Origin of the sequence: Micromonospora sp. CPCC 205561, assembly GCF_036906775.1 — a bacterium.
In the GTDB taxonomy this organism is placed as follows: Bacteria; Actinomycetota; Actinomycetes; order Mycobacteriales; family Micromonosporaceae; genus Micromonospora.
In genome coordinates, this window is sequence record NZ_JBAKHV010000001.1 from 1 (window position 1) to 56,782 (window position 56,782).

Here is a 56,782-nt window from a genome sequence, read left to right on the forward strand (position 1 = left end):
CCTCCGACTTGGCGCCGCCGGCGGGCGGGCGGCCGGGCAGATCCGCGCCGCGGGGGGCGCGGCCGGGCAGGTCGGCGGGGGCGCGGCCGGGAAGGTCCGCGTCGGGCTGGGTGCGGCCGGGCAGGTCGTTGCCGGTGCGGGCGCGGACCGGCAGGTCGCCGACCGCGTCGCCGTGCCGGGCGGCGGCGCGGCGACCCGGGGCGGGCGTGCCGACGCGGTCGTCGAGCGCGCCGACCAGCGCCTCGCAGCCGGCGTCGCAGGCCCGGACGGAGGCGACCGCCTGCCGGACGGTCTCCGCCACGGCCGAGGTGAGTGCGCGGTTGACGGTGGCGCGCCGGGGCGTCTCGCTGATGGCCACCCGGAGAGCGGTGACCGCGTCGGTGAGCTCGTCGGCGGCGGCGACCCCGTCGGCCGCGAGGCGTGCCGCGACGGAGTCGGCCGGTGCGTCGCCACCGCGGCCCGTGCTGCCGCCGAGCATGCCGGGCTCCGGCAACGCGTCCAGCACGGCAAGCGAGACCCGCTCGGCCGGGTCCGGGTACGCGCGCAACGCGGCCGGGTAGAGCTCGCGGAGCACCTCGCGCAGCGCGACCGCTGCCGAGTGCCGGCCGCTGGCCAGGGCGGCGTGCGCCGAGAGGACCTGCTTGTAGCCGGCGAGGTCCCGGGGGGCGGGGAGGGTGACGGCGGAGAGCGCGCCGGCCTGCAGGGCGCGGGCCAGGCCGACGGCGCGCCGCTCGACCGGCGAGGACTGCATCTCCTCCAGGGAGTCGTCGTCGGCGAAGCGCTCGGCGAAGTCGTCGACCGAGTCGTCGTCGGCGATCGCCAGCGGACGACCGGCGGCGCTGAGCAGCGAGGTGACGGTGTGGTCGTCGCTGTCGGCGGCGATGGCCGCACCGCTCGGCCCGCCCGACCGCTCCACGAGCAGCGCGACCAGCTGGGCGTAGCCAGCGGGGTCGTCACCGATCTCGCAGACATGCAGCAGACGGCCTGCGTCGTCGACCACAGCGGACGTCAGCGTCGAACCGGCCGAGGCCGGTCGGTCGGCCGAATCCGCCGAGGCCAGACCGCAGTACACGCGCACGAGCGCCACGGCGTCGTCCTCCTCCCGGGACACAAGGCTTTCACTGCCAGAGACTGATGCTCCCCGTAAAGGGTCAGTCGCGCCAGTCCACGACCGCAGAGATCTTGCCGACAATGGTGCGCCATCCGAGACTTGCGGTTTGTGCCCCGATTTTCTTCAGCCGCCGCCGGCCGAGGAACCCGCCGACGCCGCCGTTGACCGTGGCACGCAGGGCTTCGTCCAGGTCATCGAGGCTGGAACCGGCGGAGAGCATGTCCAGCACCGCGGGCAGCCGCAGCGCGTACGCCAGGTCGCGGGCCACCTCACCGGCCTCGATGAGCAGGGTCGAGTCCCAGGTGTCGTGCCCGCCGCGCAGGTTCTCCACCACCAGGTCGAGCTCGTAGATGTCCTCGTCGAGCGGCGCGATGTCGGCCGGTTCCACCCGTTCGGACAGTTCGTTCCAGCTGTCCAGTTGGGACAGGTCGTTCGGCGCGCCGGAGCGGATGAAGCTGACCAACGACTCGGGCGTCTTGAAGAGCAGCAGCTTTCCCCGGTGGCTGAGGAAGGCCGGAACCTCCTCGTCGCCCGCCTCGTCCTCGTCCTCGGAGGCGGTCTCCGCGTCCTCGTCGGCGGTCCCGTCGCGGCGGCGGCCCTTGGCCTCCTCCTCGTCGCTCTCGGCGAACTCCTGCGCGACCTCCTCGTCGAGGATGACGACGGCCTCGTCGTCGTCATCGTCGTCCTCGACGACCTGACGGCGGGCCAGGAAGGGGTCGTCCTGGTCGCGCTCGGCGACGTCGGTGGGGGTCAGCTCCCGCGCCGGCCGGTACGCGCGCAGCGTGTAGCCGGTGCCGGAGGGCAGCGCGATCTCGACCGGGTCGATACGCAGCTCGTCCCAGAGGGCGCGGGCGGCCTCGGCCGAGACGGTTGCGGTGCCGGACTCGGCCGGGGCGTCGGCGAGCTCGGGCTCGTCGACGTCGGCGAGTTCGGGCTCGTCGGCGTCGGGCCGTTGGGGCGACTGGCGGGCCACGCTGACCTCCGTGTGCTTCGGGTTGCCCACCCGCCGGCGTCCGCCGCCGACGAGTGACTCTGGGCACATACCCTAGTGGGCGTCCCGGCGGGCCGGTGTCCGCACCCCGGTGGCGTCCCGGGTCGCCGACAAGTAGCCTTGCTACACATGAAGGCCCAGGCGCTGCACGGACACCTCGACGCCTTGCTGCTCGCGGTGCTGGAGCAGGGCTCGCTGCACGGCTACGCGATCATCGAGGCGCTGCGCAGCCGCAGCGACGGCCACCTCGACCTGCCCACCGGCACCATCTACCCGGCGCTGCGCCGGCTGGAGCGGGCCGGGCACGTGGCCAGCGCCTGGAGCACCGTCAACGGGCGGGAGCGGCGGACGTACCAGCTCACCGACGAGGGGCGGCGGGCGCTGGCGGGCGAGCGCTCCGGGTGGCGCGAGTTCCGCTCCACCGTCGGCCGCTTCCTCGACGCCGACGCTCCGCCGGCCACGCCGGCCTGAGCGGGGGCGGCCCGGCCACGGGTCAGCGGGCGGCGTGCAGCCAGGTGCGGGCGGCCCGACCCAGCCAGAGATAGCCGGCGCCGGCGACCACCACACCGATGATCATGGGTGGCCAGGTGAGCGCGGCGTCCCAGAGTCCGATCGACCACCAGAAGAGGGCCGAGCCGGCCAGCACGCCGAGGGCGAGGACCCCGGTCAGGGCCGTCCCCAACGCCCGGTCGGGGACACCGCCGCGCCGCGCCGACCGGCCGGCCAGCACCAGCCCCAGGGCGGCCAGCACGAAGGCGGCCGCCCAGATCCAGCCCACCGACGCCGACAGCAGCTGGTAGGTGGCTGGTGGCGGGGGACCGGTCCAGCTCGCCCCCCGCCAGGTGAGGTCGCCGGCGACGAACGCGACCGTGGCGACCGCGACGACCCGCAGCGACAGCCCTCGCAGCGCCCCCGCCGCCAGCTCCGCCTGGTAGGCCGGGGCGAGCTGCGCCGGCGAGCCGAACTCGGCCACCGCCCGGCGCTGCGCCTCCGTCGCCGGCAGGCCGTCCTCCCGGTACGCGTCGACGGCATCCAGCAGGCCGTGCCGCGCCTCGGTCAGCAGGTCGGACTTCAGCCGACGCGGTCCCCGCAGGCGCGCGTCCAGCTCCCGCAGCCGCTCCTCCACCACCGTCGCGTCGTTCTCGCCCCGCATCGCCCCACCCTGTCACGGGGCGCCGCCGGACGTCCTCGGGGAGAACCCTGGCCCGACCCGGAGGTGACGGGCCGGGGCGAGCGGCCGGTCAGGTGCCCAGCGCCAGGTATCCGCGCTCGGCCGCCTCCTGGACCAGCCACTGGTCCCGGTACCAGCCGGGAGCCGCGACCAGCTCGGCGTGCCGGCCGCGCTGCGCCACCCGGCCCGCGTCGAGGACGAGGATCTCGTCCAGCCCGGCCAGCCCGCTGAGCCGATGGCTGATCAGCAGGACGGAGTGCCCGGCCGGGGTGGCCGCCAGCGCGGAGGCGAGCACCGCGTCGGCGGCGGCGGGGTCGAGCCCCTCGGTCGGCTCGTCGAGCACCAGCACGCCCGGCGCCGCGAGGAGCGCCCGGGCCAGCGCGAGCCGCTGCCGCTGCCCGCCGGAGAGCTGGCCTCCCTCCTCGCCGACCACGGTGTCCCAGCCGTCGGGCTGCTCGCGTACCCAGTCCAGCAGCCCCGCCGCCGCGGTCGCCGCCGCCAGCGCGTCCTCGCCGGCACCGGGCCGGCCGAGCAGCAGGTTCTCCCGCACGGACGCGTGGAAGACGTACGCCTCGGCGAGCAGCCCGCCGACCGCGCGGGGAAGCTCCCCGGCCCGGTACGCAGACAGCTCCCGCCCGTCCAGGGTGACCCGCCCCTGCGCGGGGCGTACCGCGCCGGTGAGAACCGCCGCCAGCGTGCTCTTGCCGGCCCCGCTGGGCCCGACCACCGCGACCCGTCGACCGGGCGGCAGCGCCAGGCTGAACCCGTCCAGCGCGGGCGGGACGCCCTCCCGGTAGCGGACGGTCACCTCCTCGAACCGCACGTCGTACGGCCCGGGGCCGACCTCCGCGCCGTCGGCGGCGGGGGGACCGGCCGGGGCGTCCAGCAGGGCGGCCACCCGGGTCAGGCCCGTCCGGAGCTGGGTCCACTGCCGGGCGGCCCCGACCAGCGCCAGCGCGATCTCGACGGCGGCGAGCGCGCCGACCGCCAGGACGCCGACCAGTACCCCGTCGACGCCGTCGGCGAGCGCGGCGAGCACCACCGCGCCGGCGGTCAGCCCCGCCACCAGCACCCCGGCCGCGTCGACCGCGAAGCCGGCGGCGGCGAGCCGCCGCTCCAGCCGGGCCAGGCGTCGGGCGCGGGTGTCGGCCGCCGCCAGCGCGTGCCCGGTGGCGCCGAACGCGGCCAGGTCGGCGGCGCCGTGGGTCAGGTCGACCGCGTCCGTGGCGAGGGCGCCGCGCAGCGGGGCCAGTTCGGCGGCGGCGCGCCGGGTCAGGGCGGTGGCCAGCGCGGGCAGCGCCACCCCGGCGACCAGGAGCCCGACCGCCAGTACCCCGGCGGCGGCCGGCGACATCAGCGCCGCCCCGCCCACCGCGAGTACGCTGACCAGCGCCGCCGCCGAGGCCGGCACCAGCACCCGCAGCAGCAGGTCCTGGACCGCCTCCACGTCGGAGACGAGTCGGCTCAGCGCGTCGCCGGAGCGCTGCCGGGACGCCGCCCGGGCGGCGAGGGCGCCGAAGACCCGGGCCCGGACGTCGGTGATCAGCCGCAGCACGGCGTCGTGCCCGGCGAGCCGTTCGGTGTAGCGGAGCACGCCCCGGCTGATCGCCAGCGCCCGGACCGCGACGATCGCCACGGTGAGGCGGTCCAGCGGGGGCCGGCCGGCGGCGCTCATCAGCAGCCAGGTCGCGGTGGCCATCAGGGCGAGGCCGGCGAACTCGGTGGCGGCGGCGAGCAGCCCCGCGCCGAGCAGCCGGTTCAGGTACGGCCGGGCCAGCCGCAGCACGGCCCGCTCGGCGGAGCCGGCGCGGCCCGGGGCGGGCCGGCCGCCGTCGGCCGCCCGGGCGCCGGGTGCGTCACCGGGGTGGCTCCGCGCCCGGGTGCCGGAGGACAGCGGCTCGTCGCTCATCGGGTCGCCTCCCCGGCCGCCGTGGGCGTCAGCTCCGTGACCCGGCCGTCCTCGATGCGCAGGATCCGGTCCGCGTCGGCGAGCAGTGCCGGCCGGTGCGCCACCAGCAGCGCCGTCCGCCCGGCCACCAGCCGGCGGGTGGCGTCGAGGACGACCGCCTCGGCGGCGGTGTCCAGCCGGGCGGTCGGCTCGTCGAGCAGCACCAGGGGCGCGTCCCGCAGGAACGCGCGGGCCAGCGCGACCCGCTGCCGCTGCCCGCTGGAGAGGCCGTGCCCGCGTTCGCCGAGGACGGTGGCGAGCCCGTCGGGCAGCCCGGCGACCACGTCGTCCAGGGCGGCGTCGTGCACCGCCGGGGCGAGCGCGGCGTCCGGGGTGTCGGGGGCGCCGAGCCGGATGTTTTCGGCCAGCGAGGCGGCGAACAGGTGGGCCCGCTGCGGCACCCAGGCCACCTGGCGCCGCCAGGCGTCCGGGTCGGCGCCGGCCAGGTCGACCCCGCCCACGGTGACCCGGCCGGCGGTCGGGGTGACGAAGCCGAGCAGCAGGCCGAGCAGGGTGCTCTTGCCGGCGCCGCTCGGCCCGATCACGGCGACCCGCTCGCCCGGACGGATGGTCAGCGTGACGTCGCGCAGGGCGGTGGTGCGCTCGTACTCCACCGTCACCGCCTCGAACCGGATCTCGCCGCGGCCGTCGGGGGCGGCCGCGCCCTCGCCGCGCGCCGGCCGCGGGGCGCCGGCCGAGAGGGTGAGCGCCTCGTCCAGCGCGGTGAGCCCCTCCATGCTGGCGTGGAACCGGGCGCCGGCGGCCCGCAGCGGCAGGTACGCCTCCGGGGTGAGCAGCAGCACCAGCAGCGCGGTCTGGAGGGTCAGCCCGCCGCCGAGCAGCCGTACGCCCACCGGCACGGCGACCAGCGCCACCGAGAGGGTGGCCACCAGCTCCAGCACCAGGGCGGAGAGGAAGGCGATCCGCAGCGTCTTCATGGTCGCCACCCGGTGCCCGTCGGCCATCCGGCGGACCACCTCGGTCTGCGCCCGGGCCCGGCCGAACGCGCGCAGCGTGGGCAGCCCGGCGACCATGTCGAGGAAGTGCCCGCCGAGCAGGGAGAGCCGCCGCCACTGCCGCTCGGTGGCGGCCTGTGCCTGCCAGCCGAGCAGCGCGCCGAAGATCGGGATCAGCGGCAGCGTCACCGCGATGATCAGCGCGGAGCTCCAGTCGGCGACGAAGATGCGGACCAGCACGGCGAGCGGCACGGTGACGCTGAGCACCAGCTGCGGCAGGTAGCCGGTGAAGTACGCGTCCAGCGCGTCCAGCCCGCGCCCGGCCAGCGTGGCGAGCTGCCCGGCGCGCTGGCCGGCGACCCAGCCCGGACCGTGCCGGCCGACCGCGCCGAGCAGGTCGGCGCGCAGCGCCGCCTTGACCGTCGCCGCGGCCCGCGCCGACACCGTGCCCTGGGCCCAGACCAGCAGCGAGCGGGCGGCCACCGCGGCGGCGAAGCCGGCCAGCGCCGGCCGGTGCAGTTGCCCTTCGAACGCGGTCGCCAGCAGCGCGGCCAGCGCCGTGGCCTGCGCGACCACCAGCCCCGCGGCCAGCACGCCGAGCAGCGCGAGCACGGCGAGGTCGCGCCGGGCCCCCGGGACCCGGCGCAGCAGACGCGGGTCGAAGGGACGGCGGTTCACCAGTACACCGGCGCCCTGCCGTCGATCCGTCCCCGGAACACCCACCAGCACATCGCCTGGAAGCCTAGTAGGGCCGGCAGGAGCGGTAGCGTCAGCCAGCCCAGTATCCGCAGCGTGGGGGTGCTGGCCGCCGCGTCGGCCACGGTCAGCGACGCGCCGGGGTCGACCGTGGAGACCAGCGCGTAGGGCCAGAGGGCCGCGCCGACCAGCGCCACCGGCAGCGCCAGGGCCGCGCCGGTGGCGGCGAAGGCCAGCCCCGGCCGGCCCCGGTCGACCGCCACCCGGGCCCCGAGCAGCGCCGCGACCAGCAGGAACAGCAGCGGTACGGCCACGGCCGGCTGCTGCACGGCGGCGCGTACGTCGGCGGAGAGCAGACCGAGGACGGTGGCCGCGCCGACGGCGGCGAGCGCCACCGGGACGAGCCGGCGGGCCAGCCGTCCGACGGGCGCCGCGTCGGCGGCCGGCAGCCGGAGGGTGAGGAATGTCGCACCGTGCAGCGCGACCAGTGCGACGACGGCGAGCCCGGCGGCGGCCACGAACGGGGTGAAGAGGTGCGTCACCCCGGCGACGTGCCCGTCGTCGTGCAGCGGTACGCCCTGGAGCATCCCGGCCAGCACGGCCCCCCAGCCGAGCGCGGCGAGCGCGCTGCCGACCACCACCACCCGGTCCCACCCCGCCCGGCCCCGTCGCCCGGCGGGGCGGCTGCGCAGCTGTACGCCGGCGGTTACCAGGATCACCCCGGTCAGCGCGCCGACCACGGCCGGGTAGAAGCCGGAGAGCAGCTCCCCCTCCAGCACGGGGAACGCGCCGAACAGGATGCCGACCGCGGCCACCAGCCAGACCTCGTTGCCGAGGAAGAACGGGCCGACGGCGTTCAGGGCGGCCCGGCGGCGCGCGGGATCGGCGCCCCGGGCGAGCAGCAGGCCGACGCCGTAGTCGTAGCCACCGAGCACCAGGTAGGTGGCGAAGAAGAGGCCGAGCAGGGCGTACCAGGCGAGTTCCACGGTCGTCTCCTAGGCGAAGGCGGGCTCGGGGCGGGGGTCGGCCGGCGGCTGTTCCGGGCGGCGGCCCAGGGCCGGGTCGTGCGCGCCCCGGGCGGCGTGCTTCGCCAGCAGCACCCAGTTGACGACGGCCAGGGTGCCGAGCAGCAGGCTGAAGCCGATCAGTGAGGTGAGCATCAGCCACGGGCTGACCGGCGACACCGCCTGGTCCACGGGGAGCAGCCCGTACGCGGCCCAGGGCTGGCGGCCGACCTCGCGGGCGATCCAGCCGAGGATCACCGCGACGAACGGCAAGGGCAGGGAGAGCAGGGTCAGCCAGAGCGGGAAGCGCAGTCGGATCACCCAGTCCCGCCAGAGCAGGGGAAGCAGGAACCAGACCAGGCCGAGACCCATGCCGATGAGGGTCATGAAGCCGAGGGCGGCGGCGGAGAGCACGGGCGGGGTGTAGTCGCCCGGGCCGAACCGGGAGGTCCACTCCGCGATCAGGGCCTCGCCCGCCGGGCTGCCGCCGAACTTGGTGGGCTGCGTCTGCCCCACCGGACCGAACTGGGCGTAGCCGAAGCCCTGCAACGGGACGTTGGCCAGCGCCGTGGTGATCAGGCCGATCCGCAGTCCCTTGCGGTGCAGCGCGTAGTCGGGGGTGCGCCGGATCAGGTGCCACGCGCTGACCGCCGCGACCAGCATGCCGCCGACCGTCAGCGCCGCCGCGAGGACGTGCCCGAGCGCCATCCCGAGGCTGGGGTTGGTGAGCAGCGCGGAGAAGTCGGTGAGGTGGGCGATCCCGTCGCGCACCTCGTAACCGACCGGGTTCTGCAACCAGGAGTTGGCCACCATGATCCAGAACGCCGAGGCGTACGCGGTGATCGCGACGCCCCAGAGCAGCGCGAGGTGGACGCCCCGGCGCAGCCGGTGCCAGCCGAAGATCCACATGCCGAGGAACGTCGACTCCAGGAAGAAGGCGACCAGCGTCTCGATGGCCAGCGGCGCGCCGAAGACGTTCCCGACGTAGCGCGACAGCCCGCTCCAGTTGAGCCCGAACTGGAACTCCATCACGACGCCGGTGGCGATGCCGAGCACGTAGTTGATCACGTAGAGCTGGCCCCAGAAGCGGGTCAGCCGCTCGTAGACCGGCTTGTTCGTGAGCACCCAGGCGGTCTGCAGGACGACCAGCAGGGTCACCAGGCCGAGGGTCACCGCCACGAAGAGGAAGTGGATCGAGGTGGTGGTGGCGAACTGCAGGCGGGCGAGGAACAGGGTGTCCATGGCCGGCTCTCCGTACGGTTGGCTCTCTTGTCGTAGCGAGCCTACACGTAGATTGCCTACGCATTACTACTATGGCCCGTCGTAGCGGATCCTACGACAACATGTAGTAGCTGTGGGGGAGGTTGCCGGAACCGGGCGGGGCAGGCGCACCCGGGGCGACCGCGTTCCGGCCAAGCATCGCCGTCCGCCATCCACGCCGCGGTAACCGCGTGCTGGGAGGCGGTGGGCCACGTCCGGGCCCCGGGCGCCCGGGCGGCGGCCGTCCCCGGCGTCGCCGTCTCCGACACGAGCCGGTGGGGCGAGCGGGACGGAGCCGGGTCAGCTCAGGAAGAGCGAAATCGGCAGGGCCGCGACGGTGGTCGCCACGGTCAGCGCGGCGGCCCCGAGCAGCCGGGGCGGCCGGCCGGCGACCAGGAGGCGCTGCACCCGGACGTCGAGGTCCCGGTCGCCCATCCCGAGGGCGCCGGCCGGGGTGATCCGGTTGCCGGCCGCCGCGAAGCGGCGCAGCGCGCCCGCCAGCGGGGCGTCGGCGTGCGACTCGCGGGCCTTGTCGTCGGCCCGCATCTCGACCAGCAGGGCGACCCTATCGTGCGCCTCGCGGACCCAGGCGAACCACGGCAGCGCCCGGCAGAGCGCGGTGAACGGCAGCAGCACCAGGTCGTGCCGCTCGTCGGCGTGCGCCCGCTCGTGGGCGAGCACGGCCGCCAGCTCGGCGCGGTCCAGCAGGTCGAGCGTGCCCGCGCTGACCACCACCCGGGGCCTCATCCCGGGCAGGCAGTACGCCGCCGCGCTCGGGTGGTCGAGCACCAGCGCGCCGGGCACCGTCGGGTCCCGCCGGGCGACCAGGGTGAGCAGGTCCCGGTGCCGGCGCTGGGCGCGTACGGCGCCGTGGATGCTGCGCACGGTCGTGGTCAGCAGGACCGCGCCGATGCCGAACCCCACCCCGACGCCGGCCAGGTGCGGCACGCCCAGCCCGACGGGGAGCGTGTCGTGGCTGAGGTCGGTGGCCAGGGCGACCAGCGCGCTGCCGGTCGGCCGGTCGTAGGCGACCAGGCCCAGGGCCATCGGCAGGCCCATCGCGGAGAGACCGAGGGCCAGCCCCACGGCCTGCCAGCAGACGATGGCCACCCTGGGGCTGCGCCACGTCCAGGTGGAACGGGCCAGCACCTGCGCGATCAGCCAGCAGGCCAGCATCGACGCGGCGAAGTGCAGGGCGTACGCCACGGCCGCCCCCTACCGGTCCGCTGCCTCGTCGGCCACGGGCGCCCGACCGCTCCGGTCGGCCGTCGGCGCCTCGACCCGGTCGGTCAGCGTCTCCCCGCCGGAGGCCGACGCCGCGGCCTGCTTCCCGAGGGCGGCGCGCAGCACCTCGGCCTCCGTGCCGGTCACCGAGCGGGCGAAGCGCACCAGCGCGGCGTCCCGGCTGCCACCGAGGTCGAGGGCGTCGAGCATGAGCCGGGCGATGTGCGCCTCGCGGCTGGCGGCGGCCCGGTAACGCCAGGCCCGCCCCTCCCGCTCGCGCTGCACCATGCCCTTGCCGGCGAGCCGGTCCAGCACCGTCATCACCGTCGTGTACGCCAGCTCGCGGCCGTCCAGCGCGTCGGCCACCTCGCGCACGGTGCTCCCGCCCGACGTGCCGGGGACCGAGTCCCACAGCACGTCCATCACCGCACGTTCGAGGTCACCAAGCCGAGTCACGCCGCAATCCTACCCCCGGTAGTAGACCCCACTCCGCCCAGCACACCACCGCAACCCCACCCACGGCGGCGCTCCAGAGCCGAACCCTCCCACGAACCTGTCCGCGGACGGTTCTCCGGGGAGCCCCACCCGTGCGGGGATCAAGCCTGACCGCCCGGAACGGGCGGGGCTCCCCCGGAAAACCCCGGGACAGAACAGTCACACCCCCTTGGGGTGCCAGACCGTCTTCGTCTCCAGCAGCGTGGTCATCCGGGTGACGCCCGGGTCGGCGGACCAGTCGTGGTCGGCCGGGGCCGGCCGGAGCACCCGCTTGAGGTTCTGCGCCGCCCTGACCTCCAGCTCGGCCGCCAGCTCGGCGTCGGTCACCCCGGTCAGGTCGATGGCGTTGACGTCCATGTGCGCGGCCAGCGTCGGCACGGTCTCGGCGATCCGGCCGGTGAGCAGGTTGACGACTCCGCCGGGCAGGTCGGAGGTGGCGAGCACCTCCGCCAGGGTCACCGCCGCCAGGGGCTGGCTCGGCGAGGTCGCCACCACCACGGTGTTGCCGGTCACGATCGCCGGGGCGATCACGCTGACCAGGCCGAGCAGCGCCGGGGACTCCGGGGCCACCACGGCCACCACGCCGGTCGGCTCGGGCGCCGACAGGTTGAAGTACGGCCCGGCGACCGGGTTGGCGCCGCCGTAGACCTGCGGGAGCTTGTCGGACCAGCCGGCGTACCAGACCCAGCGGTCCACGGCCGCGTCGACCTCGTCACCGGGCACGCCGAGGGCGACGAACTGCTCGCGCCGCCCCTCCAGCATCTCGGCGACGCGGTAGAGGATCTGACCCCGGTTGTACGCGGTCGCCCCGGCCCAGCCCTTGACGGCGGCGCGGGCGGCGACGACGGCGTCCCGCGCGTCCTTGCGGGAGGCCAGCGACACGTTGGAGTCCTGCACGAGATACGACCGTCCCGACTCGCTGCGCGGGAACTTCCCGCCGATGAAGAGCTTGTACGTCTTGCGTACCGCGACCCGCTCAGACATTGAGGTAGCCCTCCAGCCCGTGCCGGCCGCCCTCGCGACCGTAGCCCGACTCCTTGTAGCCGCCGAACGGCGAGGTGGGGTCGAACTTGTTGAACGTGTTGGCCCAGACGACGCCGGCGCGCAGCCGGTCGGCCATCCACAGGATCCGGGAGCCCTTGTCGGTCCAGATCCCGGCCGACAGCCCGTACGGCGTGTTGTTCGCCTTCTCGACGGCCTCGGCCGGGGTGCGGAACGTCAGCACGGAGAGCACCGGGCCGAAGATCTCCTCGCGGGCGATCCGGTGCGCCTGGGTGACCCCGGTGAAGATGGTCGGCGCGAACCAGAAGCCGCGCTCCGGCAGCTCGCACGGCGGCGACCAGCGCTCGGCGCCCTCGGCGGAGCCGGCCTCGGACAGCTCCCGGATCCGCGCCAGCTGGGCGGCGGAGTTGATCGCGCCGACGTCCGTGTTCTTGTCCAGCGGGTCGCCGACGCGCAGCTGGGCCATCCGCCGCTTCAGCGACTCCAACACCCGGTCGGCGACGTTCTCCTGGACCAGCAGCCGGGAGCCGGCGCAGCAGACGTGCCCCTGGTTGAAGAAGATGCCGTTGACGATGCCCTCGACGGCCTGGTCGACCGGGGCGTCGTCGAAGACGATGTTGGCCGCCTTGCCGCCCAGCTCCAGGGTGAGCTTCTTGCGGGTGCCGGCCACGGCGCGGGCGATGGCCCGGCCCACCTCGGTCGAGCCGGTGAAGGCCACCTTGTCCACGCCGGGGTGCTCGACCAGGGCGCGGCCGGTCTCGCCGGCGCCCGTGACGATGTTGACCACGCCGGCGGGCAGGTCGGCCTGCTGGCAGATCTCGGCGAAGAGGAGCGCGGTCAGCGGGGTCGTCTCGGCCGGCTTCAGCACCACCGTGTTGCCGGCGGCGAGCGCCGGGGCGATCTTCCACGCCAGCATCAGCAGCGGGAAGTTCCACGGGATGACCTGCGCGGCCACCCCCAGCGGGCGCGGGTTCGCGCCGAAGCCGGCGTGCTCCAGCTTGTCGGCCCAGCCGGCGTAGTAGAAGAAGTGCGCGGCGACCAGGGGCAGGTCGACGTCGCGGGACTCCTTGATCGGCTTGCCGTTGTCCAGCGATTCGAGCACGGCCAGCTCGCGGGAGCGCTCCTGGACGATCCGGGCGATCCGGAACAGGTACTTCGCCCGGTCCCGGCCCGGCATGGGACCCCAGACCTGCTCGTACGCCTGGCGGGCGGCGCGGACGGCGCGGTCCACGTCCTGCGTGCCGGCCTCGGCGACCTCGGCGAGCACCTCCTCGGAGGCCGGGTTGACGGTCTTGAAGGTGCCGCCGTCGGCCGGGTCGACGAAGTCGCCGTCGACGAAGAGCCCGTAGGAGGCCCGGAGGTCCACCACCGAGCGGGACTCGGGGGCGGGTGCGTATTCGAACATCGGCTATCAGTCCAGGGTGAAGTAGTCGGGACCGGAGTAGGTGCCGGTCGTCAGCTTGGTGCGCTGCATGAGTAGGTCGTTCAGCAGGCTGGAGGCGCCGAACCGGAACCAGTCCGGGTCCAGCCAGTCCGCGCCCACGGTCTCGTTGACCATCACCAGGTACTTGATCGCGTCCTTGGTGGTCTTGATCCCGCCGGCCGGCTTCACGCCGACCTGCCGACCGGTGGCCGCCCGGAAGTCGCGGACCGCCTCCAGCATCACCAGCGTCACCGGCGGGGTGGCCGCCACCGGGACCTTGCCGGTGGAGGTCTTGATGAAGTCGCCGCCGGCCAGCATGGCCAGCCAGGAGGCGCGCCGCACGTTGTCGTAGGTGGCCAGCTCGCCGGTCTCCAGGATGACCTTGAGGTGGGCGTCCCCGCAGGCCTCCTTGGTGGCCACGATCTCGTCGTGGACCTCCGAGTAGCGGCCGGCCAGGAAGGCGCCCCGGTTGATCACCATGTCGATCTCGTCGGCGCCGGCCGCCACGGCGGCCCGGGTGTCGGCGAGCTTGACCTCCAGCGGGGCCTGGCCCGACGGGAAGGCGGTCGCCACGCTGGCCAGGTGGACGCCGGAGCCGCGCAGCACCTCGGCCACGTGCGGGACCATCGCCGGGTAGACGCAGACCGCGCCGACGTGCGGGCAGGACGGGTCGGCCGGGTCGGGGCGCAGCGCCTTGGCCGCGAGGGCCCGCACCTTGCCCGGGGTGTCCGCCCCCTCGAGGGTGGTCAGGTCGACCATCCGGATCGCCAGGTCGATGGCCTGGGCCTTGGCGGTGGTCTTGATGGAGCGGGTGCCGAGCTGTGCCGCCCGCTGCTCCGCGCCGACCTGGTCCACTCCGGGCAGGCCGTGCAGGAAGGTCCGCAGAGCGGTCTCGGATCGTCCCAACTCGGAGAGCTCCGACCGGGCCGACGTCGCTGTCGCCGTCATGCCCCGAAGTCTACGCGTCCGACCAGCGAGTGATCTTGGTCACGGGGGTCCGGGCCGCTCGACAGGTGAGCGAGGTCGCTGCTCCGGCCGCACCCGCAGTGCGGCGGCGGACGGACCGGTAGGTTGAGCGATCGTGGACGTACACGTCATTGACCATCCGCTCGCCCAGTCGCGGCTGACCGCCATGCGGGACGCGCGCACCGACTCCTCCTCGTTCCGGGCGGCGCTGCACGAACTCACCACCATGCTGGTGTACGAGGCCGCGCGCTCGTTCCCGATCGAGAAGTACCCGGTGCAGACCCCCGTCACCGGCACCGAGGGCACCCGGCTGGCCAATCCGCCGCTGCTCGTGCCGGTGCTGCGGGCCGGCCTGGGCATGGCCGACGCCGCGCTCGGCCTGCTGCCGGAGTCCTCGATGGGCTTCGTCGGCCTGGCCCGCGACGAGGAGACGTACGAGCCGCGCGCCTACATGGAGTCGCTCCCGCGCGACCTGAGCGGCCTGCCGGTGCTGGTGCTCGACCCGATGCTGGCCACCGGCGGCTCGCTGGAGCACTGCTGCCGGCTGCTGGCCGACCGGGGCTGCACCGACATCACCGTGCTCTGCGTGCTCGCCGCGCCCGTCGGCATCGAGCGGCTGGAGCGCTCCGGCCTGCCGCTGCGCCTCGTCACCGCCTCGATCGACGAGGGGCTCAACGACCGGATGTTCATCGTGCCGGGGCTCGGCGACGCCGGCGACCGCCAGTTCGGCGGCATGCCCCGCTTCTGAGGCCCGCCGCGCGGCTGCGCGCGAGTTCGTGCGCGAGACGCGCGCAGCCGCTACCGTTCCGGGCCATGACTGGTGTTGCTCTCGCCGAAGAGCTGCTTCTCCTCGCGTACGACGACGAGACCGGCAAGGCGACCATGCCGCGGATCAGCCTCGACCTGGGGATGGCCGCCGCGGTGCTGATCGAACTGGCCCTGGCCGGGCGGATCGTGTACTCCGAGGGGTCCCTGGCGGTGGTCGACCCGACGCCCACCGGCGAGCCGCTCGTCGACGGGGTCCTCGCCCGCCTCGCCTCCGACACGCCGCACAGCCCCTCGTCCTGGGTGCAGCGGTTGCGGCACGGCCTGCGCGACCGGATCCTCGGCGATCTCTGCGCCCAGGGCGTGGTGCGGGACGTCGACGAGACCGAGCTGGGCTTCATCCACGTGCACCGCTACCCGACGGTGGACCCCGCCGTGGAGACGGACGCCCGGCGCCGGCTCGCCGAGGCGCTGGCGAGCGGGGAACTGCCCGACGAGCGGACGGCCGCGCTGGCCACCCTGGTCGCGGTGCTGCGGATGGAACCGGCGCTCGGCCTGACCGGTGACGCGGCCCGGGACGCCCGGCGCCGGCTGGAGGAGATCGCCGGCGGCGCCGGCTTCTCCGGCACGGTCAGCCTGGACGACTCGGTCGTCCGCCCCTCCGTGGGGCTCGTCGTCGCCGCCCTGGGCCGCGCCGTGGACGCCGCCCTCGGCCCGCGCCGCTGACCCGACCGCACGGTTCCGCCCCGACGCCTGAGCGTCGGGGCGGTGAGCCCGGTCAGAGCCCGAGCGCGACGGCCATCTCGGCGCGGAGGGCGGCCACGGCCTGCGTGGCCCGGGCGCGGGCCGCGGCCACGTCGCCGTCCACCACCGGCTGGACCACCTCCAGGTACGCCTTGAGCTTCGGCTCGGTGCCCGAGGGGCGGATCACCACGCGGGCGGCGCCGGTACGCAGGATCACCACGTCCGCCTCCGGCAGCAGGTCCCGCGCCTCGGTGACGGGCTGCCCGAGCAGCGCGGTCGGGGTGGCGGCCCGGATCCGGGCCATGGCGGCGGCGATCTCCCGCAGGTCGTCCACCCGCACCGAGAGCTGGTCGGTGTGGTGCACGCCGAACTCGGCGGCCAGCTCGTCGAGCCGGTCGGTCAGGGTGCGCCCCCGCGCCTTGAGCCCGGCGGCCAGCTCGGCCACGGTGAGCGCGGCGGTGATGCCGTCCTTGTCGCGTACGTGCTCCGGGGCGACGCAGTAGCCGAGCGCCTCCTCGTAGCCGAAGACCAGCGGCTCGGCCCCGCCCCCGGCCCGCACGATCCACTTGAACCCGGTCAGCGTCTCGTCGTACGGCAGCCCCCGGGCGGCGCACATCGCCCGCAGCAGGGACGACGACACGATCGTGGTGGCGTACAGGCCGGTCACGCCGCGCCGCATGAGATGGTCGGCCAGGAGCACGCCCACCTCGTCGCCGCGCAGCATCCGCCAGCCGGGCGGGGTCCCGCCCGACCGGGCCGGGCCGGCGACCTCGCCGCCGGCGCTCGCCGCCGGGCCCGCCTCGCGCACGGCCACCGCGCAGCGGTCCGCGTCCGGGTCGTTGGCGATGGCGATGTCCGCGCCGGTCGCCTCGGCGAGGGCGACCAGCCGGTCGACCGCCCCCGGCTCCTCCGGGTTGGGGAAGGAGACGGTCGGGAACGCCGGATCCGGTTCGGCCTGCTCGGGCACCACGCCGGGCACGGGGAAGCCCGCCCGGGCGAACACCGCGGTGAGCACCGCCGCGCCCACCCCGTGCAGCGGCGTGTACGCCACCGCCAGGTCGCGCGACCCGTCCGGGGCGATGACGGCGGTGGCCTGCTCCACGTACGAGGCCACCAGGTCGTCGCCGAGCAGCTGCCCGGCGGGGCCGAGCGGCACCTCGGCCAGCGGGCCGACCGACCGGATCGCGGCCTCGATGCCGGCGTCGGCCGGCGGCACGATCTGGGCGCCCCCGCCGAGCGCACCGCCCAGCTCCGCGCCGAGGTAGACCTTGTAGCCGTTGTCCTGCGGCGGGTTGTGGCTGGCGGTCACCATCACCCCGGCGACCGCCCCGAGGTGGCGCACCGCGTAGGCGAGCACGGGGGTGGGCAGCGGGCGGGGCAGCAGCAGCGCCGGGCGCCCCGCGCCGGTGGCGACCTGCGCGGTCCGCTCGGCGAACTCGCGGGAGCCGTGCCGCGCGTCGTACCCGATCACCAGCGGGCCGGGGGAGCCCTGGGCGGCGAGCCAGCCGACCAGCCCGGCGGCGGCCTGGGTGACCACCGCGAGATTCATCCCGTTCGGGCCGGCGCGCAGCGGGCCGCGCAGACCGGCGGTGCCGAAGGTCAGCGGACCGGCGAACCGGTCGGCCAGCTCCGGGGCGCTCGCCGGCAGGCGGTCGAGCACCGCCCGCAGCTCCTCCCGGCTGGCCGGGTCGGGGTCGTCGTCGAGCCAGCGCCGGGCTTGCTCGCGAATGTCGTCGATGTCAGTGGTCTCCGCCGGCATGTCTCTTGATAGCACGCCGGCGGATCACCACCGCGCTCAGCCGGCGTCGGTGAGCTGGAACGACCGCACCATCTCGTCGAAGATCGGCCGGCTCTCGGCGAACTTGGCGTCGGTCGAGGTGAGGTAGAACGAGTAGGCCTTGCCCTCGTGGACCACGCCGCGCCACACGCCGTGCCGCTTCTCCTCGCCGTCGCCGCAGGTGTACTCGAACTCGGCGGCCGGCTTGCCGACCCACTCCATCTCGTTCATGGCGACCTGGGCGTAGGGCTTGACGCAGGACTTGGAGCGGGTCTTCAGCCCGTCCTCGGCGACCTCGGCCCAGCGCCTGGAGGTGGTGCGGAAGTCCTCCACCAGGATCCGGACCTTGCGCCCTTCGTCCTCCGGGTCGACGTAGTCCACCCAGTTGCCGGCGCTCTTGAGCTCCCAGCCCTGCGGCACCATCACCCGCACGCCCTTGCCGGCGTGCTCCTTCATCTCCGGGGCGCCGGCCGGGGCCGCCGAGGTCGGGGCGGCCTGCGGAGCGGGCGGGCCCGGGTCGTCACCGCCGGTGAAGAGGACCACCGCCCCGATCAGCAGCACCACGGCCAGGCCCCCGGCGGCGGCGAGCCGCACGTTGCGGGGCCAGGCGCGGACCGTGCCGACGACCCGGCTGCCGATCGCGCCGAGGCGGCCGGCGGGGCCGCCGCCACCGGCCGGGGCCGGCGCGGTGGCCGGGGTCGCCCAGGGCTGCCCGGTGCCGGGCACCGACCACTGGCCGCCGCCGTACGTGCCCCCGACGCGCTGGGTGGCCTCCGGCGGCGGGGCGCCGAAGACGGGCCCGCCCACGGGCCGCTGGGTGGCGTCCGGCTGGCCGAAGGCGTTCGCGCCGGCGCCCAGCCGCTGGGTGGCGTCCGACTGGCCGACGAAGCCGACGAGGCCGGCGGCGTTGGTCCGTAGCTGCTGGGTGGCGTCGGAGCCGCCGGACCCGATTCGCTGGGTCGCCTCGGCGCCGCCGTAGGTGCGGGCCGCCGGCGTCGACCCACTCGGTGCCGGCATCGCGCCGGTGGGGGTGTGCAGCGGCCCGGCCAGGGCGTCGGCGCTGGTGTCCTCCATGGCGGCGGGGCTGGCGGCCGGCTTGGCCTGGGCGGGGCGCTCGCCCCGGCGCAGCGCGGCCAGCCGGTCGGTGAGCGACTCGCCCGGGTCGAGCATCGCCCGCCCGCCGATCTGCCCGCTCGGCTTCGGTTGCTCGGGCTCCGCGGCCGGCGGGGTCGGCACGGGCCGCTGCACCGGGACCACCGAGTAGGGGTCGGTCACCGAGTTCACCGCGGCGGCGTTGCTGGTCAGCGGGCCGGCGAGCAGCTCGCGCAGCATGGCCCGGGCGGTGTGCACGTCGAGGCGGCGGGCCGGGTCCTTTTCGAGCAGGCCCATCAGCACCCGGGCCAGCGGCCCGCTGCGCTGCGGCGGGGCGGGCGGATCCTCGACCACGGCGTGCATGGTCTCGATCGGGTCACCCTTGTCGAACGGGGGGCGCCCCTCCACCGCCGTGTAGAGCGTGACCCCCAGCGAGAAGAGATCGCTCGGCGGCCCGAACTCCTGGCCCATCGCCCGCTCCGGGGAGATGAAGTGCGGCGAGCCGAGCACCATCCCGGGGGTGGTGAGCTGCACGTCGGTGGGCATCCGGGCGACGCCGAAGTCGGTCAGCACGCAGCGGCCGTCGGCGCAGATCAGCACGTTGGCCGGTTTGACGTCGCGGTGCAGCACGCCGATCGCGTGCGCCACCTCCAGCGCGCCGAGCAGGGCGATACCGATCTTGGCGACCACCCGCTGCGCGACCGGCCCGTCCTCGATCACCATGTCGGCGAGGCTGCGGGCGTCGAGCAGCTCCATCACGATCCATGGCCGGCCGCCCTCGGTGACCACGTCGTAGACCTGGACGACGGCCGGGTGCTGGATCGCGGCCGCGGCCCGCGCCTCGCGCAGGGTCCGCTCGTACATCGCGTCACGGTCGCTGGGGGCCAGCCCCGGGGGGAGGACGACCTCCTTGACGGCCACGTCCCGCCGCAGCAGCGTGTCTGTCGCACGCCACACGGTGCCCATGCCGCCGTTGCCCACCGCCGAGCGCAGCGAGTAACGACCACCGATGGTCGTGCCGGGGGTCGCGCGTCCGTTGGGGGGACTGACTTGTCCGCCGCTCCACGTCGGGATCTGAGTCACAGAAAAGCCACCGGGGGAAATCGAGGGGGGCTGGGACACAACCCCCCTATCTTGCTGGGTCCGACGCCCGATGCGAAACCCGACGCGGCGGACGTTTACCGAACTGGAGAGTAAGTACCTGGACGTTCACCTCTCGTCGACGGGTGTCGACCCGGTGTGTGTGGTACCCCTCACCCACCGATGCCGCCGCAGGTCCTACCATCCGCTAATGAGCGAACGGCGGTCAAGCGAGTCCGGCTTCCCGATCAAGGGTGTCTACACGGCGGCGGACCTCCCGGAGGACCTGGAGTCCCGGCTCGGTGGCCCCGGCGAGTTCCCCTACGCGCGCGGCGTCTATCCCACCATGTACACCTCCCGCCCCTGGACCATGCGCCAGTACGCCGGCTTCGGCACCGCCACCGAGTCCAACGCCCGGTACCACCAGCTGTTGCGGGCCGGCACGATGGGGCTCTCCGTGGCGTTCGACCTGCCGACCCAGATGGGCTACGACTCCGACGACCCGATCGCGCACGGCGAGGTGGGCAAGGTCGGGGTGGCCATCGACTCGATCGAGGACATGCGGCTGCTCTTCGACGGCATCCCGCTGGACAAGGTCTCCACCTCGATGACCATCAACGCGCCCGGCTCGGTGCTGCTGCTGCTCTACCAGCTCGTGGCCGAGGAGAACGGCGTGCCCGGCTCGGCCCTGAACGGCACGATCCAGAACGACATCCTCAAGGAGTACATCGCCCGGGGGACGTACATCTTCCCGCCCAAGCCCTCGCTGCGGCTGGTCGCCGACACCTTCGGCTACTGCCGCAAGGAGGTGCCGAAGTGGAACACCATCTCCATCTCCGGCTACCACATGGCGGAGGCCGGCGCGACGCCCGCGCAGGAGATCGCCTTCACCCTGGCCAACGGCGTCGAGTACGTCCGGGCGGCGCTGGCCGCCGGGCTGGCCGTGGACGACTTCGCGCCCCGGCTGTCGTTCTTCTTCGTCGCCCGTACCACCCTGCTGGAGGAGGTGGCCAAGTTCCGCGCCGCCCGGCGGATCTGGGCCCGGCTGATGCGCGACGACTTCGGCGCCAAGAACCCGAAGTCGATGATGCTGCGCTTCCACACCCAGACCGCGGGCGTGCAGCTCACCGCCCAGCAGCCCGAGGTCAACCTGGTCCGGGTGGCGGTGCAGGGCCTCGGCGCGGTGCTCGGCGGCACCCAGTCGCTGCACACCAACAGCTTCGACGAGGCGATCGCGCTGCCCACCGAGAAGGCGGCCCGGCTGGCGCTGCGCACCCAGCAGGTGCTGGCGTACGAGACGGACCTGACCGCCACCGTCGACCCGTTCGCCGGCTCGTACGTGGTCGAGGCGATGACCGCCGAGATCGAGGCGGCGGCGAACGAGCTGATGGACCGCGTCTTCGACCACGGCTCGGCGGTCGACGCCATCGAGGCGGGCTTCCAGAAGCGCGAGATCGAGCAGTCCGCGTACCGGATCGCGCAGGAGATCGACGCCGGCGAGCGGGTGGTGGTGGGGCTCAACCGGTTCACGATCGACGCGGAGGAGCCGTACGAGCCGCTGCGGGTGGACCCGACGATCGAGGCGGCGCAGGCCGAGCGGCTGACCCGGCTGCGCGGCGGACGCGACACCGGCGCGGTCGAGCGGGCCCTGGCCGAGCTGCGCGCCGCCGCCGACGGCACGGAGAACGTGCTCTATCCGATGAAGGACGCGCTGCGGGCCCGGGCCACCGTGGGCGAGGTCTGCGGCACCCTGCGCCAGGCGTGGGGGCTCTACCGCCCGACCGACCGGTTCTGACCGCGCCCGCCCGGCGGCCGTCCGCTCCCGCGACGGGGGCGGGCGGCCGCCTGCCCCCGCGCCGCGACCCGGCGGCTTTGCGTCCCGGCACCCCAACCGGTCGTGCCACCCGGCGGTAATGCGCCGCCCATGGGGCGTTTCTGCTGGTCGCGGGCCTCCTTGGCGGAGCGCTACAGTCGGAGGACGTCCCGCCCCGATCGGCGGCGAGGCCGCGGGAGCGGGCCCGGCGCCGCCGGAGGGGCCCCCACGCGGCGGGGACGCCCGGCCCACCGGTCGCGGCGTGTGCCGGAGGGGTTCGGGGGTATCCGCCCGGACGAGGGCGGACGCACACCGTGTGCGGTCGGCTCGCCACGGACTGTGTGACCGTCTCCGGGGTCGGCGGCGGAGGGCCGTCGGGTAATTGTCGGAGCGTCGGTTCATGGGACCGACTAATGCGACAATTCGGAACGAGGGGGGCCGGGATCGGCGCCGAATTTGCCGCGCCGGGTCGGTTACGCGTTGTAGGAGGTGTGGGACGGATGACGGCCTTCGACCGTGATCTACCTGCTGTCCCACAGATCTACGACCGCCCCGAGCAGGCAATTCGTGACGCTTCGCGATCCGACGGCTACCGGAACGAGGTTGCGCAGCGTCACCGGAGGTCTAGGCTGTCTGCGGTTCCCGATGATCCATCCATCTCTAGCGAGCGAGAATTCGACGTGACGAGTGCGCTGACGCTGCCCACCGGCAACCAGCTGGCGTCCTGGCCGGAGGCGCCGTCCGGTTCCGAGCCCCTGCCGGCCGAGCTGGACCACCTGCTCGCCCTCCGGGTGCCCGGGCTGATCGCCACCCGTCGCCACCTCCACTCGCACCCGGAACTCTCCGGCGAGGAGTTCGAGACGGCCGCCCTGATCGCCCGGGAGCTCACCCTGGCCGGGCTGCGCCCGCGGCTGCTGCCGAAGGGCAACGGGGTCATCTGCGACATCGACGGCCGCCCCGACGGCCCGGTGGTCGCGCTGCGCGCCGACATCGACGCCCTGCCGCTGACCGACTCGAAGGACGTGCCGTACCGCTCCACGGTGGAGGGCGTCTGCCACGCCTGTGGCCACGACGTGCACACCACGGTCATGCTCGGCGTCGGCATGCTGCTGGCCCAGCTCGCCGACCTCGGCGAGCTTCCCGGGCGGGTCCGGTTGATCTTCCAGCCCGCCGAGGAGATCCTGCCCTGCGGCTCGCTGGAGGTCATCGAGGCCGGCGGCCTCGACGACGTGGTGCAGATCTTCGCGCTGCACTGCGACCCCAACCTGCCGGTCGGGCAGATCGGGCTGCGGGTCGGCCCGATCACCGCCGCCGCCGACAACGTCACCGTCCGCCTGACCGGCCCCGGCGGGCACACCGCGCGTCCGCACCTGACCGTCGACCTGGTCGACGCCCTCGGTCGCCTGATCACCGAGGTGCCGGCCCTGGTCAGCCGGCGGGTGCCGGCCAACAGCGGGCTGCTGCTGGTGTTCGGCCACGCCTCGGCCGGCACCCGTTACAACGTGATCCCCTCCGAGGCCTGCGCCTCCGGCACCCTGCGGGTGATGGACCGCGACACCTGGGAGCTGGCCCCCAAGATCGTGGGTCAGGTGGTCCGCGACGTCATCGCACCGACCGGGGCGACGGTCGACCTGGAGTACCTCCGGGGTCGCCCGCCGGTGTGCAACGACTCGCGCGCCGTCCAGGTCCTGACCACCGCCACCACCGCCACGCTCGGGCCGGAGGGCGTCGCCGAGACCCCGCAGAGCATGGGCGGCGAGGACTTCTCCTGGTATCTGGAGTACGTCCCCGGCGCGCTCGCCCGGCTCGGCGTCGGCCGCTCCGGCCCGAACGTGGACCTGCACCGGGCCTCGTTCGACGCCGACGAACGGGCCATCCCGGTCGGCGTACGACTCATGGTCCAGACCGCGCTGCGGGCACTGGCGGCGGCGCGGTAGGCAGCGGCCGACCCGGCCCGGCCGGCGGCGTCGTCGGCGGGCCCGCGTGCCGCCGCCGGCGGCGCAGCACCACCAGGAGCACCGCCAGCGGTACGCCGAGCGCCAACAGCCACGGCAGCACCGCGCCCAGCACCGTCAGCAGGACGGTCATCGAGGTCAGGAAGACCTTCCAGCCGCCCCGCAGCCCCACCATGAAGCCGACCTCGGCCTCCTCGTCGGCGGTGCTCGCGTCCGGCCCGACCAGCGACACGGTGATGGTGGAGAGGCTGGTCAGGTCCGACAGCCGCTCCTTCTTCGCCTCCAGCGAGGCGAGGTCGGCCTCCCGGCGGGAGAGCTCGTTCTCCAGCGACACCAGATCGCTGATCGAGGTGGCCCTGGACAGCAGCCGGCGGGCGCTCTCCACCCGGGCGCGCTGGGTGGTGATCCGCGCGTCCAGGTCGACCACCTGCTCGGTGACGTCCTCGGTACGGATCTCCCGCCGCTGCTGCCGGCCCAGCCTCGCCAGCTCGTCGACGACGCCGTGGAACTTCGCCGCGGGCACCCGCAGCTCCAGCTCGGCCCGGGCGTCCGCCGCCGCGCTGCGCCGCTGGTCGCCGCCGACGAAACCGCCGGCCGCCGTGACTGCGGCGATGGCGCTGCGGGCCGCCTCGTCCACATTCTCCACCTGCACCCGCATCGTGCCGGTGTAGATGATGGAGCGCTGGTCGACCCGCAGGTCGGGCGCGCCGGCGCCGGCGCCCTGCTCGGTCCTGCCGCCACCCTGCTCGGCCTTGCCCCCGTCCTGGTCCGCCGCACCGCCGGCCCGCTCCACCGCGTCCCGCTCCGCCGGTGCGGCCGCGGGCGCGCCGGCGGAGTCGTCGCTCGCGTCGCTGCCACAGCCCGCGAGCGCGACCAGCGCGACCAGTGCGGCGGCCGCCAGCCGTACGCCCCGGCGCCGTCGTTCCCGTCCGTCCATCCCCGCCTCCATCGTCCTCGCCCCCGTGCGGGGCGTTACGTCAGACGCGACGCGCGACCACGTCGGTTCCGGCAGACTGCGCTCAGGACATCACGATTCGATAATCTTGGAGTCACGATGCAGCTCACCAAGTACGCCCACTCCTGCCTCCGGGTGGAGCACGACGGGGGGGTGCTGGTCATCGATCCTGGCGTGTTCAGCGAGGCGGCCGCGGCGCTCGACGGGGCGGACGCGGTGCTGGTCACCCACGAGCACCCCGACCACCTGGACGTCGAGGCGGTCACCCGACAGCTCGACCGGCGGCCCTTCGCCATCCACGGCCCGGCGTCGCTCGCCGGCACCCTGGGCGACGCCGCGGAGGCGCTCCAACCCGTCCGACCCGGACAGTCGTTCACGGCCGCCGGCGTGCCGGTACGCGCCCACGGCGGCCGGCACGCCGTGATCCACCCCGACATCCCGGTGGTGGACAACCTGGCGTACCTGCTCGACGACGTGGTCTACCACCCGGGGGACTCCCTCGTCGTCCCCGAGGATGCGCAGGTCGACACGCTCTTCCTGCCGATCCACGCACCCTGGACCAAGTTCTCCGAGTCGTTGGACTTCCTCCGGGCGGTCGCGCCGCGCCGGGCGTACGCGTTGCACGACGGGCTGCTCAACGACAACGGGCTGGCGGTGCTCAACGGCAACTTCGCCCGACTCTCCGAGGTGGACTACCGGCGGCTCGAGCCGGGCACCCGGATCGACGCCTGACGGCGATGCCCGGCCCGTCCCGCGAGCTGGTGCACCGGCTCTACACCACCCCGCCGGACCGGTTCGTCGCGATCCGCGACGAGGCCGTCGCGGAGGCCCGCCGCTCCGGCGACCCGAGGGGCGCCCGGGAGATCGCCCGGCTGCGCCGGCCCACCGTGGCCGCCTGGCTGGTCAACCTGCTCGCCATCCGCCGCCCCGAGCTGGTCGCCGACCTGGCCCAGCTCGCCGAGGCGCTGCGCGCCGCCCAGCGGGACCTGCGCGGGCCCCGGCTGCGGGAGCTGTCCGCCCAGCGCCGGGCCGTGGTGGCCGCCCTCGTCGCCGAGGTGCGCAAGCTGGCGGCCGGCACCGAGGGGGCCCCGTCGGCCGGGAAGCTGCCGCTGGCCGAGGTGGAGGCCACCCTCAACGCGGCGCTCGCCGACACCGACGTCGCCGAGCAGGTCCGCACCGGCCGGCTGCTGCGGGCCGCCAGCTACGCCGGCTTCGGCGAGGTGCCCCGCCCGCAGCTGCGCCTGGTGACCGACGGCGAGGAGCCCGAACCGGCGTCCCGGCCCGGGCCGGCCGGGCCGCGGCGGGACGGGACCGACCGGGCGGCGCTCCGCGCCGAGCAGGCCCAGCGGGCCCAGCGGGAGGAGCGGGCGCGTCGGCGGCGGGCGTTGGAGAAGGAGCTGGCGAAGGCGCGTACCGACCAGGAGCGGGCCGAGGCGGAGCTGGCCGACGCGACGGCGGCCGAGCGGGACGGCGCCGCCCTCCTGGACGAGGTCGAGGCGGAACTGGCCGAGCTTGAGCGGCGCCGGGCCGTCGCCGAGCAGGACCTGAGCCGGGCCCGGCTGGCCCGGCGCGGGGCGGAGCGGACGGTGACGGCCGCCCGTCGGCGGGCGGGCGAGGTAGAGGCGGCGGTGGAGGCGCTCGACGCCGAAGAGGGGGATGCCGAGCCGGCGGGCGGCGCGGCAGACTGACCCCTGTGGACGGACGGGTCGACCGGGGAGTGGGTGCATGACGCCGGAGCAGGTCGCCGCGGCCAGCAAGCCCGTCGTGTTGGAACTCGGGGACGTCTTCACCCGCTGCCCGACCACGATGCGCCGGGCGCGGCTGCTCGGCATCCCCGGCTGGGCGTTCTACGTCACCGGGCGCGCCGGCGCCCTGGGGGACGTCCGCGCCGAGACGGTCGCCGCCGCTCTCGGCTTCCTCGCGCCCGACGCGGTCGCCGACGGCTGGGACGGGGCTCGGCGGATCGTCCAGCCCATCGACGTCGCCGCCGCCACCGTCGCCGAGTGCTGCCGGTGGGGCGACGAGCGGCTCGACGCCCTGCCCGGGATCAGCCGGCTCGCGACCCTGCTCGGCCGCGCGGTCGACGCCGCGGACGCCAGCGGGATGCCGCTCTTCGCCGCCTGGCGGGCCATGCCGGTGCCGGTCCGGACGGCCGGCGCGCGGGCGGCCGTCGGCCTGCGGCTGCTCCGGGAGCACTTCGCCGGGGCGCACCTGATCGCGGTGCGCTCCAGCGGGATGACCCCGCTGGAGGCCGTGCTGGCCGGGCCGGAGGGGGAGGCGGGCGCCGTGGCCTGCGGCTGGCCGCCGCCGTACCCGCCGGTCGGGCCGCTGGTGCGCCGCCGGCTCTGGGCCGAGGCGGTGACCGACCGGCTGGCCGCCCCGGCGTTCGCGGCGCTCGGTCCCGTGGACGGCGCCGAGCTGCTGGAGCTGCTCACCGCGACGAGGGCCCACCTGGCCGAACCGGGTTGACCCGTCGCGGCCGAAAATCGGCGGCGGTCCGGCGGTCCGACTGCCAGGATCGCTCCCGTGACTCTCCCCGCCGGCTGGCACGCCCGCCGACCCACGCACGACGACGTGCCGGCGATCCTCGCGGTGGTGCACGCCGCGGACACCTTCGCCGTCGGTCACCCCGACTTCGACGCCGAGGACGTCACGGCCGCGCTGACCGCGCCGTTCTTCGACCCGGCCCGCGACTCCTGGGTGGTCACCGACCCGGAGGGCGTGGTGGTGGCCTGGGCGACGCTCGACAATCCGACCGGCGTCGGGCGCGAGTTCGTCGAGGTGTACGTCGACCCGGGGCGGGGCGACGACCTGCGCGCGCCACTGCTGGCCCGGCAGCTCGACCGGATCGCCGAACGCGCCGCCGAGCGGGGCGTGCCGGCGCTGACCGTCCGCACGGCCGTCTTCGCCCCCGAGACACGCTGGGCGGCGGAGCTGGCCGAGGCCGGGTTCACCCTGGCCAAGCGGTACGTGCGGATGCGCCGGCCGCTGCCGGGGCTGCCGGCCGAGCCGCCGCTCCCGCCCGGGGTGACCGTCCGCCCGCTGCGCGGCGACGACGAGGCCGACCTGCGCGAGTTCCACCGGATCTTCGACACCGCGTTCCGCGACACGGCGGACTACGAGCCGACCGGCTTCGACCAGTGGCGGCAGCGGATCACCCAGCACGGCACCACCTGGGACGAGTGGTTCCTCGCGGAGGTCGACGGGGCGCCGGCCGGCGCGCTCCAGTCCTCCGACCAGGCGCTGGAGCAGAACGAGGGCTTCGTGCGCAGCCTGTCGGTGCTGCCGGCGTACCGGCGGCGGGGGGTGGGCGCGGCGCTGCTCCTGCGGGCCTTCGCCACCTATGCGGCCAAGGGCCGGGAGTTCGCCGGGCTGGGCGTGGACCTGGCCAATCCCACCGCCCCGGTGACGCTCTACCGCTCCGTGGGGCTGCGCGAGGAGCGCTGGACCGACATGTACGAGCTGGTCGTGCCGGCCGCCGGTGTGTGATTGACGACGCCGGCCGGGGCCGGATGGTGGTCCCGCCCCGCGCCGGAGCAGACTGGGGGCCGTGGGATGCGCGCTAGGCGGAGGCGGTGCCGGTGGGGCGGGAACGCAGCTCGTTGACGTAGTCGTCGGGGGCGCCCGCCTTCTCGGCGGCGTTCGCGATCTCCGAGAGGTACCACGCGGTGGGCAGCCCGCCCTCGTACCCGTCGAAGACGTAGATCCACGCGGTCACGTCCCCGTCGAGGGTGGAGACGCGTACGTGCAGCTTGCGGTAGGTGCCGGCGGTCACCCCCTCGAGCTCGTCGAGCTGGGCCGCGTCGTACGGGTGGATGTCGTAGATCGCCACGAAGACGCGGTCGCCCGGGGACTCGACGACCGTGCTGACGGCGCCCTCCCAGCCGATCACGTCCTCGCCGGCGAAGGTGAGGCGCCAGCCTTCCAGCCAGCCTGTGCCCACCATCGGCGAATGCGGACAATAGGCGCGCATGCGGGCGGGATCGAGGTTAGAGCCGTAGGCGGCGTGATGACGCACGGCGATGACGATAGCCCGCCCGCGGGGTGGGGGAGAATACGACGGAGCGTGTCGGACGCGTTCGGGAGAAGAAAGTCACTGTGAGCACTGACGAAGGGCGAGCGCTGTGAGCCGGATCGTGATCATCGGCGGTGGACCGGCCGGCTACGAGGCGGCCCTGGTCGCCGCGCAGCTGGACGCTGATGTCACCGTCGTGGAGGCCGAGGGCGCCGGCGGGGCCTGCGTGCTGTCCGACTGCGTACCGTCGAAGACCTTCATCGCCAGCTCGGAGGTGGTCACCGGCTACCGGGACACCGAGGAGTTCGGGGTGCACTCGGACGGGCTGGAGGCGGTCACGGTCGACGCCACCGCGGTGCACGGGCGGGTCAAGCGACTCGCGCTCGCCCAGTCCGCCGACATCCACGCGAAGCTGGTCAAGGCCGGCGTGACCTTCGTGTCGGGCACCGCCCGGCTCGGCGACGACACCCTCGGCCACACCCACCGGGTGCTCGTCACCCCGACCGACGGCGACGGCGAGCAGTCGATCGACGCGTCGACCGTGCTCGTCGCCACCGGCGCCACCCCGCGCCAGCTGCCCACCGCCGTGCCCGACGGCGAGCGCATCCTGACCTGGCGCCAGGTCTACGACCTGCCGGAGCTGCCCGAGCACCTGATCGTCGTCGGCTCCGGCGTCACCGGCGCCGAGTTCGCCAGCGCCTACCTCGCGATGGGCGTGCGGGTGACGCTGGTCTCCAGCCGCGACCGGGTGATGCCGCACGAGGACGCCGACGCGGCGATGGCCATCGAGCGGGTCTTCCGCAACCGTGGCATGAGCATCCTGAACAACTCCCGGGCGGACGCGGTCCGGCGCACCGCCGACGGGGTGGAGGTCGAGCTCTCCGACGGCCGCAAGGTGGCCGGCTCGCACGCGCTGATCGCGGTCGGTTCGATCCCCAACACCGCCGACCTCGGCCTGGCCGAGTACGGCGTCGCGCTGGCCCGCGGCGGCTACGTCACCGTCGACCGGGTCTCGCGGACCAACGTGCCCGGCATCTACGCCGCCGGCGACTGCACCGGGGTGCTCCCGCTGGCCAGCGTCGCCGCCATGCAGGGTCGGATCGCGATGTGGCACGCGCTCGGCGAGGCGGTCCGGCCGCTGCGGCTGCGCACCGTCGCCGCGAACGTCTTCACCGACCCGGAGCTGGCCACCGTCGGCGTCTCGCAGGACGAGGTCGACGCGGGCAAGGTGCCGGCCCGGCAGGTCATGCTGGCGCTGGACGGCAACGCCCGGGCGAAGATGGACGACCTCGCCGACGGCTTCGTCAAGCTCTTCTGCCGCCCGGCCAGCGGCCAGGTGGTCGGCGGCGTGGTGGTGGCGCCGAAGGCGAGCGAGCTGATCCTGCCGATCACCATGGCGGTGGAGAACAACCTGACGGTCAACGAGCTGGCCCAGACCATCACGATCTACCCGAGCCTGTCGGGCTCCATCACCGAGGCCGCCCGCCAGCTCATGCTGCACGAGCTGGAGTGACCCGACCGAGCAGGGCGGTCGCGACGACCGCGAGCACGGCGACCTCGGTGACGATGAGCAGGCGCTCGACCAGGCCGAGCAGCAGCCGGTCGCCGGGGTAGGCCGACCAGACCATCGCCGCCGCCAGCACCACGCTGGCGGCGGCGAGCACGCGTACCCGGCGGCCGACCGCTTCCGGCAGGCCGCGGGCGAGCAGCCAGCCGGCCACCGGCAGCGCCAGGAAGGCGACCACCGAGGCGTACCGGTGGACGTAGGCGGCGGTGTCCATGGGCAGGCCCGGCTCGTTCGTCGGCACGAGCGCCGCCAGCAGCAGCCCGCCGATCCAGGCGCCCAGCAGCAGCTCGGCCGTCCGCCCGGCACGGGCGCCGGCGGGCCGCAGGGCGGGCAGGAGCACGGCGGTGGCCGCCGCCAGGACCACCATCGCCGCGTCGATGACGCCGCCCCGGTCGGAGACGGCGAAGTCGCTGACGGTCAGGGCCCACGGGTTCAGGTTCTCGTTCACCTCGACGTGGCCGATCACGGCGAGCAGCGTCGCCAGGGCGATGCCACCGAGGGCCAGCAGTCCACTGTTCCGGGTCTCGGGCATGGCTCAGCCTGAAGCGCGGGCGCCCCCAGGCGGATCCGGGCCGTCCACCGAGATCGATCCGGGGGGCCACCCCTAGGCGGTGCCGGCCCGGCCGGTCACTCGGGCGGGGGCGCGTCCGTCGGCACCGGGACGGCGACCGGCACCACCGCGACCGGCTCGGCCGCCCGCCGCCCGGCGACGATCGTGATGGCCCAGCCGGCCGCGGCGAACCCGAGCGCCGCGACGGCCGCGATCAGTGCCAGCCGCCACGCCGACTCCGTGAGCGCCGTCCCGCCGAGATGCCCGACCAGCCCGCCGTACGTCGCCCACCCCAGCGCGGCCAGGCCCTCGTAGAGCAGGAACAGCCGGTACGGGTACCGGCTGCGGCCGGCGGAGAAGCAGGCCGCCATCCGGCCACCCGGCACGAAGCGGCAGAGCAGGATCACCAGCGGGCCCGGCCGGCGCAGCCCCCGGGTCACCCGGCTGGCGACCCGTCGGGCCCTGCCCCGCTCGACGTCGCGGGGCACCCCACGGTCCGGCGCACCCCGCCCGAGCAGGTAGCAGGCGAGGTCCCCGGCGAACACCCCGAGCGCGCCGACGGCGATCGTCACCGGCAGGTTCAGCCCGCCGTACACGGTCAGGGCGCCGCTCGTGATCATCACGACCTGGGTGGGGATCACGGGGACGAAGGCGTCGGCGACCAGCAGGGCGAGCAGCGCGAGGTAGGCCCAGGTCGGCGACGCGACCTCAGTGAGTAGTTCGGGCACGACTGCCACCTCGCCGGACGGGGCCGATTGGGTGTACCGAGCCTGACGGGTCGTCCGCCGTCACCGGGCGCGACCCTGGTCCGGGGTGACCACCGACACGACAGGGCCACCGGTTGCAACGAGCGGGCCCGGTCGCGGGTGACGCGGCTCCGCGCCGCCGAGGGTCGGCGGATCGGTGCCGCTCGGCGTACCGTTGTCGGCGCGCGGCCGAGGCAGCGTCCGGCCCCCCGTTCCTGACGCTCGGGCCGCCGCGGGCCGTCGGCAGGTCCCGTGCCGGCGGCCCGCCCCCGTGCCGCGCAGCGCCGGGGCCGGCGCTCCCGCCCCCCGGGCGCCACGACGCCCGGGAAAACCGGCTGCGGCCCCCGCGAGCGGGCGCGTACCGTCGCCGCATGCGCAGTGCGGTATCCACCACGACGCCGGGAGACCCCGGCGCGCCGTACTGACCTGACCGTCGACGAGGCCCCGGGGCGATCCGCCCCGGGGCCTCGTGGCGTCCGGTGACCGGGTCGCCCGCGGGGCGTACCCGATCAAGGAGCGCGACATGATCGACCACCGCAGGCTCGGCCGGGAGCTGGAGCTGTTCGGCTCCGACCCGCTGGCCGGCGCCGGGCTGCCGCTCTGGCTGCCGGCCGGCGCCGCCGCCCGGCACGCCGTCGAGGAGTACGTCCGCGAGCTGGAACGCCGCGCCGGCTACCGGCACGTGTGCACCCCGCCGCTGGGCAGACGGGAGCTCTTCGAGCTCTCCGGCCACCTCGGCTACTTCGCCGACGACATGTTCCCGCCGATGGCGCTCGGCGCCGACGACGAGCTCGTGCTCCGGCCGGCGCTCTGCCCGCACCACGCCCTGGTGTTCCGGGCCCGGGGCCGCTCCTACCGGGAGCTGCCGCTGCGGATCGCCGAGCTGGGCGGCATGTACCGGGCGGAGCGGTCGGGCGTGCTCGGCGGGCTGTCCCGGGTGCGGGCCATCTCGCTCAACGACGCGCACAACTTCTGCGCCCCGGAACAGGTGGGCGAGGAGGTCGCGGAGATCCTCCGACTGATCCGCGAGGCGCACGCCGCGCTCGGCGTACGGCCCGCCGGCTTCCGGCTGTCGCTGCGCGGGCCGGGCGCGAAGTACGTCGGGGACGACGCCGAGTGGGCGAGGGCCGAGGAACTGCTCCGCGCGGCCCTCGACGGGGTGGAGTTCACCGAGGCCCCCGGGGAGGCCGCCTTCTACGGGCCGAAGATCGACATCCAGGTGCTGGACGCGGCCGGCCGGGAGTTCACCCTCTCCACCGTGCAACTCGACTTCGACAAGCCGGAGCGGTTCGACCTGTCGTACACCGACGCGTCCGGGGCGCGGCGTCGACCGGTGATGGTGCACCGGAGCCTCGTCGGCAGCATGGAGCGGCTCTTCGCGTACCTGATCGAGGTGCATGAGGGCGCCTTCCCCGCCTGGTACGCCCCGGTGCAGCTGGTGGCGCTGCCGGTCGGGCCCGACCAGGCCGGGGCGGCGGACCGGCTCGCGGCGGACGCGCTGGCGGCCGGGCTGCGCGTCGAGGTCGACGGGGCCGGTTCGCTGGGCGCCCGCATCCGCGACGCGGCCCGCGCCCGGGTCCCGTACGCCGCCGTCATCGGCTCCCGCGAGGCGGCCGAGGGCGCCGTCGCGCTGCGGTTGCGCGGCGGCCGGGCCCTGGACCCGATGCCCGCCGCCGACGCCCTCCGGCTGATCGGCGCGGCGGTGGCCGGGCGCGCCCCGGCCCTGCTCCCGGCCGGCTGAGTCGCCGGGCCCCGACCCCGGCCGCCCGGGCGCCGCCGGGGACCGCCCGGTCACCGGGAGGTTTCCTGCAACGGCGCCGGTCCGGGGTCGGGCTCGACGGCGGCGGCGCTGAACTGCGACCGGTACAGCCGGTGGTACGCGCCCCGCGCGGCGAGCAGCTCGTCGTGCGTGCCCTGCTCCACGATCCGGCCGTCCTCCATCATCAGGATCAGGTCGGCGTCGCGGATCGTGGAGAGCCGGTGCGCGATGACGAAGCTCGTCCGGTCGGAGCGCAGCGCCGCCATCGCCCGCTGGAGCAGCACCTCGGTGCGGGTGTCGACCGAGCTGGTCGCCTCGTCCAGGATCAGCAGCGACGGCTCGGCGAGGAACGCCCGGGCGATCGTGATGAGCTGCTTCTCGCCGGCGCTGACGTTGTTCCCCTCCTCGTCGATCACCGTGTCGTAGCCGTCGGGCAGGCTGCGTACGAACCGGTCCACGAACGTCGCCCGGGCCGCGGCCACGATCTGCTCCTCGGTCGCCCCGGGCCGGCCGTACGCGATGTTGTCCCGGATGGTGCCCCCGAAGAGCCAGGTCTCCTGGAGGACCATGCCGATCCGGCCGCGCAGGTCGTCGCGGCGCATCGTGGTGACGTCCACCCCGTCGAGCGTGATCCGGCCGGCGTCCAGCTCGTAGAAGCGCATGACCAGGTTGACCAGGGTGGTCTTGCCGGCCCCGGTCGGCCCGACGATGGCCACGGTGTGGCCGGGCTCGGCGACCAGGGAGAGGTCCTCGATCAGCGGCCTCTCCGGGACGTACCGGAACGAGACGTGGGAGAACTCGACCCGGCCGCGCGGGTCGCGTACGCGGGCGGGCTCGGCCGGATCCGGGCTCTGCTCCTCGGCGTCGAGCACGGCGAAGACCCGCTCGGCGGAGGCCACCCCGGACTGGAGCAGGTTCGCCATCGAGGCGACCTGGGTGAGCGGCTGGGTGAACTGCCGGGAGTACTGGATGAACGCCTGCACGTCGCCCAGGCTCATCGACCCCGACGCCACCCGCAGGCCGCCGACGACGGCGATCGCCACGTAGCTGAGGTTTCCGACGAACATCATCGCCGGCATGATGATCCCGCTGATGAACTGGGCGCCGAAGCTCGCCCGGAACAGCTCCTCGTTCTTCGCGGTGAAGGCGGCCTCCACCTCGTGCTGCCGGCCGAAGACCTTGACCAGCTCGTGGCCGGTGAACGCCTCCTCGATCTGGCCGTTCAGCTCGCCGGTGTGCGCCCACTGGGCGAGGAACTGCCGCTGCGAGCGCTTCGCGATGGCGGTCGTGACGACCACCGACACCGGGACCGCGACCAGGGCCACCAGGGCGAGCAGCGGCGAGATCCAGAACATCATGACCAGCACGCCGACCACGGTGAGCAGCGAGGTGAGCAGCTGGCTGAGCGTCTGCTGGAGGCTCGTGGAGATGTTGTCGATGTCGTTCGTGACGCGGCTGAGCAGCTCGCCGCGGGGCTGCCGGTCGAAGTAGGGCAGCGGGAGCCGGTTGAGCTTCTCCTCCACCTCGGCGCGCAGTCGCAGCACGGTCCGCTGGACCACCCCGTTGAGCAGCCAGCCCTGCCACCACATCAGCACGCTGGCCGCCAGGTAGAGCCCGAGGGCCAGCAGCAGCACCCGCGCCAGCGCGGCGAAGTCGATGCCGACGCCGGGCACCACGTCCATCCGGGCGAGCATGTCGGCGAAGCTGTCGTTGCCGGCCGCCCGCGCGGCCGCCACGGCCTGGTCGGCGGTGGTGCCCGCCGGCAGCTGTCGGCCGATCACCCCCGTGAAGATCAGGTCCGTGGCCCAGCCGAGCACCTTCGGCCCGACCACGCTGAGCCCGACGCTGAGCACCGCCAGCGCGATCACGGCCGCCAGGTGGAGCCGCTGCGGGCGCAGCCGGCCCAGCAGCCGCCGGGCCGAGGGCCCGAAGTTCATCGACCGCTCGGCGGGCATCCCGACGCCACCGTGCGGACCGCCGCGCTGCCCGCTCGGCGGCAGCCGCCGCGGCGTCCGCGCGTCGGCGGCCGGCTTCTGCTGCGGTACGGCGCTCACGCCGCCACCTCGCTTCCCTCACCGGCGGCGCGGGGCGCCGCGCCGCCGTGCCGGATGGTCCGCGCGCTCACGCGGTCACCCCCGTCGTGTTCTGCGAGGCGACGATCTCGGCGTACGTCGGGCACTCGCGTAGCAGCTCGTCGTGTCGACCGATGCCGACCACGCCGCCGTTCTCCAGCACCACGATCTGGTCGGCGCCGACGATGGTGGAGACCCGCTGGGCCACGATCACCACGGCGGCCTCCGCCGTGACCGGTCGCAGCGCCGCCCGCAGCCGCGCGTCGGTGCCGAGGTCCAGCGCGGAGAACGAGTCGTCGAAGAGATAGATCTCCGGCTGCCGCACCAGGGCCCGCGCGATGGCCAGCCGCTGCCGCTGCCCGCCGGAGACGTTCGTGCCGCCCTGCGCGACGGGCGACTCCAGCCCTTCCGGCATCGCCTCGACGAAGTCCCGCGCCTGCGCGATCTCCAGCGCCGCCCAGAGTTCCGCGTCCGTCGCCTCGGGGTTGCCGTAGCGCAGGTTGCTCGCCACGGTCCCGGTGAACAGGTACGGCCGCTGCGGCACCAGCCCGATCCGGCGCCACAGCGCGTCCGGGGCCAGGTCCCGTACGTCGACGCCGTCGACCAGCACGGTGCCGGCGGTCACGTCGACCAGCCGGGGGACGAGCGACAGCAGGGTGCTCTTGCCCGCGCCGGTGCTGCCGATGACCGCCGTCGTCGTGCCCGGCGTCACCCGGAACGACACGCCCCGCAGCACCGGCTCGGCCGCGCCCGGGTACCGGAAGCCGACGTCACGCAGCTCCAACTCGCCGCGGGCACTCACCTCGGTCACGGGACGGGCGGCGGGCACCACCGAGGAGTCGGTGTCCAGCACCTCGACGACGCGTTCGGCGCAGACCGCCGCGCGCGGCACCAGCATCAGCATGAAGGTGGCCATCATGACGGCCGTCAGGATCTGCATCAGGTACTGCAGGAAGGCGGTGAGGGAACCGACCTGGATCGCCCCGGCGTCCACCCGCTCGGCGCCGAACCAGAGCACGGCGACGCTGGAGACGTTGAGCACCAGCATCACCACCGGAAAGATCAACGCCATCAGGCGGCCGGTGCGCAGGGCGGTCGCGGTCAGGTCGGCGTTCGCCCCGGCGAAGCGTTCCGTCTCGTACGGCTCACGGACGAACGCCCGTACCACCCGGATGCCGGTGATCTGCTCACGCAGCACCCGGTTGACCGTGTCGATGCGGGTCTGCATGAGCCGGAAGCCCGGCACCATCCGCCGGATGATCAGCCACAGGACGACGGCCAGCACGGGCACGCTGATCAGCATCAGCCAGGAGAGCCCGACGTCCTCGCGCAGCGCCATCACTACGCCGCCGACGCTCATGATGGGCGCGGCGACGAGCATCGTGCAGCTCATCAGCACGAGCATCTGCACCTGTTGCACGTCGTTGGTGTTTCGGGTGATCAGCGAGGGCGCGCCGAACCGGGCGACCTCGCGGGCGGAGAAGCGGTTGACGTGCTCGAAGACCGCGGACCGGACGTCCCGGCCGAAGGCCGTCGCCGTCCGCGCGCCGAGGTAGACCGCGGCGACGGAGCAGACGATCTGGACCAGGCTGACCGCGAGCATCCACAGGCCGGTACGCAGGATGTAGCCGGTGTCGCCCCGGGCGACGCCGAGGTCGATGATGTCGGCGTTCAGGCTGGGCAGGTAGAGCGACGCCATCGTGCCGACGAACTGGAGCAGCACCACCGCGGCCAGCGGCCGGTGGTACGGGCGCAGGTACGTGCGCAGCAGCCGGATCAGCACGCCGGGCCCTCCGGGGTGCCGTGGTCGCCGTCCGCGATGACCTCAAGGAGGAACTCGCGGACCACGGCGGCCTTCGTCGGGTCGGCGTCGACCGAGGTCAGCGGGTGCCCCGAGCGGATCGCGGCGGTCAGCGCGTCGATCCGGGCCCGACCGGCGGGCGTGATCGCGAGCCTGACGCTGCGCCGGTCGGCCTCGTCGCGCTGCCGCTCGACCAGGCCGTCCCGCTCGAGGGTGTCCACGATGCCGGTGAGGGTGGCCGGCCGGACGAAGCAGTGCTCGGCAACCTGGCGGTGCGGCAGCTCGCCGTGCCGCGCGAGGGTCGTCAGGGTGACCATCCCCGCCTGGGTGAGCCCGTGTTCCTCCGCGAGGTAGCGGTTCCACCGTTGCCCCGTGACGTGCCCGGCGACCACGAGCAGTCGCCCCAGGGGCGCGTCCCGTAGCGTCATCAGATCCATGGCGACACATTAGCCTCCTGAACGTCAGGCCCCAAACGATATTACGGCTGCCACGGTGACGAAGAAGACCTGTTCCACCGTCCGCGGTACCAGGGGGGTCGCCGGCCGGCCGGCCAGGGTCACCCCGCGCCGGGCCGCCGAGACGTTCGCCGGGAACATGGCCAGCACCAGCAGCGCCAGCCCGCCCGCCGCCCAGCGGGCGGTCGCCGGCACCAGCAGCCCGACCGCGCCCACCAGTTCGAGCACCCCGGTGAGCGTGACGAGGAACTCCGGCCGGGGTAGGCCGGGCGGCACCATCCTGACCATGTCCGCGCGGTAGGCGGGGACGAAGTGCACGACACCGGTCACCACGAACATCAGCGCCAGCCCCACCCGCAGCGCGGGGTGCCAGCCGTCGAGGGCGGCCACGCCGACCAGTCCGGCGAGCCGGGCGAGCGCCGTGCCGACCACGAGTGCGATCAGCGGAGCCATCGTTACCTCCCGAGGAAGAACTTGTCGTCGACAAGATTGCCCCGGAGGTGTCATCTTGTCAACGGAAAGATAGGCTCCCGGGATGACGGGAACGCGCGGCTACCACCACGGCGACCTGCGGCGGGCACTGCTCGCGGCGGCGGTGCGGGTGATCGAGGAGACGGGCCCGGGGGCACTGAGCCTGCGCGACCTGGCCCGTCGAGCCGGTGTGTCGCACGCCGCCCCGGCACACCACTTCGGCGACAAGGCCGGGCTGCTCACCGCCCTCGCCGCCGAGGGTTTCGACCTGCTCGCCGAGGCGTTGCTCGCCGCCGGTGGAGACTTGCTGGACAGGGGCGTCGCGTACGTCGACTTCGCCGTCGGGCACCGCGCGCACTTCGAGGTCATGTTCCGCCCGGACCTCTACCGGCCGGAAGCCGAGGAACTGGTGGCCGCCCGCGAGCGCGCCGGCGACGCGTTGCGCTCGGGAGTCGCCGCGCTGCCCGAGGGACGCCCTACGGCGGAGGACCCGCAGGGCGACGCGCTCGCCGCCTGGTCGATCGTGCACGGCTTCGCCACGCTCTGGCTCTCCGGCGCGCTGCCGGCCCGCGTCGGCGAGGACCCACGGGCCGCGGCCCGCGTCGTCGTCCACCGCCTTTTCCCAGAGCCCTGACGATTCCTCCCGCCGGGCCCGCGATCCTCCCGCCGGGCCCAAGACAACGAGCGGACCCGGCCGGGCGGTCTGTGGCCGGGCCGGAGCGCAGCCAGCGCCGTGGCCGGGCGGCGGAACTCCACCGGCCGGACCGACCGCCCCACGCGAGGCCTTTCGAGCTGAATCGTCTACGACATCAGCTCGACAGGGCCGACGTGAAGCACGTCCGCCCGGGCCGACACGTCCGCCCGGGCTGGCACGTCCGGCGGTCGCCGGCCGGCCGACCCCGCCGAACCGTCATCGCGGCCGGCGCTCGGGCCGGTCACGGCGCGTGGCCGGTCACGGCGGGCAGTTCCGGTCGCGGCGGGCGGCGCGGGCCGGCGGCCGTGTCACCAGCTGGTGGGCAGCGGCATCCCCTCGGTGTAGCCGGCCGCGCTCTGCACGCCGACCAGCGCCCGCTTGTGGAACTCGGCCAGGTCCCGCGCGCCCGCGTAGGTGAAGGCGCTGCGTACCCCCGCGATGATCTCGTCGATCAGATCCTCCACGCCGGGGCGGGCCGGGTCCAGGTACATCCTGGCCGAGGAGATGCCCTCCTCGAAGACCGCCTTGCGGGCCCGGTCGTACACGCTGTCGTCGGCCGTCCGCGCGCTGACCGCCCGCGCCGAGGCCATGCCGAAGCTCTCCTTGTAGCGCCGGCCGTCCGCGTCGGTGTAGAGGTCGCCGGGAGACTCGTAGGTGCCGGCGAACCAGGAGCCGATCATCACGTTCGACGCGCCGGCGGCCAGCGCCAGCGCCACGTCGCGCGGGTGCCGTACGCCGCCGTCGGCCCAGACGTGCCGGCCGAGCTGCCGGGCCGCCGCGGCGCAGTCGAGCACGGCGGAGAACTGCGGCCGACCCACTCCCGTCATCATCCGGGTGGTGCACATCGCACCCGGGCCGACGCCGACCTTGACGATGTCCGCCCCCGCATCCACCAGGTCGCGTACGCCCTCGGCGGTCACCACGTTGCCGGCCGCGACCGGGACCGCCGGGTCCAGCGCGCGGACCGCCCGCAGCGCGGCGATCATCCGTTCCTGGTGGCCGTGCGCGGTGTCCACGACCAGCGTGTCCACCCCGGCCTCCAGCAGCGCCGCCGCCTTGCCGGTCACGTCGCCGTTGATGCCCACAGCGGCGGCGACCCGCAGCCGGCCCCGGTCGTCCACCGCCGGCCGGTAGAGGGTCGCCCGCAGCGCGCCCTGCCGGGTCAGCACCCCGACGAGCCGGCCCTCGTCGTCGACCACCGGGGCGAGCCGGCGCCGGCCCGCCGAGAGCCGGTCGAAGCCGGTACGCGGGTCCGCGTCGGCCGGCACGGTGTGCAGCTCGGTGGACATCACGTGCCGGAGCTGGGCGAAGCGGTCCACGCTGACGGTGTCCGCCTCGGTCACCACGCCCAGCGGCCGGCTCTCCTCGTCGATCACCACCACGGCGCCGTGCGACCGCTTGGGCAGCAGGTGGATCGCGTCGCCGACGGTGTCGGTAGGCCCCAGCGTGATCGCCGTGTCGTGCACCAGGTGCCGCCGCTTGACCCAGGCGACGACGTTCGCCACCACCTCGATCGGGATGTCCTGGGGGATGACCGCGATCGCGCCGCGCCGGGCGACCGTCTCGGCCATCCGCCGGCCGGAGACGGCCGTCATGTTCGACACCACCAGCGGGATGGTGGTGCCCGTGCCGTCGCTGGCGGCCAGGTCGACGTCGAGCCGCGACCCCACCTCGGAACGGGCGGGCGCCATGAAGACGTCGTTGTAGGTCAGGTCGTGCGCGGGGACCGCGCCGTTAAGGAACCGCACCCGGCCATCATTCCCGCCCGTCGCCGCCCCCGCCCCCGGTGGTAGCGGAAAACACCCGGACCACGCCCGGCGCCCGGCACGCTCAGCGGAGCAGCAGGGTCGCCGCGACCGCGGTCATCACGACGGCGACCGTCGCGTCGACGAGCCGCCAGGCCGTCGGGCGGGCCAGCACGGGCGCGAGTCGGTGGGCGGCGGCGCCGATGGCGGTGAACCAGACCACGCTGGCCAGCGCGGCACCCGCGCCGAAGACCCAGTGGTGCTGATGCTGGCGGGCCACCCCGCCGAGCAGCAGGACGGTGTCCAGGTACACGTGCGGGTTGAGGTAGGTGAACGCGAGGCAGGCCAGCACCGTCGCCCTCAACGTGGCCGGCGGCCGGTCGGCGGGGGAGAGCGCGCCGGGCCGCAGCGCCCGCCGGGCGGCCAGCGCGGCGTACCCGAGCAGGAACGCGGCGCCGAGCCAGCGGACGGCGCCGAGCACGGCGGGGTGGTCCGCCGCGGCGGTGCCCATTCCGGCGATGCCGAGCGAGATGAGCAGCGCGTCGGACGCGGCGCAGACGGCGACCACCGCCAGCACGTGCTCCCGGCGCAGGCCCTGCCGCAGGACGAAGGCGTTCTGTGCGCCGATGGCGGCGATCAGCGCGATGGAGAGGGAGAAGCCGGAGGCGGCCGAGGCGGCCACGGAGCTGCTGAGTATGTCGGGCACGCCCCGACGCTACGAGCCGGAGCCGATGCAGCCCAGCTAAGGATTCTCATGGTGGATAAGCTCAGCTTCATCATGCCCGACTCCACGCAGCTCCGGACGTTCGTCGCGGTGGTCCGCGAGGGCAGCTTCGAGGCGGCGGCGCGGTCGCTGCACGTCACCCCCTCGGCGGTCAGCCAGCGGATCAAGGCGCTGGAACAATCCGTCGGGCAGGTGCTCGTCCGCCGGACGAAGCCGTGCCAGGCCACCGACGCGGGGCGACCGCTGCTGCGGCTGGCCGGGCAGGTGGCCCTCCTGGAGCGGGAGGCGTTGGAGGCCGCCCGGCCGTCAGGGGCCGGCGGTCCGGCCCCCACCCGGGTGACGATCGTGGCGAACGGGGACTCGCTCGGCACCTGGTTCGTCGGTGCGCTGGCGCGGCTCCCCGCCGAGCTGTCGCTCCTGTTCGACGTGCGCCGGGACGACGAGGAACACACCGCCGAGCTGCTCCGCGACGGTACGGCGATGGCGGCGGTGACGGCGCAGCGCGAGGCCGTGCGGGGCTGCCGGGTGCAGCGGTTGGGCGCGATGCGGTACGTCGCGTTGGCCGCCACCGGCTTCGCCGCCCGCCACTTCCCCGACGGCCCCACCGAGGCCGCCCTGGCGGCGGCGCCGATGATGGCGTTCGACCGGAAGGACCGGCTCCAGCACCGCTTCGCCCGCACCGTCACCCGGCGTCGGCTCGACCCGCCGACCCACTACGTGCCGTCCTTCGACGGCTTCAACGAGGCGGTGCGGTCGGGGTTGGGCTGGGGCATGGTGCCGGAGCGGACGGCCCGTGCCGACGTCGCCGCCGGGCGCTGCGTCGACCTCGGTGCGGGGCGCCACCTGGACCGCCCGCTGTACTGGCAGCACTGGCGGATCGGGTCCGCCACCCTGGACGCGCTGACCGAGGCCGTCCGGGCGGCGGCCGGCGCCGAGCTGCGCTGACGTCGGCCCGCCCGCACGGCGAGGGCTGCCGGGGCGAGCCGTCAGGCGATGGTGCAGATCACCGCGCCGGCGGTGATGACGGCGCCCACCCCGGCCGCGAGGCCGCCGACCGTGCCCGCCTTGTGGGCGTGCAGCGGCTGCTCCATCTTCATCGCCTCCAGCACCACGACCAGGTCACCCTCGGCGACGGTGTCGCCCTCGGCGACCGCGATCTTGACGATGGTGCCCTGCATCGGGGACGTGAGGGCGTCGCCGCTGGCCGCGACGCCGGCCCTGGTCCCGCCGCCCCGGCGGGCCGGCTTGCGGGTGGCGGGCGTCGTGGCGGTGGTACCCCCGCCGAGGCCGGCGGGGAGGCTGACCTCCAGCCGCTTGCCGCCCACCTCGACCACGACGGTCTCGCGCCCGGCCGGCGCCTCGCCGGGGCCGGCGGCGGCGGCGAAGGGCGGGACGGTGTTGTCGAAGCCGGTCTCGATCCACCGGGTGTGCACGGCGAAGGGCTCGGCGGTGAACGCCTCGTCCCGGACCACCAGCCGGTGGAACGGCAGCGCGGTGGCCATCCCCTCGACGACCATCTCGTCCAGGGCGCGGCGGGCGCGCTCCAGCGCCTCGGTACGCGTCTCGCCGGTGACGATCACCTTCGCCAGCAGCGAGTCGAAGTTGCCGCCGATGACGTCGCCGGCGGAGATTCCGGTGTCCACCCGCACGCCGGGGCCGGTGGGCAGCCGCAGCGCGGTGACCGTGCCGGGGGCGGGCAGGAAGCTGCGGCCCGGGTCCTCGCCGTTGATCCGGAACTCGATGGAGTGCCCGCGCGGCGTCGGGTCCTCGGTGAAGCGCAGCTTCTCACCGTCGGCGATCCGGAACTGCTCGCGGACCAGGTCGATGCCGGCGGTCTCCTCGGTGACCGGGTGCTCCACCTGGAGGCGGGTGTTGACCTCCAGGAAGGAGATGGTGCCGTCGGCGCCGACCAGGTATTCCACCGTGCCGGCGCCGTGGTAGCCCGCCTCCCGGCAGATCGCCTTGGCGCTGTCGTGGATCTGGGCGCGCTGCGCGTCGGTGAGGAACGGCGCGGGCGCCTCCTCGACCAGCTTCTGGTGCCGGCGCTGCAACGAGCAGTCCCGGGTGCCCACCACGATCACGTTGCCGTGCTGGTCGGCCAGCACCTGTGCCTCGACATGGCGGGGCTGGTCCAGGTAGCGCTCGACGAAGCACTCGCCCCGGCCGAACGCGGCGACCGCCTCGCGGGTGGCCGACTCGAACAGGTCCGGGATCTCCTCCATGGTGCGGGCCACCTTCAGCCCGCGCCCGCCGCCGCCGAAGGCGGCCTTGATGGCGACCGGCAGGCCGTGGTCGACGGCGAACGCCATCACCTCGTCGGGGCCGCCGACCGGGTCGGGAGTGCCGGGGACCAGGGGCGCGCCGGCGCGCTGGGCGATGTGCCGGGCGGTGACCTTGTCGCCGAGGTCGCGGATCGCCTGCGGGGTGGGGCCGATCCAGGTCAGCCCGGCGTCGAGGACGGCCTGGGCGAAGTCGGCGTTCTCGGAGAGGAAGCCGTAGCCCGGGTGGACCGCGTCGGCGTCGGCCTTCGCGGCGACCTCCAGCAGCTTGTCGATGCGCAGGTACGTCTCGGCGGCGCTGTCCCCGCCGAGCGCGTACGCCTCGTCGGCGAGCGTGGCGTGCAGGGCGTCCCGGTCGGAGTCCGCGTAGACGGCGACGCTGCCCAGACCGGCGTCGCGGCAGGCGCGGATGACGCGGACGGCGATCTCGCCGCGGTTGGCGATGAGTACCTTGCGCACCTTGCTGACTCCTCCCGGAGGGTTACTGACCGGGAGTGTATCGGCCACCCTGGTGACCCTAACGATCGCTCAGTGTGGGATGCCGCACTGCCTCGCGGCGCCTTAGTCAAATTTGCTTATTACGCTTACCCGGTGTCTGCCACGCGAATGATGATCCTCGGCCTGGTGCGCTGGATGCAGCCCGTGCACGGCTACGACGTGCGGCGTGAGCTGCTCAGTTGGAACGCCGACAAGTGGGCGAACGTGCAGCCGGGCTCGATCTACCACGCCCTGCGCAAGCTGACCCAGGAAGGGCTGCTGCGCGAGGTGGCCACCGAGCAGGTGGGCGCCCGCCCGGCCCGGACCACGTACGAGGTGACGCCGAAGGGCGAGGAGGAGTTCGAGTCGCTGCTGCGTGGGCTCTGGTGGCAGCTGCACGAGCCGCCGGATCCGTTCACGGCGGCGTTCTCCTTCCTGCCGGCGCTGCCCCGCGAGGAGGCGGCGGCGGCCCTGCGGAACCGGGCGAACCTGCTGCGTGCCGGTGTCGAGTGGATGCGCACGTCGTTGAGTTCTGGCTGGATGCGTGAGACCAAGCCGGTGCACGTGGGGTGGATGTTCGAGCTGTGGACGGCTCGGTCGGAGGCGGAGATCACCTGGTGCGAGCGGATCGCGGAGCGGGTCGAGTCGGGGGTGCCGTACCTGCCGGACGGGATGGAGGGGGCGCACGGGTGGGAGGGCTGGGAGGAGCGACTGCCGCCCCGGGGCGCGCAAGAATAATCAACGTTGACTAGAAAAGTTATATCGCGTTAGCCTGCTCGCGACGCTGCGGGGGAGCACGCCGTCCGGCGTCGTCTCCGAGGGACAGGCAGGAGGCCGGTGGCACCGGCCCGGACGACCAGGAGCAGAGATGATCGAGACCAGGGGGCTGCGGAAGTCGTTCCGCTCCCGCGAGGGTCGCCAGACGAAGACCGTCGACGCGGTGCGCGGCGTCGACCTGAAGGTCGCCGAGGGGGAGATCTTCGGGTTCCTCGGTCCCAACGGGGCCGGCAAGACGACCACCCTGCGGATGCTGGCCACGCTGATCGAGCCGGACGGCGGCGAGGCCACCATCGCCGGGGCCGACCTGCGCAGCAACCCGGCCGAGGTGCGTCGCCGCATCGGCTACGTGGCCCAGGGCGGCAGCACCTGGGACGAGTCCACCGCCCGGGAGGAACTCGTGCTGCACGCGCGGATGTACGGCATCGGCAAGACCGACGCGCACCGCCGGGCGGCCCGCGCCCTCGACGCCTTCCAGCTCAGCGAGTACGCCGACCGCAAGTGCAAGACGTACTCCGGCGGCCAGCGCCGGCGGGTGGAGATCGCCCTCGGCATCATCCACGAGCCGAAGATCGTCTTCCTGGACGAGCCGACCACCGGCCTCGACCCGCAGAGTCGGGCGCACATGTGGGACGAGATCCGGCGGCTGCGTACCGACGGCATGACCGTCTTCATCACCACGCACTACCTGGAGGAGGCCGACGCGCTCTGCGACCGCATCGCGATCATGGATCACGGCGAGGTGGTCGCGGAGGGCACCCCGGCGGGCCTGAAGCGCGAGATCTCCGGTGACGTCGTGCTCGTCGGGCTCGACGCCGCGGCCACCCCGCAGGCCGCGCAGCTGCTCGACGGCGAGCCGTACGTCAACAAGCTGGAGACCGCCGACGAGGGTGGCCTGCGGCTCTACGTCGACGAGGGCGCCACCGCCATCCCGCAGATCCTGCGCCGCGTCGACACCGCCGGCCTCGGGCTCAGCTCCATCGAGCTGCACCGGCCCAGCCTCGACGACGTCTTCCTCACCAAGACCGGCCGCTCGCTGCGCGAGTCCTGAGCCCAGACCGGAGACCTCATGAAACTCGCCCGTGACACCTGGCTGATCTTCCAGCGCCAACTCCAGCTGCTGCTGCGCAACCCCGTCTGGGTCTTCGTCGGCGTCTTCCAGCCGGTGATGTACCTGCTGCTCTTCGCCCCGCTGCTCAAGCCGGCGCTGAACGCGCCCACGCAGGCGGAGGCCTACAAGATCTTCGTACCGGGCCTGCTGGTGCTGCTGGCCATCTTCGGTGGCCTGTTCCAGGGCTTCGGCCTGATCGCCGAGCTGCGCGCCGGCGTCATCGAACGCTCCCGGGTCACCCCGGTCAGCCGGCTCGCCCTGCTGCTCGGCCGCTCGCTGCGCGACGTGGTGTCACTCATCGTGCAGGCGGTCATCATCACCCTGCTCGCGCTCCTGTTCGACCTGCGCGTCTCCCTCGTCGACCTGCTGCTGGCGTACCTGATGCTCGCCCTGATCGCGCTGATGACCTCGGCCGTCTCCTACGGCATCGCGCTCAAGGTCAAGAGCGAGGACGCGCTGGCCCCGCTGATGAACACCGTGGCCCAGCCGGTGCTGCTGCTCTCCGGCATCCTGCTGCCCCTGACCTTCGCCCCGGGCTGGCTCCAGGGCGTCGCCGAGTGGAACCCGTTCTCCTGGGCGGTCGACGGCACCCGGGCCCTCTTCGCCGGCAACCTCGGTGACGACAAGGTCTGGCAGGGGCTCGGCATCATCGCGATCCTCGCCGCGGCCGGTGTCTTCTGGGCGGCCCGCCAGTTCGCCCGCAGCGTCCGCTGAACCCACCTCGTCGCGGAGGAGGACCTTCCCCGGTCCTGACGAGAGCTGCCTCTCACCAGGGGCGGGGCGTCCGGTCCACGCTTGTAGCGTGTGGCCGGTGCCCCGCCTCACCCGTGACCGGCTCACCTGGCTGACCTACGCCCAGCTCGGGCTGTGGGGCTTCTTCCTCTACGGCTTCGGGCCGGTCGTGCCGCTGCTCCGCGACGAACAGGGCACCTCCGCCGCCGTCGCCGGCCTGCACAGCACCGGCATCGCCGTCGGTGCGCTGGCCGGCGGCGCGCTCTTCGCGCCCCTGGCCCGCCGGTTCGGCCGAGGCCGGGCGATCTGGACCGGACTGACCGGGGTGGCCCTCGGCGTCGCCGTGCTCGGCGCCGTCCGCGTCCTGCCCGCGACCATCGCCGCCGTCGCGGTGATCGCCACCTTCGGCATGCTGGTGGTGAGCGGCGTGGCCGTGGTGCTCACCGACCGGCACGGCGCCGGCGCCCCGGCGGCGCTGACCGAGGCCAACGCCGTCTGCGCCGGCGCGGGCATCCTCGCCCCGCTCGTCATCGGCGCCAGCGTCGACGCGGGGTGGGGCTGGCGGCCGGCGATGGCCGTCGAGGCCGGCCTGATCGCGCTGGTCGCGCTCGCCGCCCTGACCTTCCGCGTACGCCTCCCGCGCCCCGCCCCGACCGGCGCGCCTGGCGGTGCGCCCGCCCTCGCGCCCGCCGGCGGTGTGCCCGCCGACGCCGCCCCGGCGGCCGACGCCCACCGGTCCGGCCGGCGGCTCCCCCCGGCGTACTGGATCGCCTGGGTGCTGATGGCCGTCACCGGCTCGATCGAGGTCTGCCTGTCGCTCTGGACGGCCGACGTGCTCCGCTCGCACGCCGGGATGGCGACCGGCACCGCCTCGGCCGCCGTCGCCGCGATCGTCGGCGGCATGTTCGTCGGCCGGCTGGTCGGGGGCCGGTTCGCCCTGCGGTACCGCCCCGCACCGCTCCTCCTGGCCGCGCTGTGCCTGTCGCTGGTCGGGTTCGCGCTCTTCTGGGTCGCCCCGGTCGGCTGGCTCGCCGTCACCGGCCTGGTCGTGCTGGGCCTCGGCAACGCGCTGCACTACCCGCTGGCGATCTCGATCGCGCTGGCCGTCGCCGGCCCGGCCGCGGACCGGGCCGCCGGCTGGGCGTCGTACTCCATGGGGGTCGGCTTCGGGATCGCGCCGGTCGCGCTCGGCTGGGTGGCCGACGGGGTCGGTCCGCACCTGGCCTTCCTGCTGCTGCCCGGCTTCATCGCGGTGGCCGCCCTGCTCGCCGCCCGCCTGGGCCGCGCCCTGCGCCCGACCCCCGCAGAGGTCCGCTCCCCGGCCGCTGCCTGACGCCCGGTGCCGCCTCCGTGGGCGTCTCGCCCGGCTCCCGGTGGCCCCCACGGCTTGAACCCCGGTACCCGACGGCCCTCGGAGGGGCGTTGCGCACCACGGTCGCGCGGGGGCCGGCCGGCCCCCGTCAGCGCACGCGGGCCAGCGTGAGGCCGTCGGCGACCGGGAGCATCACGGCGTCGACCCGGACGTCGGCGAGCACCTCGTCGTTGAAGGCGGCCACCGCCCGGTCCTCGGCGTTCTGTGGGGCGATCACCCGGCCGTCGCGCAGCACGTTGTCGACCGCGATCACCCCGCCCGGGCGCATCCGGGGCACCAGCTCCGCCCAGTAGATCGGGTAGCCGATCTTGTCGGCGTCGATGAACGCGAAGTCCAGGTGGCGCTCGTGGGGGAGCTCGCGCAGCGTGTCGCCGGCCGGGCCGATGCGCAGCTCGATCCGGTCGTCCACGCCGGCGCGTGCCCAGTACCGCCGGGCGATGCCGGTGAACTCCTCGGAGATGTCGAAGCAGGTCAGCCGCCCGCCCTCGGGGAGCCCGCGGGCGATGGCCAGCGACGACAGGCCGGTGAACGTGCCGACCTCGACGGCCTGGCGGACCCCGAGCAGCCGGGTGAGGAACGTCAGGAACGCGGCCTGCTCCGGCGCCACCTGCATCTTCGCGTCGTCGGGCAGGGCCGCGCGGGTCTCCTCGGCCAGGTCCCGCATGATCTCGTCCGGCGGGGAGCCGTGCGCGACCAGGTACGCGTGCAGTTCCGCAGTGAGCGGGATCGACTTGGTGGTCATGGACGGACGCTAGCCGAGCGGTTCGACCGACTGGTTACCGGGCGCGACCTTCGTCCACAGATCGGTGATCCGCAGGTCCAACTCGGCGAGGAGGCGGCGCAGCAGAGGAAGGGAGAGCCCGATGACCGTGCTCGGGTCGCCCTCGATCCGCTCCACGAACGGCCCGCCCAGCCCGTCGATCGTGAAGGCGCCGGCCACGGCCAGCGGCTCGCCCGTCGACACGTACGTGGCGATCTCGTCGTCACTGACATCGGCGAAGTGCACGACGCAGGAGGCAACCGCCTCGGCCCGCCGCCCGGCCTCGACGTCGATGAGGCAGTGCCCGCTGTGCAGCACGCCGCTGCGCCCGCGCATCCGCTCCCAGCGCCGGGTGGCGTCCGCCGCGTCGGCCGGCTTGCCGAGGATCTCCCCCTCGAAGGCCAGCACCGAGTCGCACCCGATCACCAGCGTCCGCTGGTCGCCGGCCGGCCGCAGCCGGGTGAGCACCGCCTGCGCCTTCATCCGGGCCAGTTCCAGGCACAGCTCGTCGGCCCGCTCGGTGACCACAAGGGACTCGTCGACGCCGCTGACCAGCACGTCCGGTTCGATCCCGGCGGCCTGGAGAATCTTGCGTCGGGCGGGGCTCGCCGAGGCGAGCACGAGGCGGAGCGGCATGGATTTCGGCACCCCGTCGACGTTACCGGCTCACCGTGGCGTCGTCCGGCCGAGCCACGCCCCCGCGGGCCGACGCGACGCGGACCCGCGCTTCAGCGGCTGATCCGAGGCGGCGGATCGTCGCTTCGTCGGCGGCGCCGGGAGAACAGTGCCCACGCCCCGCCGGCCGCCGCGATGACCCCCAGGGTGACCAGGCCCCGCGCGGTCGCCGCGCCGTCCCCGTCGTCGCCCGGCGCCGCGACCGGCGCCGTGGTCGCGGCGGTGGAGGCCGGAGCGCCCGCCGTCGCCGACCCGAAACCCAGCGGCGGTACGTCAGCCGTCAGCGCCGCCACCAGGTCGATGACCCCGTGGCCGTACTCGTCGTCCCGTCCCGGAGGGCCCTTGTCGATCGCGGTGGCCGTCAATCGATGCGCCACCTCCGAAGCGGAAAGGTCGGGATACTTCGACCTGACCAGTGCGACCGCCCCAGCGACAATCGCCGTGGCACCGGAGGTTCCCGAGCCTCTTGAATATTTGGTGTCCATACTTGTGCTGTAAATGTCAACGGCCGGTGCCACGACATCGATCTCTGGCCCGCTTGTAGAGATGGCTGCGTGTCTTCCAGCGCGGTCGATGCCGCCGACCGCAATGACCCCCTCCATTGATGCGGGGTAGCCGACACGCGAATCGGTCGGCCTGTTTCCGGCTGCCGCGACTACCACGATGTTGGAAGCCAGCGCTCGCTTTACTGCTTGGTCTAGGCGAGCACTGGAGGGGCCGCCGCTGGAGATGCTGATCACCTTGGCTTTGCGGGATATTGCGTATTCGACTCCCTGCGCCAGTGTGTCTGGCTCCCCTTCGCCATTCGGCGGCGAAACGAAAATTGGAACTATTTTAGCCTTCGGAGCCAGTCCCAGGGCGCCCTCAGCTCCGCTCCTGCCGTGAGCGGCGATTAGTCCGGCCATGGCGGTGCCGTGGCTGTCCAAATCTTTTCGGCCATCGCCGGAGCCTCCAGGAATGATGTCGATACCCGGAAGCAGGTTCTTCTGTAGGTCTGGATGCGGATTTACCCCGGTGTCGGGGACGGCTACGATTAAGCCCTCGCCCTGGGTGATTCTATGGACTCGATCAACCTTGAGGTAACGCAGATGCCACTGGTCGGCCCGGATGTTGGGCGCAACCTGATGAATCCCTGGAGCGAATGCAGGTTTGGCCGTTTTAGAATTGAGTGGATAAAGCGGCGTAGTTGAGAGCATCAGCGTAGTCAACACGGTCAGGATTAAAGGAACTTTCACCTGTTCATTCCGATGGCGGGGCCTGGGTCGATCGGGCCCTCCTCATCCGGGGGGCGCACAACCGGAGCCACGCCCTGTTCGGTTTGCCACGGATGGGCAGGATCCCAATGGCGCGGTTCTTCAGGATCGCGTCGTGTCGGCCGCCCCGTTACCCCGCCAAGGTTAGTGCTCGCAGGGCCGGGGATGCCGCCCATAGGTAAGTCTCCTCGGAAGGACCCTCCATGTGCGGGTCCAACGCCTCGAGCGCCACCCGGTCGGGAGCCAGCGCCGCCGGTTGGCGATGTGCCTGCGCCTCCGCCGCCGATCACCCCGCCGATCGGGTTAACTCGGCGCGGCTGGCTATTGCTTGCGCCAGGCTGGCCAAGGCCCATCGCAGGGGTACCCCCAATCAGGCCTCCGGGTGGCATTGGTCGTGGCTGAACTGGAGAGCTGCCGCTAGGTATGCCATTCGTGTTTCCGGAGATTGAGCGCCCCGTGTGCCCGGGTTGCGTTTGTGATGGGCGTGAACTTTGCGGATGAGAGGCTGCGCCAGGGATCATCGGTGTTGTTCCGATCCCTGGCGTGGCGGCGGCGGCAGAAGTGGACGGCGTACCTGATGCTGGAAGAATAGCTGGAGGTGGTGCTAGTCCCGGACCAGCTCCACCAAGAATTGGGCCGCTTGTTGGCATTTTCGGGGTGGGGGCGGGCGTAGCGACACTGCTCGGCTGTTTAGGTGACGAAAGACCTACAGGCTTCCCGGTGATCGGCATCGGCAGAATTGGGGGGATGGCCGGTACTGTGCCCGGGCTGCCATAGATATCCGGATCATCTGTTTGCTTTGGTGGTCTGACAGGAGGCGGCTTTTGGAGCATCACTTGGGCGTGTTGGAGTTCGCCGCTGAGGCCGTACATGATGCCGCGCGCCTGGACGTTTAGCCGTTCGAGGTCGGCATCCGTCACCGGACGGTCGGGGACGCGGCTGCCCATGGCCGCCTTCGGATCGGCCAGCGCGGCGTCGTACGTCTGCTTCTCCCGGACCTTGACGGCGTAGGTGTCGTAGATCTTCTTCAGCTCGGTGCGGGTGGCGCCGATGGCCTGCGTGGCGGCGGAGAGCGCGGTGTAGTTGGCGCTGGCCGCGTCGTGCGTGCGCCGCACCTTGTCGATCAGCTCGTCCAGCTCGCGGACGTACGCCTGGGCGGCCTCGTTGGTCTCCGGGGGCCAGGCCTCCGCCAGCCCACGGCGGTATTCCTGGAGCCGGCTGAGGTGGGCCCGGGCGAGGTCGCAGACCTTCCGCCAGCCGGCGACCTGCTTCCAGTGGTTGGTGGTGTCGTGGTCCTGGAGACACGCCCACATGCTGGCCACGTCCATCAGCCGCCAGTCGGTGAGGCCGGACGTGCGGCCGGCGCTGCCCCGCTCGATCACGGCAGCACCACCGGCCCGCGTCCCGGCGCGGGCTCCGGCCCGGTGGGGTCGTGCAGCACCGGTGAGGGGCCGCGGGGCGCGGCGGTCGCCGGATTGGCGAGCGCCCGCTCGACGTCGGTGACCCGGGCGGAGGCGAAGGCGTCCGACCCGGTGTAGCGCTCGGCGACGGTGCCGGCGGCGCCGGCCAGGTGGCCGGTGGCGTCGCGGACCCCCCAGACCATGTCGGCGGCGGCCTGTTGTGTCTCGTGGTGGGCGCGCAGGAAGTTGACCAGCTCGATGAAGGCGTCGGCCGGGTTGGGCACCGGCGCTGTCATGTCCTCGGCGATGTACGACAGGTGCGGCGCGTAGTTGCGTTCCACCTCGGCCTGGAGCTTGTCGGCGAACTCGCGAAGCTGGCGGATGTCGGCCTCGATGCCGCCGTAGCCGCGGAGCCAGGACGCCGGGCGGTCCTCCTCGGGGATCATCGGCCCCTCCCTACCTGTCACTGCACCGTTTCCCTGAGTGAGGTTAATGGGTTCCCGGCGATGGCGGCAGCCCCGAGCCGGAGCCCGCCGGGCGCCCGGCGTGGGCCCGGCGGCACCGAGCTGCGGCGATCCGTACGGGAAAGGGGTCAGCGGGGCAGGCCGGAAGCGCGCCACGCGCCGGGACCGGCGACCGCCGTCGCCGCCGGCCGACCGCTGCGCGCCCAGGCGGACGCGGCTGTGCGCGGGGGCGCGGCGGCTGGGCGGGAGCGGACGACGATCGCACCCACCAGCGCGGCCAGCTCCTCGGCGGTGGGCGCCCCGCGGACGACCCGGAACAGCGGCTCCTCGGCAGACATGGCGCCAGCGTACGCGCCGAAATGGTTGCCCGGACCGCACAGTGGCGTGCCGGCGGTGTGAGCGTCGTCGGCTCCGGGTACCGTCTGGGCGATGTCGAACGCGCTGCCCCAACTCGTCGCCGACCGATACCGGCTCCTCTCGCCGCTCGGTCAGGGTGGCATGGGTCGGGTGTGGAAGGCGCGCGACGAGGTGCTGCACCGGGACGTGGCGATCAAGGAACTCGTTCCGCCGCCCAGCCTCACCGACGAGGAGCGCCGCGAGATGCGGGAGCGCTCGCTGCGCGAGGCGCGGGCGATCGCCCGGCTGAACCACATCAACGTGGTCCGCATCTTCGACGTGCTGCGTACCGACGGTGACCCGTGGATCGTCATGGAGTACGTGCCGTCGAAGTCTCTGCAGGACACCCTCGCCGAGGACGGCCCGGTGACGCCGGGGCGCGCGGTGGAGATCGGCCTGGGCGTGCTGGCCGCGCTGAAGTCGGCGCACAAGGCCGGTGTGATGCACCGCGACGTCAAGCCGGGCAACGTGCTGCTCGGCGACGACGGTCGGGTGGTGCTGACCGATTTCGGCCTCGCCACGATCCCCGGCGACCCCAACGTGACCCGCACCGGCATGGTGCTGGGTTCGCCCGCGTACATCTCGCCGGAGCGGGCCCGCGAGGGCACCGCCGGGCCGGAGGCCGACCTCTGGTCCCTGGGCGCCACCCTCTACGCGGCGGTCGAGGGCAAGTCGCCGTACGCGCGGCCGTCGGCGATCGCCACCCTGGCGGCGCTCGCCACCGAGCCGATGCCGCCGCCGAAGAACGCCGGGCCGCTCAAGCCGGTGCTCAACGGCCTGCTGCGCAAGGACCCCAAGGAGCGGATCACCGCCGAGGTGGCGGAGAAGCTGCTGCGCCGCGCCGGCGGCAAGCGGACCCGCACCATCCCGCTGCTCGACGGCGTACGCCGGCCGGGGCCGAACGGTCCGCGTGAGCCGCGACCGCCGGTGGTCCCCGCGCCGCGTCCGGCCGAGGGGCGGTCCGAGAACCCGGTGAGCCCGCCGGCGCCCCGCGCGCCGCAGCCGGCGACCGCCGCCGCGGCGGCCCCCGCCGTCGACGACGCGACCGCGGCGGTCTCCGCGGACCTCGCCCCGACCGCCAAGGTCGGCCCGTCCACGTCCGACACCGCGCCGACGGCGAAGGTCGCTCCGCCGGTGGCGCCCGACGACACCAGGACCGAGCCCGTCAGCCCCGCGCCGCGCGGGCCGGCGAACCCCACCTCCGTGATGCCCGCCGCGCCGGTGAGTCCGCCGTCCGGCCGCGCGGCGGTCGTCCCCTCCGACGGTACGAAGCCGGACAACACCCGGCGCAACGTGCTGATCGGGGTGCTGGTCGCGCTGCTGCTGCTCGGCCTGGTGGTGGTCGTGCCGATGCTGACCAGCGACGGCGGCGGGGACGACGGCGGCACCCCGCAGGCCGACCCGACCGGCGCGACGACCTCGCAGGGGCAGCCGCAGCAGTCCTCCGCGCCGGCGCAGCCCACGAGCGCCGCGCCGAGCCCGACGCCCTCGGCCACCCCGTCGCCGACGCCGGACGCGCTGCCGGCGGGCTGGAAGCTGCACAAGGACCCGGCCGGCTTCTCGCTGCCGCTGCCGGCGACCTGGGTACGCCGCAACGCCGGAGCGAACACCGTCGTCTTCGACGAGCCCGGTGGCGTGGGCGAGCTGCTGGTGCAGTGGACCTCCAGCCCGAAGTCGGACGCGTACGCCGACTGGAAGAGCGCCGAACCGGCCCGCAAGAACTTCGTGAACAACTACCAGTACCTGGACATCAAGCGTTGTGACTACTGGAAGACCTGCGCCGACTGGGAGTGGCTGGAAACCCGTGACGGCACGCGGATCCACGTCCGCAACCGGGGCTTCGTGACGGCCAGGAATCGCGGTTACGCCCTGCGCTGGGAGGTCGCCGCGAAGGACTGGCAGGCCAACCTGCCGAACTTCGACCGGATCGCCAAGGGCTTCGTGCCCGACCGCAAGGACTGACCCGCGGGATTCGCGCCCGACGCGAGATCGACTCGCATGACCTTCCGCCGTACGGGGTATCTGATCCGTACGACGGAAGGGAGGGTACGACATGGGTTACCGACGGAGGGACGCCCGGCCCCGAGTGGCACTGTGGATGCTCGTGGCCCTCGGCGACATCGTCCTGCTGCTCACCGCCGCCGGCCTGCCGGTGCTCTTCGCGCTGCTCAGCGTCGTCACCGTCACCCTGGCCGGGGTGGGGATCCGGCGGTTCGCCCGGCGGGGCACGCTGGCCCGTGAGGAACCGGTGGCCGTGCCCGTGACCGCCCGGCGGAGGGCCTGACGCCCCGCCACGGCGGCGTGGCGGCAGCCGGACCAGTTGTCGACCGTACGGTGACAACCGGTCCCGCTGCCGCCAACCGCCTCTCCGGGCGGCTCCGGATCAGGTGTTGTTGGCCAGCGCGATCAGTCGGCTCCGGTCACCGTTCCAGTGGTTCCGGTCGACCCCGCCGCTGATCCCCGCGACGCTGCCCCGGTCGGTGTACTGCCAGAAGCTCCAGAACGGCGCCCCGGCCGGCAGCGCGCCGACGGTGCTCGACCAGCGGGCGACCCAGAGCGGGTGGTTGGCCCACGGGGCGCTCCAGCTGCCGGTGCACTGGTTCCACCAGCTCGTGGTGGTGTAGATGACGGCGTAGCGGCCGGTGCGCGCCCGGTAGGTGTTGAGGAAGTCCTGCACCCAGTTCCGCATGCCGGTGGTGCTCAGCCCGTAGCAGTAGCCGCCGGCGTACGGGTTGGCCTCCAGGTCGAGCGCGGCGGGGAGGGTGCGGCTGTCGGCCGACCAGGCGCCGCCATTGGAGGCCAGGTAGTTCGCCTGGACCGCGCCGGAGGAGATGTTGGGCCGGGCGAAGTGGTACGCCCCTCGGATGACGCCGGCGTTGTAGGCGGCCACGTAGTTCGTGTTGAACCTCGGGTCCTTGTAGCTGGTGCCCTCGGTGGCCTTGATGAAGGCGAACTGGATGCCCGCGTTGCGGACGCTGGTCCAGTTGATGGCGCCCTGGTAGTGCGACACGTCGATGCCGGGGGTGGTGGCGGCGGACGCCGGGGTCGCCGTCGCGACGAGCCCCGCCGCCGCGGTGGCGAGGGCCGCGAGGCTGGCGGCCAGCAGCCGCCGCAGGGATGTTCCGGTACGGGTCATGGATGCCTCCAAGGACGCCGGAATTGATAGACGTCCATCTTTGGAGGTAAGTGTCCTGGATGGCAAGAGGGGCTAAAGAATTCTTCATCGGCCGCGGAAGTCGACCACCCGGGGCGGGCGACTGCCCGCGCCTCGGCGCAGCGCGTCCGGGTGGGGACGCCAGCGGATCGGCCCGGTCGGGCCTGGTTCCCGCGATACGGACCGACGAGGTCGCGGCGACACAGGCCGGGGCCGGTAGGCTCGCGCCCCATGGTGTCGATCGACGGGCTCGGCGGTCTCTGGGACAAGCTGTTCGCGGCGCAGCCGGACCCGCCGCCCCTGCTGGTGCTGCTGACCGCCGCGGTCGCGCTGGTGGTCGTCTCCACCCGGCTGCCCTGGCGGATCGCCCGCAACGCCATCACCATCGCGCACGAGGGCGGGCACGCGCTGGCCGCCCTGCTCACCGGCCGTCGCCTGCACGGCATCCGGCTGCACTCCGACACCTCGGGGCTCACCCTCTCCGCCGGCCGCCCCACCGGCCCGGGGATGATCCTCACCCTGCTCGCCGGCTACGTCGCCCCGCCGCTGGTCGGGCTGGCCGGCGCGTGGCTGCTCGGCGGCAACCGGATCACCCTGCTGCTCTGGGTCGCCGTGGTGCTGCTGCTGGCTATGCTGGTCATGATCCGCAACGTCTTCGGCGTGGTGTCGCTGCTGGTCACCGGCGGGGTGGTGCTCGCCGTCTCCTGGTACGCCACACCCCAGGTGCAGGCGGCGTTCGCGTACGCCGGGGTGTGGTTCCTCCTGCTCGGCGGGGTGCGACCGGTGGTGGAGCTGCAACGGCTGCGCGCCCGGGGGCGGATGCCCGCCTCCGACGCCGACCAGCTCGCCGGCCTCACCCCGCTGCCCGCGTTCTTCTGGGTCGTCGTCTTCGCCCTGGTCAACCT

Annotated in this window: 51 protein-coding genes and 1 pseudogene (1 of these 52 cut by a window edge); 20 read left to right on the plus strand and 32 right to left on the minus strand. The window is 74.1% G+C overall.

What is annotated here, in order from left to right:
- Together V6V16_RS00005 and V6V16_RS00010 are read right to left on the minus strand one after the other, a co-directional pair.
- Positions 1–1,111, minus strand: a pseudogene (locus tag V6V16_RS00005) (transposase); the annotation flags it as partial.
- Between the two features lie 40 nt (positions 1,112–1,151).
- A complete protein-coding gene (locus V6V16_RS00010; protein ID WP_334558286.1) occupies positions 1,152–2,114 on the minus strand; it encodes a DNA primase in 963 nt (320 codons plus the stop codon).
- Positions 2,115–2,231: 117 nt separating this feature from the next.
- On the opposite strand from V6V16_RS00010, the gene V6V16_RS00015 reads away from it, so the two are divergent.
- Positions 2,232–2,573 carry a PadR family transcriptional regulator gene (locus tag V6V16_RS00015; protein WP_334558288.1) on the plus strand — a complete coding sequence of 114 codons (342 nt, stop codon included), beginning with the start codon at positions 2,232–2,234 and terminating at the stop codon, positions 2,571–2,573.
- A 22-nt stretch (positions 2,574–2,595) separates the two neighbouring features.
- Here V6V16_RS00015 and V6V16_RS00020 read toward each other — a convergent pair whose 3' ends face one another.
- The 10 genes from V6V16_RS00020 to deoC form a co-directional block, all read right to left on the minus strand.
- Positions 2,596–3,255, minus strand: a complete 660-nt coding sequence (locus tag V6V16_RS00020) for a permease prefix domain 1-containing protein (protein ID WP_334558290.1) — start codon at positions 3,253–3,255, stop codon at positions 2,596–2,598.
- 88 nt (positions 3,256–3,343) lie between these two features.
- Complete coding sequence (gene cydC, locus V6V16_RS00025; protein WP_334558292.1) at positions 3,344–5,182, minus strand: thiol reductant ABC exporter subunit CydC; 1,839 nt, start codon at positions 5,180–5,182, stop codon at positions 3,344–3,346.
- Positions 5,179–6,855 (minus strand): thiol reductant ABC exporter subunit CydD, encoded by a 1,677-nt coding sequence (cydD, locus tag V6V16_RS00030; RefSeq protein ID WP_334558294.1) that lies wholly within the window; start codon positions 6,853–6,855, stop codon positions 5,179–5,181. The genes cydC and cydD overlap by 4 nt, the downstream gene beginning before the upstream one ends.
- Positions 6,852–7,859 carry a cytochrome d ubiquinol oxidase subunit II gene (locus tag V6V16_RS00035; RefSeq protein WP_334558295.1) on the minus strand — a complete coding sequence of 336 codons (1,008 nt, stop codon included), beginning with the start codon at positions 7,857–7,859 and terminating at the stop codon, positions 6,852–6,854. The genes cydD and V6V16_RS00035 overlap by 4 nt, the downstream gene beginning before the upstream one ends.
- Before the next feature lie 9 nt (positions 7,860–7,868).
- Entirely contained in the window at positions 7,869–9,119 is a 1,251-nt protein-coding gene (locus tag V6V16_RS00040) for a cytochrome ubiquinol oxidase subunit I (protein WP_334558296.1), read from the minus strand.
- Positions 9,120–9,437: 318 nt separating this feature from the next.
- Complete coding sequence (locus V6V16_RS00045) at positions 9,438–10,343, minus strand: M56 family metallopeptidase (RefSeq protein ID WP_334558297.1); 906 nt, start codon at positions 10,341–10,343, stop codon at positions 9,438–9,440.
- A gap of 9 nt (positions 10,344–10,352) precedes the next feature.
- Complete coding sequence (locus tag V6V16_RS00050) at positions 10,353–10,817, minus strand: BlaI/MecI/CopY family transcriptional regulator (RefSeq protein WP_334558299.1); 465 nt, start codon at positions 10,815–10,817, stop codon at positions 10,353–10,355.
- Positions 10,818–11,015: 198 nt separating this feature from the next.
- A complete protein-coding gene (locus tag V6V16_RS00055) occupies positions 11,016–11,840 on the minus strand; it encodes an aldehyde dehydrogenase family protein (RefSeq protein WP_334558300.1) in 825 nt (274 codons plus the stop codon).
- Entirely contained in the window at positions 11,833–13,263 is a 1,431-nt protein-coding gene (locus tag V6V16_RS00060; RefSeq protein ID WP_334558301.1) for an aldehyde dehydrogenase family protein, read from the minus strand. The genes V6V16_RS00055 and V6V16_RS00060 overlap by 8 nt, the downstream gene beginning before the upstream one ends.
- Positions 13,264–13,269: 6 nt before the next feature.
- Positions 13,270–14,229 (minus strand): deoxyribose-phosphate aldolase, encoded by a 960-nt coding sequence (gene deoC, locus V6V16_RS00065; RefSeq protein WP_334558302.1) that lies wholly within the window; start codon positions 14,227–14,229, stop codon positions 13,270–13,272.
- Positions 14,230–14,362: 133 nt separating this feature from the next.
- On the opposite strand from deoC, the gene upp reads away from it, so the two are divergent.
- Together upp and V6V16_RS00075 are read left to right on the plus strand one after the other, a co-directional pair.
- Positions 14,363–14,995 carry a uracil phosphoribosyltransferase gene (gene upp / locus V6V16_RS00070; protein ID WP_334558303.1) on the plus strand — a complete coding sequence of 211 codons (633 nt, stop codon included), beginning with the start codon at positions 14,363–14,365 and terminating at the stop codon, positions 14,993–14,995.
- Positions 14,996–15,060: 65 nt separating this feature from the next.
- Complete coding sequence (locus V6V16_RS00075; protein WP_334558305.1) at positions 15,061–15,738, plus strand: GOLPH3/VPS74 family protein; 678 nt, start codon at positions 15,061–15,063, stop codon at positions 15,736–15,738.
- Positions 15,739–15,790: 52 nt separating this feature from the next.
- Here the strand turns inward: V6V16_RS00075 and V6V16_RS00080 are convergent, their stop codons facing one another.
- The gene (locus tag V6V16_RS00080) at positions 15,791–17,515 is read right to left on the minus strand and encodes a phospho-sugar mutase (protein WP_334558307.1); all 1,725 of its coding nucleotides are present in this window, start codon (positions 17,513–17,515) and stop codon (positions 15,791–15,793) included.
- A 36-nt stretch (positions 17,516–17,551) separates the two neighbouring features.
- Positions 17,552–19,708, minus strand: coding sequence for a serine/threonine-protein kinase (locus V6V16_RS00085; protein WP_334558308.1), 2,157 nt, complete (start codon positions 19,706–19,708; stop codon positions 17,552–17,554).
- Between the two features lie 208 nt (positions 19,709–19,916).
- On the opposite strand from V6V16_RS00085, the gene V6V16_RS00090 reads away from it, so the two are divergent.
- The gene (locus tag V6V16_RS00090; protein WP_334558310.1) at positions 19,917–21,500 is read left to right on the plus strand and encodes an acyl-CoA mutase large subunit family protein; all 1,584 of its coding nucleotides are present in this window, start codon (positions 19,917–19,919) and stop codon (positions 21,498–21,500) included.
- A 698-nt stretch (positions 21,501–22,198) separates the two neighbouring features.
- Positions 22,199–23,455 carry an amidohydrolase gene (locus tag V6V16_RS00095; RefSeq protein WP_334558312.1) on the plus strand — a complete coding sequence of 419 codons (1,257 nt, stop codon included), beginning with the start codon at positions 22,199–22,201 and terminating at the stop codon, positions 23,453–23,455.
- Here the strand turns inward: V6V16_RS00095 and V6V16_RS00100 are convergent.
- On the minus strand, positions 23,412–24,410 hold the full coding sequence (locus V6V16_RS00100) for a DUF4349 domain-containing protein (protein ID WP_334558313.1): 999 nt from the start codon (positions 24,408–24,410) through the stop codon (positions 23,412–23,414). The genes V6V16_RS00095 and V6V16_RS00100 overlap by 44 nt on opposite strands.
- 117 nt (positions 24,411–24,527) lie before the next feature.
- On the opposite strand from V6V16_RS00100, the gene V6V16_RS00105 reads away from it, so the two are divergent.
- From V6V16_RS00105 to V6V16_RS00120, 4 genes are read left to right on the plus strand one after another with little or no spacing between them, the layout of a single operon-like run.
- A complete protein-coding gene (locus tag V6V16_RS00105) occupies positions 24,528–25,160 on the plus strand; it encodes an MBL fold metallo-hydrolase (protein ID WP_334558314.1) in 633 nt (210 codons plus the stop codon).
- Between the two features lie 5 nt (positions 25,161–25,165).
- On the plus strand, positions 25,166–26,116 hold the full coding sequence (locus V6V16_RS00110) for a hypothetical protein (RefSeq protein ID WP_334558316.1): 951 nt from the start codon (positions 25,166–25,168) through the stop codon (positions 26,114–26,116).
- Positions 26,117–26,153: 37 nt separating this feature from the next.
- On the plus strand, positions 26,154–26,897 hold the full coding sequence (locus tag V6V16_RS00115; RefSeq protein ID WP_334558318.1) for an SCO6745 family protein: 744 nt from the start codon (positions 26,154–26,156) through the stop codon (positions 26,895–26,897).
- Positions 26,898–26,954: 57 nt separating this feature from the next.
- Complete coding sequence (locus tag V6V16_RS00120) at positions 26,955–27,917, plus strand: GNAT family N-acetyltransferase (protein ID WP_334558319.1); 963 nt, start codon at positions 26,955–26,957, stop codon at positions 27,915–27,917.
- Between the two features lie 73 nt (positions 27,918–27,990).
- Here V6V16_RS00120 and V6V16_RS00125 read toward each other — a convergent pair whose 3' ends face one another.
- Complete coding sequence (locus tag V6V16_RS00125; RefSeq protein ID WP_334558321.1) at positions 27,991–28,446, minus strand: gamma-glutamylcyclotransferase; 456 nt, start codon at positions 28,444–28,446, stop codon at positions 27,991–27,993.
- Between the two features lie 106 nt (positions 28,447–28,552).
- Between V6V16_RS00125 and V6V16_RS00130 the strand changes: the two genes are divergently transcribed.
- Complete coding sequence (locus V6V16_RS00130; protein WP_334558323.1) at positions 28,553–29,956, plus strand: NAD(P)H-quinone dehydrogenase; 1,404 nt, start codon at positions 28,553–28,555, stop codon at positions 29,954–29,956.
- Here V6V16_RS00130 and V6V16_RS00135 read toward each other — a convergent pair.
- Entirely contained in the window at positions 29,934–30,542 is a 609-nt protein-coding gene (locus tag V6V16_RS00135) for a DUF998 domain-containing protein (RefSeq protein WP_334558324.1), read from the minus strand. The genes V6V16_RS00130 and V6V16_RS00135 overlap by 23 nt on opposite strands.
- Positions 30,543–30,637: 95 nt before the next feature.
- Positions 30,638–31,288 carry a DedA family protein gene (locus tag V6V16_RS00140; RefSeq protein ID WP_334558326.1) on the minus strand — a complete coding sequence of 217 codons (651 nt, stop codon included), beginning with the start codon at positions 31,286–31,288 and terminating at the stop codon, positions 30,638–30,640.
- 541 nt (positions 31,289–31,829) lie between these two features.
- Here V6V16_RS00140 and thrS point away from each other — a divergent pair.
- A complete protein-coding gene (gene thrS / locus V6V16_RS00145) occupies positions 31,830–33,047 on the plus strand; it encodes a threonine--tRNA ligase (RefSeq protein ID WP_334558328.1) in 1,218 nt (405 codons plus the stop codon).
- 50 nt (positions 33,048–33,097) lie between these two features.
- Here the strand turns inward: thrS and V6V16_RS00150 are convergent, their stop codons facing one another.
- The 4 genes from V6V16_RS00150 to V6V16_RS00165 all read right to left on the minus strand — a co-directional run bounded on the left by V6V16_RS00150 (position 33,098) and on the right by V6V16_RS00165 (position 37,846).
- The gene (locus V6V16_RS00150) at positions 33,098–35,020 is read right to left on the minus strand and encodes an ABC transporter ATP-binding protein (protein WP_442934008.1); all 1,923 of its coding nucleotides are present in this window, start codon (positions 35,018–35,020) and stop codon (positions 33,098–33,100) included.
- Between the two features lie 166 nt (positions 35,021–35,186).
- Positions 35,187–36,920 (minus strand): ABC transporter ATP-binding protein, encoded by a 1,734-nt coding sequence (locus tag V6V16_RS00155; RefSeq protein WP_334558331.1) that lies wholly within the window; start codon positions 36,918–36,920, stop codon positions 35,187–35,189.
- A complete protein-coding gene (locus tag V6V16_RS00160) occupies positions 36,914–37,375 on the minus strand; it encodes a MarR family winged helix-turn-helix transcriptional regulator (RefSeq protein ID WP_334558332.1) in 462 nt (153 codons plus the stop codon). The genes V6V16_RS00155 and V6V16_RS00160 overlap by 7 nt, the downstream gene beginning before the upstream one ends.
- A 24-nt stretch (positions 37,376–37,399) precedes the next feature.
- Positions 37,400–37,846: a DoxX family protein gene (locus V6V16_RS00165; protein WP_334558333.1), complete on the minus strand. Its 447-nt coding sequence runs from the start codon at positions 37,844–37,846 to the stop codon at positions 37,400–37,402.
- Positions 37,847–37,928: 82 nt separating this feature from the next.
- Here V6V16_RS00165 and V6V16_RS00170 point away from each other — a divergent pair, with 82 nt between their 5' ends.
- On the plus strand, positions 37,929–38,498 hold the full coding sequence (locus V6V16_RS00170) for a TetR/AcrR family transcriptional regulator (RefSeq protein ID WP_334558334.1): 570 nt from the start codon (positions 37,929–37,931) through the stop codon (positions 38,496–38,498).
- 368 nt (positions 38,499–38,866) lie between these two features.
- On the opposite strand, the gene V6V16_RS00175 is transcribed toward V6V16_RS00170, so the two are convergent.
- Together V6V16_RS00175 and V6V16_RS00180 are read right to left on the minus strand one after the other, a co-directional pair.
- A complete protein-coding gene (locus V6V16_RS00175; protein WP_334558336.1) occupies positions 38,867–40,306 on the minus strand; it encodes a GuaB1 family IMP dehydrogenase-related protein in 1,440 nt (479 codons plus the stop codon).
- A gap of 82 nt (positions 40,307–40,388) precedes the next feature.
- Entirely contained in the window at positions 40,389–40,985 is a 597-nt protein-coding gene (locus tag V6V16_RS00180) for a LysE/ArgO family amino acid transporter (RefSeq protein ID WP_334558980.1), read from the minus strand.
- A gap of 96 nt (positions 40,986–41,081) precedes the next feature.
- Here V6V16_RS00180 and V6V16_RS00185 point away from each other — a divergent pair, with 96 nt between their 5' ends.
- On the plus strand, positions 41,082–41,972 hold the full coding sequence (locus V6V16_RS00185; RefSeq protein WP_334558982.1) for a LysR family transcriptional regulator ArgP: 891 nt from the start codon (positions 41,082–41,084) through the stop codon (positions 41,970–41,972).
- Positions 41,973–42,013: 41 nt separating this feature from the next.
- On the opposite strand, the gene V6V16_RS00190 is transcribed toward V6V16_RS00185, so the two are convergent.
- Positions 42,014–43,765: an acetyl/propionyl/methylcrotonyl-CoA carboxylase subunit alpha gene (locus V6V16_RS00190; RefSeq protein WP_334558337.1), complete on the minus strand. Its 1,752-nt coding sequence runs from the start codon at positions 43,763–43,765 to the stop codon at positions 42,014–42,016.
- A gap of 147 nt (positions 43,766–43,912) precedes the next feature.
- Here V6V16_RS00190 and V6V16_RS00195 point away from each other — a divergent pair, with 147 nt between their 5' ends.
- From V6V16_RS00195 to V6V16_RS00210, 4 genes are all read left to right on the plus strand, one after another.
- Entirely contained in the window at positions 43,913–44,521 is a 609-nt protein-coding gene (locus V6V16_RS00195; RefSeq protein WP_334558984.1) for a PadR family transcriptional regulator, read from the plus strand.
- Positions 44,522–44,651: 130 nt separating this feature from the next.
- On the plus strand, positions 44,652–45,611 hold the full coding sequence (locus V6V16_RS00200; protein ID WP_334558338.1) for an ATP-binding cassette domain-containing protein: 960 nt from the start codon (positions 44,652–44,654) through the stop codon (positions 45,609–45,611).
- Between the two features lie 18 nt (positions 45,612–45,629).
- A complete protein-coding gene (locus tag V6V16_RS00205; RefSeq protein ID WP_334558341.1) occupies positions 45,630–46,385 on the plus strand; it encodes an ABC transporter permease in 756 nt (251 codons plus the stop codon).
- A 97-nt stretch (positions 46,386–46,482) separates the two neighbouring features.
- Positions 46,483–47,736 (plus strand): MFS transporter, encoded by a 1,254-nt coding sequence (locus tag V6V16_RS00210; protein ID WP_334558342.1) that lies wholly within the window; start codon positions 46,483–46,485, stop codon positions 47,734–47,736.
- Between the two features lie 127 nt (positions 47,737–47,863).
- Here the strand turns inward: V6V16_RS00210 and V6V16_RS00215 are convergent, their stop codons facing one another.
- The 6 genes from V6V16_RS00215 to V6V16_RS00240 all read right to left on the minus strand — a co-directional run bounded on the left by V6V16_RS00215 (position 47,864) and on the right by V6V16_RS00240 (position 52,665).
- Complete coding sequence (locus V6V16_RS00215) at positions 47,864–48,517, minus strand: O-methyltransferase (RefSeq protein WP_334558343.1); 654 nt, start codon at positions 48,515–48,517, stop codon at positions 47,864–47,866.
- A gap of 9 nt (positions 48,518–48,526) precedes the next feature.
- The gene (locus V6V16_RS00220) at positions 48,527–49,183 is read right to left on the minus strand and encodes a Maf family protein (RefSeq protein ID WP_334558345.1); all 657 of its coding nucleotides are present in this window, start codon (positions 49,181–49,183) and stop codon (positions 48,527–48,529) included.
- Between the two features lie 80 nt (positions 49,184–49,263).
- On the minus strand, positions 49,264–50,406 hold the full coding sequence (gene mycP, locus V6V16_RS00225) for a type VII secretion-associated serine protease mycosin (RefSeq protein ID WP_442934009.1): 1,143 nt from the start codon (positions 50,404–50,406) through the stop codon (positions 49,264–49,266).
- Positions 50,407–50,441: 35 nt separating this feature from the next.
- Complete coding sequence (locus V6V16_RS00230) at positions 50,442–51,845, minus strand: hypothetical protein (protein WP_334558347.1); 1,404 nt, start codon at positions 51,843–51,845, stop codon at positions 50,442–50,444.
- Positions 51,842–52,309, minus strand: coding sequence for a hypothetical protein (locus V6V16_RS00235; protein WP_334558348.1), 468 nt, complete (start codon positions 52,307–52,309; stop codon positions 51,842–51,844). The genes V6V16_RS00230 and V6V16_RS00235 overlap by 4 nt, the downstream gene beginning before the upstream one ends.
- Before the next feature lie 146 nt (positions 52,310–52,455).
- On the minus strand, positions 52,456–52,665 hold the full coding sequence (locus V6V16_RS00240; RefSeq protein ID WP_334558349.1) for an acyl-CoA carboxylase epsilon subunit: 210 nt from the start codon (positions 52,663–52,665) through the stop codon (positions 52,456–52,458).
- A gap of 91 nt (positions 52,666–52,756) precedes the next feature.
- Between V6V16_RS00240 and V6V16_RS00245 the strand changes: the two genes are divergently transcribed.
- Both V6V16_RS00245 and V6V16_RS00250 read left to right on the plus strand, forming a co-directional pair.
- Positions 52,757–54,685 (plus strand): serine/threonine-protein kinase, encoded by a 1,929-nt coding sequence (locus tag V6V16_RS00245; protein WP_334558350.1) that lies wholly within the window; start codon positions 52,757–52,759, stop codon positions 54,683–54,685.
- A 91-nt stretch (positions 54,686–54,776) separates the two neighbouring features.
- Positions 54,777–55,007: a hypothetical protein gene (locus V6V16_RS00250; RefSeq protein ID WP_334558351.1), complete on the plus strand. Its 231-nt coding sequence runs from the start codon at positions 54,777–54,779 to the stop codon at positions 55,005–55,007.
- A gap of 99 nt (positions 55,008–55,106) precedes the next feature.
- Here the strand turns inward: V6V16_RS00250 and V6V16_RS00255 are convergent, their stop codons facing one another.
- The gene (locus V6V16_RS00255; RefSeq protein ID WP_334558352.1) at positions 55,107–55,859 is read right to left on the minus strand and encodes a GH25 family lysozyme; all 753 of its coding nucleotides are present in this window, start codon (positions 55,857–55,859) and stop codon (positions 55,107–55,109) included.
- Between the two features lie 249 nt (positions 55,860–56,108).
- Here V6V16_RS00255 and V6V16_RS00260 point away from each other — a divergent pair, with 249 nt between their 5' ends.
- Positions 56,109–56,782 carry the 5' portion of a M50 family metallopeptidase gene (locus V6V16_RS00260; protein WP_334558353.1) on the plus strand. It continues 70 nt past the right edge of the window, so 674 of the gene's 744 nt are visible here — the first part of the coding sequence; the start codon lies at positions 56,109–56,111; its stop codon lies beyond the right edge, outside the window.

Bases quoted from the DNA above. Each gene is read 5' to 3' on its own strand.
- V6V16_RS00185 (WP_334558982.1), top strand. From the start codon at position 41,082: ATGCCCGACTCCACGCAGCTCCGGACGTTCGTCGCGGTGGTCCGCGAG.
- V6V16_RS00100 (WP_334558313.1), bottom strand. From the start codon at position 24,410: ATGGACGGACGGGAACGACGGCGCCGGGGCGTACGGCTGGCGGCCGCC.
- deoC (WP_334558302.1), bottom strand. From the start codon at position 14,229: ATGACGGCGACAGCGACGTCGGCCCGGTCGGAGCTCTCCGAGTTGGGA.
- V6V16_RS00255 (WP_334558352.1), bottom strand. From the start codon at position 55,859: ATGACCCGTACCGGAACATCCCTGCGGCGGCTGCTGGCCGCCAGCCTC.
- V6V16_RS00165 (WP_334558333.1), bottom strand. From the start codon at position 37,846: ATGGCTCCGCTGATCGCACTCGTGGTCGGCACGGCGCTCGCCCGGCTC.
- V6V16_RS00160 (WP_334558332.1), bottom strand. From the start codon at position 37,375: ATGGATCTGATGACGCTACGGGACGCGCCCCTGGGGCGACTGCTCGTG.
- V6V16_RS00240 (WP_334558349.1), bottom strand. From the start codon at position 52,665: ATGTCTGCCGAGGAGCCGCTGTTCCGGGTCGTCCGCGGGGCGCCCACC.
- V6V16_RS00105 (WP_334558314.1), top strand. From the start codon at position 24,528: ATGCAGCTCACCAAGTACGCCCACTCCTGCCTCCGGGTGGAGCACGAC.
- V6V16_RS00150 (WP_442934008.1), bottom strand. From the start codon at position 35,020: ATGCCCGCCGAGCGGTCGATGAACTTCGGGCCCTCGGCCCGGCGGCTG.
- V6V16_RS00075 (WP_334558305.1), top strand. From the start codon at position 15,061: ATGACTGGTGTTGCTCTCGCCGAAGAGCTGCTTCTCCTCGCGTACGAC.
- V6V16_RS00195 (WP_334558984.1), top strand. From the start codon at position 43,913: ATGATGATCCTCGGCCTGGTGCGCTGGATGCAGCCCGTGCACGGCTAC.
- V6V16_RS00015 (WP_334558288.1), top strand. From the start codon at position 2,232: ATGAAGGCCCAGGCGCTGCACGGACACCTCGACGCCTTGCTGCTCGCG.
- V6V16_RS00060 (WP_334558301.1), bottom strand. From the start codon at position 13,263: ATGTTCGAATACGCACCCGCCCCCGAGTCCCGCTCGGTGGTGGACCTC.
- V6V16_RS00040 (WP_334558296.1), bottom strand. From the start codon at position 9,119: ATGGACACCCTGTTCCTCGCCCGCCTGCAGTTCGCCACCACCACCTCG.
- V6V16_RS00110 (WP_334558316.1), top strand. From the start codon at position 25,166: ATGCCCGGCCCGTCCCGCGAGCTGGTGCACCGGCTCTACACCACCCCG.
- V6V16_RS00115 (WP_334558318.1), top strand. From the start codon at position 26,154: ATGACGCCGGAGCAGGTCGCCGCGGCCAGCAAGCCCGTCGTGTTGGAA.
- thrS (WP_334558328.1), top strand. From the start codon at position 31,830: ATGATCGACCACCGCAGGCTCGGCCGGGAGCTGGAGCTGTTCGGCTCC.
- V6V16_RS00170 (WP_334558334.1), top strand. From the start codon at position 37,929: ATGACGGGAACGCGCGGCTACCACCACGGCGACCTGCGGCGGGCACTG.
- V6V16_RS00235 (WP_334558348.1), bottom strand. From the start codon at position 52,309: ATGATCCCCGAGGAGGACCGCCCGGCGTCCTGGCTCCGCGGCTACGGC.
- V6V16_RS00080 (WP_334558307.1), bottom strand. From the start codon at position 17,515: ATGCCGGCGGAGACCACTGACATCGACGACATTCGCGAGCAAGCCCGG.
- V6V16_RS00020 (WP_334558290.1), bottom strand. From the start codon at position 3,255: ATGCGGGGCGAGAACGACGCGACGGTGGTGGAGGAGCGGCTGCGGGAG.
- V6V16_RS00245 (WP_334558350.1), top strand. From the start codon at position 52,757: ATGTCGAACGCGCTGCCCCAACTCGTCGCCGACCGATACCGGCTCCTC.
- mycP (WP_442934009.1), bottom strand. From the start codon at position 50,406: ATGCTCTCAACTACGCCGCTTTATCCACTCAATTCTAAAACGGCCAAA.
- V6V16_RS00055 (WP_334558300.1), bottom strand. From the start codon at position 11,840: ATGTCTGAGCGGGTCGCGGTACGCAAGACGTACAAGCTCTTCATCGGC.
- V6V16_RS00200 (WP_334558338.1), top strand. From the start codon at position 44,652: ATGATCGAGACCAGGGGGCTGCGGAAGTCGTTCCGCTCCCGCGAGGGT.
- cydC (WP_334558292.1), bottom strand. From the start codon at position 5,182: ATGAGCGACGAGCCGCTGTCCTCCGGCACCCGGGCGCGGAGCCACCCC.
- V6V16_RS00215 (WP_334558343.1), bottom strand. From the start codon at position 48,517: ATGACCACCAAGTCGATCCCGCTCACTGCGGAACTGCACGCGTACCTG.
- V6V16_RS00090 (WP_334558310.1), top strand. From the start codon at position 19,917: ATGAGCGAACGGCGGTCAAGCGAGTCCGGCTTCCCGATCAAGGGTGTC.
- V6V16_RS00250 (WP_334558351.1), top strand. From the start codon at position 54,777: ATGGGTTACCGACGGAGGGACGCCCGGCCCCGAGTGGCACTGTGGATG.
- V6V16_RS00205 (WP_334558341.1), top strand. From the start codon at position 45,630: ATGAAACTCGCCCGTGACACCTGGCTGATCTTCCAGCGCCAACTCCAG.
- V6V16_RS00135 (WP_334558324.1), bottom strand. From the start codon at position 30,542: ATGCCCGAGACCCGGAACAGTGGACTGCTGGCCCTCGGTGGCATCGCC.